General features: G+C 62.2%; 54 protein-coding genes and 1 pseudogene (2 of these 55 running past the window's edge). 31 read left to right on the top strand and 24 right to left on the bottom strand.

The window, feature by feature from the left end:
* Nucleotides 1-954, bottom strand: partial view of a phosphoenolpyruvate carboxylase gene (gene ppc / locus CVS28_RS01500; RefSeq protein ID WP_103463990.1) — the 5' portion only. It extends 1,866 nt beyond the left edge of the window; only the first 954 of its 2,820 coding nucleotides appear in the window; it begins with the start codon at nt 952-954; its stop codon lies off the left edge, out of view.
* Nucleotides 955-1,084: 130 nt separating this feature from the next.
* Nucleotides 1,085-1,651, bottom strand: a complete 567-nt coding sequence (locus CVS28_RS01495; RefSeq protein ID WP_103463989.1) for an SRPBCC domain-containing protein — start codon at nt 1,649-1,651, stop codon at nt 1,085-1,087.
* A gap of 86 nt (nt 1,652-1,737) precedes the next feature.
* On the opposite strand from CVS28_RS01495, the gene CVS28_RS01490 reads away from it, so the two are divergent.
* Entirely contained in the window at nt 1,738-2,538 is an 801-nt protein-coding gene (locus tag CVS28_RS01490) for a DUF1684 domain-containing protein (protein WP_103480392.1), read from the top strand.
* A gap of 364 nt (nt 2,539-2,902) precedes the next feature.
* Here CVS28_RS01490 and CVS28_RS01485 read toward each other — a convergent pair whose 3' ends face one another.
* A complete protein-coding gene (locus CVS28_RS01485; RefSeq protein WP_103480391.1) occupies nt 2,903-4,120 on the bottom strand; it encodes an acyl-CoA dehydrogenase family protein in 1,218 nt (405 codons plus the stop codon).
* A complete protein-coding gene (locus CVS28_RS01480) occupies nt 4,117-4,896 on the bottom strand; it encodes an SDR family NAD(P)-dependent oxidoreductase (RefSeq protein ID WP_103480390.1) in 780 nt (259 codons plus the stop codon). The genes CVS28_RS01485 and CVS28_RS01480 overlap by 4 nt, the downstream gene beginning before the upstream one ends.
* A gap of 137 nt (nt 4,897-5,033) precedes the next feature.
* On the opposite strand from CVS28_RS01480, the gene CVS28_RS01475 reads away from it, so the two are divergent.
* A complete protein-coding gene (locus CVS28_RS01475; protein WP_103480389.1) occupies nt 5,034-6,149 on the top strand; it encodes a glycoside hydrolase family 76 protein in 1,116 nt (371 codons plus the stop codon).
* Nucleotides 6,150-6,386: 237 nt separating this feature from the next.
* Here CVS28_RS01475 and CVS28_RS01470 read toward each other — a convergent pair whose 3' ends face one another.
* Nucleotides 6,387-7,649 carry a trans-sulfuration enzyme family protein gene (locus CVS28_RS01470; RefSeq protein ID WP_103480388.1) on the bottom strand — a complete coding sequence of 421 codons (1,263 nt, stop codon included), beginning with the start codon at nt 7,647-7,649 and terminating at the stop codon, nt 6,387-6,389.
* 113 nt (nt 7,650-7,762) lie between these two features.
* On the opposite strand from CVS28_RS01470, the gene CVS28_RS01465 reads away from it, so the two are divergent.
* Entirely contained in the window at nt 7,763-8,251 is a 489-nt protein-coding gene (locus tag CVS28_RS01465; RefSeq protein WP_103463983.1) for an Lrp/AsnC family transcriptional regulator, read from the top strand.
* Between the two features lie 52 nt (nt 8,252-8,303).
* Here the strand turns inward: CVS28_RS01465 and CVS28_RS01460 are convergent, their stop codons facing one another.
* Nucleotides 8,304-8,903: a YdeI/OmpD-associated family protein gene (locus tag CVS28_RS01460; RefSeq protein WP_103480387.1), complete on the bottom strand. Its 600-nt coding sequence runs from the start codon at nt 8,901-8,903 to the stop codon at nt 8,304-8,306.
* A 72-nt stretch (nt 8,904-8,975) separates the two neighbouring features.
* On the opposite strand from CVS28_RS01460, the gene CVS28_RS01455 reads away from it, so the two are divergent.
* The 4 genes from CVS28_RS01455 to tgt all read left to right on the top strand — a co-directional run bounded on the left by CVS28_RS01455 (nt 8,976) and on the right by tgt (nt 12,430).
* Nucleotides 8,976-9,647, top strand: coding sequence for a hypothetical protein (locus CVS28_RS01455; RefSeq protein WP_103480386.1), 672 nt, complete (start codon nt 8,976-8,978; stop codon nt 9,645-9,647).
* 55 nt (nt 9,648-9,702) lie between these two features.
* The gene (locus tag CVS28_RS01450; RefSeq protein ID WP_103463980.1) at nt 9,703-10,242 is read left to right on the top strand and encodes an NUDIX hydrolase family protein; all 540 of its coding nucleotides are present in this window, start codon (nt 9,703-9,705) and stop codon (nt 10,240-10,242) included.
* 53 nt (nt 10,243-10,295) lie between these two features.
* Nucleotides 10,296-11,012 carry an SRPBCC family protein gene (locus CVS28_RS01445; protein WP_103463979.1) on the top strand — a complete coding sequence of 239 codons (717 nt, stop codon included), beginning with the start codon at nt 10,296-10,298 and terminating at the stop codon, nt 11,010-11,012.
* A 68-nt stretch (nt 11,013-11,080) separates the two neighbouring features.
* The gene (gene tgt, locus CVS28_RS01440; protein ID WP_103480385.1) at nt 11,081-12,430 is read left to right on the top strand and encodes a tRNA guanosine(34) transglycosylase Tgt; all 1,350 of its coding nucleotides are present in this window, start codon (nt 11,081-11,083) and stop codon (nt 12,428-12,430) included.
* 84 nt (nt 12,431-12,514) lie between these two features.
* Here tgt and CVS28_RS01435 read toward each other — a convergent pair whose 3' ends face one another.
* Complete coding sequence (locus CVS28_RS01435) at nt 12,515-13,237, bottom strand: queuosine precursor transporter (RefSeq protein WP_103463977.1); 723 nt, start codon at nt 13,235-13,237, stop codon at nt 12,515-12,517.
* Nucleotides 13,238-13,451: 214 nt separating this feature from the next.
* Here CVS28_RS01435 and CVS28_RS01430 point away from each other — a divergent pair, with 214 nt between their 5' ends.
* Nucleotides 13,452-14,348: a hypothetical protein gene (locus CVS28_RS01430; protein ID WP_103480384.1), complete on the top strand. Its 897-nt coding sequence runs from the start codon at nt 13,452-13,454 to the stop codon at nt 14,346-14,348.
* A 67-nt stretch (nt 14,349-14,415) separates the two neighbouring features.
* Here the strand turns inward: CVS28_RS01430 and CVS28_RS01425 are convergent, their stop codons facing one another.
* Entirely contained in the window at nt 14,416-16,044 is a 1,629-nt protein-coding gene (locus CVS28_RS01425) for a carboxypeptidase regulatory-like domain-containing protein (RefSeq protein WP_103480383.1), read from the bottom strand.
* A gap of 107 nt (nt 16,045-16,151) precedes the next feature.
* Entirely contained in the window at nt 16,152-16,274 is a 123-nt protein-coding gene (locus CVS28_RS20285; RefSeq protein WP_279325051.1) for a hypothetical protein, read from the bottom strand.
* A gap of 6 nt (nt 16,275-16,280) precedes the next feature.
* Here CVS28_RS20285 and CVS28_RS01420 point away from each other — a divergent pair, with 6 nt between their 5' ends.
* Nucleotides 16,281-17,426 (top strand): alpha/beta hydrolase, encoded by a 1,146-nt coding sequence (locus tag CVS28_RS01420; protein WP_103480382.1) that lies wholly within the window; start codon nt 16,281-16,283, stop codon nt 17,424-17,426.
* A gap of 84 nt (nt 17,427-17,510) precedes the next feature.
* Here the strand turns inward: CVS28_RS01420 and kynA are convergent, their stop codons facing one another.
* Together kynA and CVS28_RS01410 are read right to left on the bottom strand one after the other, a co-directional pair.
* Nucleotides 17,511-18,359, bottom strand: coding sequence for a tryptophan 2,3-dioxygenase (kynA, locus tag CVS28_RS01415; RefSeq protein ID WP_103480381.1), 849 nt, complete (start codon nt 18,357-18,359; stop codon nt 17,511-17,513).
* Nucleotides 18,360-18,396: 37 nt separating this feature from the next.
* Nucleotides 18,397-19,155 carry an alpha/beta hydrolase gene (locus CVS28_RS01410; protein ID WP_243399621.1) on the bottom strand — a complete coding sequence of 253 codons (759 nt, stop codon included), beginning with the start codon at nt 19,153-19,155 and terminating at the stop codon, nt 18,397-18,399.
* Between the two features lie 201 nt (nt 19,156-19,356).
* On the opposite strand from CVS28_RS01410, the gene CVS28_RS01405 reads away from it, so the two are divergent.
* Entirely contained in the window at nt 19,357-20,283 is a 927-nt protein-coding gene (locus CVS28_RS01405; RefSeq protein WP_103480476.1) for an NADP-dependent oxidoreductase, read from the top strand.
* Between the two features lie 188 nt (nt 20,284-20,471).
* Nucleotides 20,472-21,674, top strand: a complete 1,203-nt coding sequence (locus CVS28_RS01400; RefSeq protein ID WP_103480380.1) for a hypothetical protein — start codon at nt 20,472-20,474, stop codon at nt 21,672-21,674.
* 76 nt (nt 21,675-21,750) lie between these two features.
* On the opposite strand, the gene CVS28_RS01395 is transcribed toward CVS28_RS01400, so the two are convergent.
* Nucleotides 21,751-22,668: an Lrp/AsnC family transcriptional regulator gene (locus tag CVS28_RS01395; RefSeq protein ID WP_103480379.1), complete on the bottom strand. Its 918-nt coding sequence runs from the start codon at nt 22,666-22,668 to the stop codon at nt 21,751-21,753.
* A 228-nt stretch (nt 22,669-22,896) separates the two neighbouring features.
* Between CVS28_RS01395 and CVS28_RS01390 the strand changes: the two genes are divergently transcribed.
* From CVS28_RS01390 to CVS28_RS01355, 8 genes are all read left to right on the top strand, one after another.
* Nucleotides 22,897-23,742: a transporter substrate-binding domain-containing protein gene (locus tag CVS28_RS01390; protein WP_103480378.1), complete on the top strand. Its 846-nt coding sequence runs from the start codon at nt 22,897-22,899 to the stop codon at nt 23,740-23,742.
* Between the two features lie 108 nt (nt 23,743-23,850).
* Nucleotides 23,851-24,588, top strand: coding sequence for an amino acid ABC transporter permease (locus CVS28_RS01385; RefSeq protein ID WP_103463968.1), 738 nt, complete (start codon nt 23,851-23,853; stop codon nt 24,586-24,588).
* A gap of 32 nt (nt 24,589-24,620) precedes the next feature.
* Nucleotides 24,621-25,388: an amino acid ABC transporter ATP-binding protein gene (locus CVS28_RS01380; protein ID WP_103464116.1), complete on the top strand. Its 768-nt coding sequence runs from the start codon at nt 24,621-24,623 to the stop codon at nt 25,386-25,388.
* Complete coding sequence (locus CVS28_RS01375) at nt 25,378-26,406, top strand: C-terminal binding protein (protein WP_103480377.1); 1,029 nt, start codon at nt 25,378-25,380, stop codon at nt 26,404-26,406. The genes CVS28_RS01380 and CVS28_RS01375 overlap by 11 nt, the downstream gene beginning before the upstream one ends.
* Before the next feature lie 38 nt (nt 26,407-26,444).
* Nucleotides 26,445-28,196 carry an amidohydrolase gene (locus tag CVS28_RS01370; protein WP_207767421.1) on the top strand — a complete coding sequence of 584 codons (1,752 nt, stop codon included), beginning with the start codon at nt 26,445-26,447 and terminating at the stop codon, nt 28,194-28,196.
* A gap of 12 nt (nt 28,197-28,208) precedes the next feature.
* Nucleotides 28,209-29,870, top strand: coding sequence for a thiamine pyrophosphate-binding protein (locus CVS28_RS01365; RefSeq protein WP_103480376.1), 1,662 nt, complete (start codon nt 28,209-28,211; stop codon nt 29,868-29,870).
* 9 nt (nt 29,871-29,879) lie between these two features.
* Complete coding sequence (locus tag CVS28_RS01360) at nt 29,880-31,499, top strand: zinc-binding metallopeptidase family protein (protein ID WP_103480375.1); 1,620 nt, start codon at nt 29,880-29,882, stop codon at nt 31,497-31,499.
* Between the two features lie 130 nt (nt 31,500-31,629).
* Complete coding sequence (locus CVS28_RS01355; protein ID WP_103480374.1) at nt 31,630-33,042, top strand: NAD-dependent succinate-semialdehyde dehydrogenase; 1,413 nt, start codon at nt 31,630-31,632, stop codon at nt 33,040-33,042.
* A gap of 34 nt (nt 33,043-33,076) precedes the next feature.
* On the opposite strand, the gene CVS28_RS01350 is transcribed toward CVS28_RS01355, so the two are convergent.
* From CVS28_RS01350 to CVS28_RS01335, 4 genes are read right to left on the bottom strand one after another with little or no spacing between them, the layout of a single operon-like run.
* Nucleotides 33,077-34,243, bottom strand: coding sequence for an amidohydrolase (locus CVS28_RS01350; RefSeq protein ID WP_207797142.1), 1,167 nt, complete (start codon nt 34,241-34,243; stop codon nt 33,077-33,079).
* Between the two features lie 48 nt (nt 34,244-34,291).
* Nucleotides 34,292-35,050: an amino acid ABC transporter ATP-binding protein gene (locus CVS28_RS01345; RefSeq protein WP_103480372.1), complete on the bottom strand. Its 759-nt coding sequence runs from the start codon at nt 35,048-35,050 to the stop codon at nt 34,292-34,294.
* Nucleotides 35,050-35,952: an amino acid ABC transporter permease gene (locus CVS28_RS01340; RefSeq protein WP_103480371.1), complete on the bottom strand. Its 903-nt coding sequence runs from the start codon at nt 35,950-35,952 to the stop codon at nt 35,050-35,052. Before CVS28_RS01340 ends, CVS28_RS01345 begins: the two co-directional genes overlap by 1 nt.
* Nucleotides 35,953-36,915, bottom strand: coding sequence for an ABC transporter substrate-binding protein (locus CVS28_RS01335; protein ID WP_103480370.1), 963 nt, complete (start codon nt 36,913-36,915; stop codon nt 35,953-35,955). It abuts the gene before it with no gap.
* Between the two features lie 202 nt (nt 36,916-37,117).
* Here CVS28_RS01335 and CVS28_RS01330 point away from each other — a divergent pair, with 202 nt between their 5' ends.
* The 3 genes from CVS28_RS01330 (at nt 37,118) to CVS28_RS01320 (ending at nt 39,767) form a co-directional block, all read left to right on the top strand.
* On the top strand, nt 37,118-37,795 hold the full coding sequence (locus CVS28_RS01330) for a TetR/AcrR family transcriptional regulator (RefSeq protein WP_103463959.1): 678 nt from the start codon (nt 37,118-37,120) through the stop codon (nt 37,793-37,795).
* 38 nt (nt 37,796-37,833) lie between these two features.
* Nucleotides 37,834-39,051, top strand: coding sequence for an aminotransferase-like domain-containing protein (locus CVS28_RS01325; RefSeq protein ID WP_103463958.1), 1,218 nt, complete (start codon nt 37,834-37,836; stop codon nt 39,049-39,051).
* Between the two features lie 275 nt (nt 39,052-39,326).
* Nucleotides 39,327-39,767, top strand: coding sequence for a VOC family protein (locus CVS28_RS01320; RefSeq protein ID WP_103464114.1), 441 nt, complete (start codon nt 39,327-39,329; stop codon nt 39,765-39,767).
* A gap of 119 nt (nt 39,768-39,886) precedes the next feature.
* On the opposite strand, the gene CVS28_RS01315 is transcribed toward CVS28_RS01320, so the two are convergent.
* Nucleotides 39,887-40,465 carry a dihydrofolate reductase family protein gene (locus CVS28_RS01315; RefSeq protein WP_103480369.1) on the bottom strand — a complete coding sequence of 193 codons (579 nt, stop codon included), beginning with the start codon at nt 40,463-40,465 and terminating at the stop codon, nt 39,887-39,889.
* A 376-nt stretch (nt 40,466-40,841) separates the two neighbouring features.
* Here CVS28_RS01315 and CVS28_RS01310 point away from each other — a divergent pair, with 376 nt between their 5' ends.
* Nucleotides 40,842-41,246, top strand: coding sequence for a hypothetical protein (locus CVS28_RS01310; RefSeq protein WP_103480368.1), 405 nt, complete (start codon nt 40,842-40,844; stop codon nt 41,244-41,246).
* 139 nt (nt 41,247-41,385) lie between these two features.
* Nucleotides 41,386-41,682, top strand: coding sequence for a hypothetical protein (locus CVS28_RS01305; RefSeq protein ID WP_103463955.1), 297 nt, complete (start codon nt 41,386-41,388; stop codon nt 41,680-41,682).
* A gap of 254 nt (nt 41,683-41,936) precedes the next feature.
* Here the strand turns inward: CVS28_RS01305 and CVS28_RS01300 are convergent, their stop codons facing one another.
* From CVS28_RS01300 to CVS28_RS01285, 4 genes are all read right to left on the bottom strand, one after another.
* Nucleotides 41,937-42,506, bottom strand: coding sequence for a dihydrofolate reductase family protein (locus CVS28_RS01300; protein WP_103463954.1), 570 nt, complete (start codon nt 42,504-42,506; stop codon nt 41,937-41,939).
* Nucleotides 42,507-42,928: 422 nt separating this feature from the next.
* Nucleotides 42,929-43,552: a YdeI/OmpD-associated family protein gene (locus CVS28_RS01295; RefSeq protein WP_103463953.1), complete on the bottom strand. Its 624-nt coding sequence runs from the start codon at nt 43,550-43,552 to the stop codon at nt 42,929-42,931.
* A gap of 110 nt (nt 43,553-43,662) precedes the next feature.
* Nucleotides 43,663-44,916 carry an RNA polymerase sigma factor gene (locus tag CVS28_RS01290; RefSeq protein WP_103480367.1) on the bottom strand — a complete coding sequence of 418 codons (1,254 nt, stop codon included), beginning with the start codon at nt 44,914-44,916 and terminating at the stop codon, nt 43,663-43,665.
* A gap of 10 nt (nt 44,917-44,926) precedes the next feature.
* Nucleotides 44,927-45,346, bottom strand: coding sequence for a YciI family protein (locus CVS28_RS01285; RefSeq protein WP_093180496.1), 420 nt, complete (start codon nt 45,344-45,346; stop codon nt 44,927-44,929).
* Nucleotides 45,347-45,659: 313 nt separating this feature from the next.
* Here CVS28_RS01285 and CVS28_RS01280 point away from each other — a divergent pair.
* Both CVS28_RS01280 and CVS28_RS01275 read left to right on the top strand, forming a co-directional pair.
* Nucleotides 45,660-46,075, top strand: a pseudogene (locus CVS28_RS01280) (dihydrofolate reductase family protein).
* An 867-nt stretch (nt 46,076-46,942) separates the two neighbouring features.
* Nucleotides 46,943-48,034, top strand: coding sequence for an SDR family oxidoreductase (locus CVS28_RS01275; RefSeq protein WP_103463950.1), 1,092 nt, complete (start codon nt 46,943-46,945; stop codon nt 48,032-48,034).
* A 1,008-nt stretch (nt 48,035-49,042) separates the two neighbouring features.
* On the opposite strand, the gene CVS28_RS01270 is transcribed toward CVS28_RS01275, so the two are convergent.
* The gene (locus tag CVS28_RS01270; protein WP_103480366.1) at nt 49,043-49,462 is read right to left on the bottom strand and encodes a DUF4259 domain-containing protein; all 420 of its coding nucleotides are present in this window, start codon (nt 49,460-49,462) and stop codon (nt 49,043-49,045) included.
* A gap of 533 nt (nt 49,463-49,995) precedes the next feature.
* Here CVS28_RS01270 and CVS28_RS01265 point away from each other — a divergent pair.
* Together CVS28_RS01265 and CVS28_RS01260 are read left to right on the top strand one after the other, a co-directional pair.
* A complete protein-coding gene (locus tag CVS28_RS01265; protein WP_103463948.1) occupies nt 49,996-50,463 on the top strand; it encodes a hypothetical protein in 468 nt (155 codons plus the stop codon).
* Complete coding sequence (locus CVS28_RS01260) at nt 50,453-50,755, top strand: transcriptional regulator (RefSeq protein ID WP_103463947.1); 303 nt, start codon at nt 50,453-50,455, stop codon at nt 50,753-50,755. Before CVS28_RS01265 ends, CVS28_RS01260 begins: the two co-directional genes overlap by 11 nt.
* A 552-nt stretch (nt 50,756-51,307) precedes the next feature.
* Here CVS28_RS01260 and CVS28_RS01255 read toward each other — a convergent pair.
* The gene (locus CVS28_RS01255; RefSeq protein WP_243399620.1) at nt 51,308-51,784 is read right to left on the bottom strand and encodes an FAD-dependent phenol hydoxylase family protein; all 477 of its coding nucleotides are present in this window, start codon (nt 51,782-51,784) and stop codon (nt 51,308-51,310) included.
* Nucleotides 51,785-52,011: 227 nt separating this feature from the next.
* Here CVS28_RS01255 and CVS28_RS01250 point away from each other — a divergent pair, with 227 nt between their 5' ends.
* Nucleotides 52,012-53,787 (top strand): plasmid pRiA4b ORF-3 family protein, encoded by a 1,776-nt coding sequence (locus tag CVS28_RS01250; RefSeq protein ID WP_165788023.1) that lies wholly within the window; start codon nt 52,012-52,014, stop codon nt 53,785-53,787.
* Between the two features lie 72 nt (nt 53,788-53,859).
* On the opposite strand, the gene CVS28_RS01245 is transcribed toward CVS28_RS01250, so the two are convergent.
* Nucleotides 53,860-54,771, bottom strand: a complete 912-nt coding sequence (locus tag CVS28_RS01245) for a LysR family transcriptional regulator (protein WP_103463945.1) — start codon at nt 54,769-54,771, stop codon at nt 53,860-53,862.
* A gap of 161 nt (nt 54,772-54,932) precedes the next feature.
* Here CVS28_RS01245 and CVS28_RS01240 point away from each other — a divergent pair, with 161 nt between their 5' ends.
* Nucleotides 54,933-56,315 (top strand): MFS transporter, encoded by a 1,383-nt coding sequence (locus CVS28_RS01240; RefSeq protein WP_103463944.1) that lies wholly within the window; start codon nt 54,933-54,935, stop codon nt 56,313-56,315.
* A 204-nt stretch (nt 56,316-56,519) separates the two neighbouring features.
* Nucleotides 56,520-56,533, top strand: partial view of an acyl-CoA thioesterase gene (locus CVS28_RS01235; protein WP_103480364.1) — the 5' end (the start) only. It continues 952 nt past the right edge of the window; only the first 14 of its 966 coding nucleotides appear in the window; its start codon is at nt 56,520-56,522; its stop codon lies off the right edge, out of view.

Genomic DNA, 56,533 nt, shown 5'->3' with positions numbered 1-56,533 from the left:
ACCACACAGGGCGCTGGAGTTGGAGAGGACGCTGAGCAGCTCGTCGATGAGCACCAGGGAGATCTTCACGGCGTTTTGGTTCTGCAGGATCAACACGTCGCGCGTCACCTCGGGGGTGACGTTGGGGTTGCCATCGCGGTCGCCACCGATCCAGGTGCCGAAACGCAGCGGGGCCGCGTCGGCAGGCAGTGAAACACCGTGCTCGGCCAGCAGGTCACTGAGTTCGGTCAGCACCTCCGGCATGGCGTCGGTGAGGATGTTGCGCAGGTAGTAAATAGCGTTGCGGGCCTCATCCAAGGGGGTGGGGCGGACCTTGCGCAGTTCATCCGTCTGCCACATCTGGTCGATGATCTCAGCCAATTTCCGGTCCTGGCGGGCGCGGGTGCTGCTGCCTTCCTCGGAGGGTGTGGACAGGATGTCGGAGAGCTTGCGGATCTTATCCAGCACCGAGCGCCTGGATGCCTCGGTGGGGTGGGCCGTGAAAATGGGGCGCACGTCCAGCTCGTTGACAACCTTTTGCAGCGCGTCCTTGCCGGCCTTGTCGGCAATCTCGGTGACGGCCTTGGCGAGCCAGCCGTCCTTGTCCGCGCGGCTGCGCAGGCTGCGCACGCGGTGCACCTGCTCGGCGGCGTTGGCCAGGTGGAAGTAGAACGCAAAGGCGCGGACCAGGTCGGTTGCCTGCTCCAACGGCAGGGAGGCGAGTACTTCGCGGACCTGCACGGCGACGTCGTTGGCACTCCAAGGGCCTGTGCCGCTTTCGCCGCGGGCAGCTTCCTTGGATTCCTTCGTCAGCAGACGGACCTGCTCCACCATGGCGAGCAACTCGGGGCCGTGCTGGCGGACCAGCGATTCGCCCAGCAAGGTGCTGACGCGGCGCACGTCGCGGCGTAGATCGGTGTCCTGCTCCGGGTCCTGCGAGGTGCCCGGCAGGTTTGCTTGCAAGTCTGAGCTCATGAGTCAGCGTCCTTACGGTCTGTGAATCTGGGGTGCTCGTATGCGACGTTGGATACGGTAGGGCCCAAGACAGGGCCGCTTGGATCCTACTTGGGGATGGTGCGCCGGAGCCAATCCGTCTCAAATAGTGTCAGCGCTGGGCCGCCGTGTAAAGGGCGTGGATCTGCTGCCAGCACGGGAAAAAGTCATCCCACCAGTGCTGCCAGTCAACGCTTTTGCCTTCCAGCGCTTCCTGCAAATGATCCAGGTGAACATGCCATCCGGCCAGGGACATCAGCACCACCTCATCCGGAACGGAAATGATGTTGCTGAACACCATCTGTGTGCCGGTCTCGGTGGGGGTGAGCTCCACGCGAATGGTCCCGTGCATGGAGTTGGAGAGTTCCAGGACGTGCGGCTCTGCAGCGTTGATGACGCGCCCGTTCCACCAGTCGGTCTCGATCCCGTGGCCTTCGTCTTTGACGTTGAGCCATTTCAAGTCAAAGGAGGACCCTGTCTTGGCCTTCCCACGGACCTTGGCCCACCACAGGGGGGTCTTTTCCGGATCGGTCAGCATGAGCCACAGCACCTCGGGCGTCACGGCGTAGTGCCGGGTCAATGTCAGTTGGGTGCGCTCGGCGTCCAGCGGGGCGGTAGTGCCCAGTTCAAACCGGGTCATGTCCTTGTTCAGCGCTGTGTTGGGTGAGTTTGTAGCCATGGCACCATTCTTTCACCCCGGAATAGCAATATGGCCCCAAGGGTTGTGCCTACCGTAGAGCAACACCACAGTTTGCAAGGAGCCCCATGAGCACGCACAGCACCGAACTCGACCGCCTCACCCAGCGCTGGGAACGGTTCCGCCAAGGCCGCAACGCGGCGCTCGCCGCCCCTCACGGCTGGCTCACGCTCACCTCCTTCCAGTGGTTGCCGCCGGTCCCGTCTCCCCTGCAACACCTCCCCGGGCTGTGGAGTTTTGAAGGCACGACGGCGTTCCTCACCGCCAGCGCCGAGGATCACCTGACGCTGATGGAAAGCGGGGAAGCGGTGGGGGGCACCATTTCCGTCCAGCTGTCCGACGAAGAATCCGTCCTGTGGGTAAAATCCGGATCCGTTGTTGTTGAACTGGGCATGCGGGCCAACCGGTACATGATCCGCACCCGCGATCCTCAGTCCCCCACCCTGACAGAATTCACGGCTGTGCCTGTCTTTGACTACGACCCCGCCCTGGTGGTCACCGGAAAGTTTGAACCATACAGCGCGCCGCGCACTGCGGCCATCAAGACGGCGCATCCGGAGGTTCCCGGAATGGTTGTCTTGGTGGGCGACGTTGTTTTTGACCTTGCCGGCAACGCCTACCGCTTGGCCGCGGAACAAGGCCCCTTGGGTTCGCTGATAGTCACGTTTGCCGACGCCACGGACACTACCGGCTCCCATTGGCGCAAGCTGGAGCTGACCAAGCCTCGTCCCGATAATTCAGTGGTGGTGGATTTCAACCGCACCATCAATTACCCCAGCGCGTTCACCGACTATGGCACGTGCCCGGCGCCGTCGGAGGGCAACACCTTGCCGGTGTCCGTGGAAGGCGGCGAGTGCAACCTGCGCTAAGCAAAACCGCGCAGCCACTTGTGCCTGTGGTGTGGCGGCAGTTTATGCGCCTACTTGAGTGCTGGCATGGCGCATGACTCGAAGCCACTTTGGCTATGCGCTAGGCCGTTACCCAGCATGGCGCCAGTGACAAAGCTGCGCCGTGCTGGCCGCTAGCGAAGCGCATGGTCAAAGTCGGGGCGCACTGTAGGGGTCATGCGTCACCGCAGATTTCAGCTTTGCGCATAGGCCCTGGGCAACTGCCCTTCATCACCAGCGCTCATCTCGTGCGCGTTGCCCCACAGAACTGACCCGCAGAAAACGCCGAAAATTCACGATTTGGACGTGTTTTTCGGCGTTTTCTGCGGGCTAGTTGCAAGGAGGGCTAGACGATGGCTGATACGCCTGTGATGGCCCGGCCGGCGATGAGGGTGTTGATCTGGTGCGATCCCTCGTAGGTGTAGATGGCCTCGGCGTCGGCGAAGATCTTTGCCATGCCAAAGTCGCTGACAATGCCGTTGCCACCCAGGATGGACCGGCCCATGGCCACGGTTTCGCGCATGGCGGCAGTGGTGTGCGCCTTCGCGAGCGCCACCTGGGCCATGGTGGGTCCCGCTGCCGAACCGGCAGACGCTGTAGATCCGGGCGCACCGTCCTGCAGGGCTGCAATGCGGACCATCATGGCGAGCGACGACGTAGCGTTGCCCAGCATTTTGACCAACTGGTCCTGGATCATCTGGAAGGCAGCGAGCGGTTTCCCGAACTGCTTGCGTTCCACGGCGTAGGCCCGGGCCACGTCAAAGGCCGCCAGCTGTTGCCCCACCGCCTGCCAGGCCACGGAGATCCGCGAGCTGAGCAGCAGCTTGTTGATGTCCTCGAATGAATTCACGGATGCGAGTCTGTCGTGTTCCGGAACGCGCACGTCCACCAGGGTGATGTGTGCGTTTTGCACGGTCCGCAAGGCAATCTTGTTTTCAATCTTGGTACGCGTCACCCCGGGCAGCGTGGCGTCCAGGAAGAAGCCCCGCACCTGCCCGGTATCGGCATCCTTGGCCCAGAGCAGCATGCGGTCGCAAAACGTGCCATTGCCAATCCAGCGTTTGGCGCCGTTGACCACCCAGTGGGTCCCGGAGTCGTCAATGACCCGCCGGGCCGTGGTGACCATCCCGCCCGCCACGTCGCTGCCATGGTCGGGCTCCGTCAGGGCAAAGGCGCCGGTGCTGCGCAGGGAAATGGCGTCCGGGAGCATCCGCTCCTTTTGTTCCGGCGTGCCAAAGTCGATGAGGGCTTGGACAAAAAGGTCGTGGTGGACCAGGAAGAACGTGGCCAAGGAGGTGTCCGCCCGCGTCATTTCGGCCACCACCAGGCCAGTGAACAAGTGGCTGAACCGGCGGCGGTCCGGTGCTGCCAGCTCCAAGGCAGCAATCTTGGGCAGAATCTGCGCAGGGAATTCGGCGTTGTTCCACCAGCCGACGGCGTGCGGGGTCACCTCAGTGGCCAGGAAAACACGCAACTGCGCCAATTTGGCTTGTTCGTCAGCACTCAGCGCCGCCGCAAAACCGTAAAAGTCGGCGCCGGGCAGCTCGGCAGGAGAAAGCGTCATTTTGGTGCCATCCGGATGGCGCCGTCCAGACGAATGGTCTCGCCGTTGAGCATGGCGTTGGCGCAAATGTGCTCCACCAGGGCCGCGTACTCGGCGGGCTTGCCCAAGCGTGAGGGGTGCGGCACCTGCTGGCCCAGCGAATCCTGCGCGGCCTGCGGCAGCCCCGCCAGCATGGGAGTCTCAAAAATGCCCGGCGCAATGGTGACCACACGGATCAGCGACCGCGCCAGCTCGCGGGCCAACGGCAAAGTCATGGCCGCCACCGCACCCTTGGATGCGGCGTAGGCAGGCTGGCCAATCTGCCCGTCGAAGGCCGCCACGGACGCCGTGTTCACAATGACGCCGCGCTCGGGGCCGAACTCTCCGGCCAGCGGTTCAGCCGCCGCCATGGCCGCGGCAGCCAGCCGCACCACGTTGAACGTGCCTATGAGGTTGATTTGGATGACGCGGCTGAACTGCTCCAGCGGCAGTACGCCGTCGCGCCCCAGCACCTTGCCGGGGGTGGCAATACCTGCACAGTTGACCACCACCCGCAGCGTCCCGAGCCCCGCGGCAGCCTCCACCGCGGCCTGAACCTGCGCCTCATTGGTGACGTCGGCCGGGGCAAACACGACCCGCTCCCCCAGCTCCGCCGCCAGTTCTGCGCCTTTCGAGCTTGGCAGGTCAAGGAGTACGACGCCGGCCCCCGCCGCATGCAGCCGCCTCGCCGTTGCCTCGCCCAAGCCGGACGCAGCGCCAGTAATCAGCGCAACGGTGCCATTGTGTGAAATTTCCATGGATCCTCCTCGTTGAGGCTGGCCCGAAGCGAACCGGGCCCAGAAATGATTGCGTTAATGAATACTAACTGAAATTCTGTGGTGGCGGACCCGCGTGACGGAGCTTTTCGGAACGGCCAAACAGTACGCTTGGTGCCATGACAGGCAACCACTTCCAGCCCACCACGGCCGGAGCCACAGCCGCCCACTGGGCGGCGCTCGCCGAACAAGCCGGCTCGGACGTGAATACCCGCTTTGGCCACCGCCTCATGGGCCTGCCCGGAACCTGGCTAGGCGCCGTTGACGCCGCCGGTGATGGACAGGTGACCCGCCGCCCGCGCCCCACCCCGCAATCCCCCTGGAACTACTGGTGGCAGGCCCACTATCTGGACGCCATGATCGATGCGGCCCACCTTGCGCTCAGCACAGGAAAAGGGGCGGCCGCAGCCAAGGAACTTCAACGCGCACAACGCCTGCTGCGCGGCATCATGATTCGCAACTTTCTGCGCTTTCCCAACTATTTTTATGACGACATGGCCTGGCTGGCGCTGGCAGCCGCGCGGCTCAACGACCTCCACCTGCAGATTAAAGGCCGCCGCACACCGCTGGCCCGGTTCGCCGTCAGCGCCCTGCACAAACAGCTGCACCTTGCCCATGACATGGTCCTTGGCGGCGGCATCTACTGGTCCCGCAAACGCGATTTCAAGAACACCCCGGCCAATGGTCCCGCCGCACTCCACTTCACCCGGATGGGCGAGGTGGATAGGGCCCGGAGCATTGTTGAGTGGCTGCGCAGCGAACTCTTTGACCCGGAGTTGGGGCTCTATGTGGACGGCATCCACCCATCAGCCACGGGCCGCGACGTTGAAAACACCATCTACACGTACAACCAGGGCCCCATTCTGGCCGCACTGCTGGAACTGGGGCAGCCCGAGTACCTGGACCAAACCGCCGGGCTGATTGACGCGGTTGCCCGCCAACTCCGCACGCCCGGGGAGGGGATTCGCTTGGAGCCGGGAGGCGGCGACGGCAGTCTCTTCACAGGCATTCTGTGCCGCTATCTTGCCCTGGCCGCGCGCGAGGAGAGGCTGCCGGCGAAAACCCGGGAAACGGCGTCGGACATGGTCAGGGAGACGGCTGCGGCAGTTGCCGGGCAGGCTCCGGAACAGCTTTCGGCCGCCGTGCAGCGATGGAGTATTTTTGCAGCGGCTGCCACGTGTCCACAGCCAGGACCCGCCCCAGCATCACCACAGCCAGCGCCACGGAGGCCATGACGACGCTGAACCAGTGAAAGCCCAGGTAGAGCCGGCTGATGGCTACCGCCGGGATCAGCACGACGGCGGCAATCACCGCAACCGCCCGGAGCACGGTGGTGCTGTGGCGCGAAAGCAACAGGTACGCGAGCACCACCGCGGTGACGATTTCCCAGAGGATCGTTGCCCCATGACTGCGCCGGGCCACGAACCAGCTGTGGACCGGCTGGTCCCAGACCGCGATGCCCATTTTTCCCCCTACAGCACCGCGGCTTCCACCCGGGGGTCCGGCGCGGAGCACCCCAGCGGGCTGAGCGCCTGGTCCAGATCGGCGATGAGGTCAGCAACGTCCTCCAGACCGATCGAGAGGCGGACAAGGTTGGCACCAGGCCGGGCCTCCGGGGCAACCGGGCGGTGGGTGAGCGCGGCGGGGTGCTGGATGAGTGAGTCCACGCCGCCCAGCGAAACCGCATGGGTGAACAGTTGCACGGCCGAGGTAAATCGGTTGGCCGCGTCAAAGCCGCCGCGCAGGGTGATCGCAACCATGGCTCCGGGACCACGCATCTGGTGCTGCAGCAGGGACCGTGGATCGCCGTCGCTCCCCGGGAAATAGACCTTCTCCACCGCCGGATGGTTGGCCAGCCAGGCGGCAATGACACGGGCGCTCTCTTGCTGACTGCGCACACGAATGGGCAGCGTGGTCAGGCCGCGGTGCAGCAAGTACGCTCCCAGCGGGTGCAAGATGGCCCCGGTGATGGCGCGGACCCGGCGCAGCGCTTCTGCGGTTTTCTCGCTGCAGGCGATGACACCACCCACGGCATCGCCGTGGCCGCCAATGTACTTGGTGGCGCTGTGCAGGGACATGGCGGCACCCAGGCTGATGGGGTTTTGCAGGATGGGCGTGGCGAAGGTGTTGTCGACCAGGACGTCCACGCCGCCCGCCTGAGCCACCACGTTGCGAATGTCGACCAGATCAAGGGTGGGGTTTGCCGGCGTTTCCAAAACCACCAGGACGGTGCTGTTGCGCATGGCGGCGGCAACCTCGTTTTCCGTGCAGAAGGTCACCTCCACTCCCAAGAGGCCGGAGGCCAGGAGGTGGTCGGTGCCGCCGTACAGCGGACGAACGGCAACCACATGCGGCTGGCCGGTGCTGCGTCCACCATCTTGGGCCGTGGCGTGGGCGGTGGCTTGGGCGGTGGCCTTGCTGGCCAGGATGGCAGCGGTCATGGCTGCCATCCCCGAGGAGAAGGCAACCCCCGCCTGCGCCTTTTCCAATTGGGCCAGGGCGCATTCAAAGCGGGCAACCGTGGGGTTCCACAACCGCGCGTACACGGAGCCGCCGTCGGCCAGGGGGTGCCCGCCGAGCGCCATGGACTCATAGGAATCCCCGCCCCGTTCAATGTCGGGAAGCGGGTTCGTGGTGGACAGGTCAAGGGGAAGCGCGTGGACACCCAGCGCCTGCAGGTCCTCACGGCCACCATGCACGGCCACGGAATCGGGGTTCAAAAATTCGCTATTCATGGCTCAACAATGAACGTGTGAACAACATTTATCTAGATATTTGAATGAATGAGTAATAAAGTGAGCCAAATCAAGCATTTCCACTAAGGGACACCGGCTCTACGGGAGGCACCTTGCAGAAAGCACAAACACCCAAGGGTGCTGCCGGACTGGATCCCCTGGATCTGGCCATCCTGCGGGCGTTGCTCACGGACAGCGGCCTCACCAACAAGGCCATTGCCTCACGGCTGGGCCTTGCCGAGTCCACCTGCGCATACCGGCTGCGAACGCTCAGGGACGCCGGTGTCATTGTCGGAACCCGGGTCAAGCTGAGCCTTGAGGCGCTGGGATTCCCCCTGCAAGCCATTGTCAAGGTGCGGCTGGGCAGCCACAACGCCGAGCACGTGAACACCTTGTACAGCCAGCTGACGCAGGTTCCCGGGGTCATCGCCGCGTTTCATGTCGCCGGTGAAGATGACTTCCACCTGCACGTGGCGGCGGAGAATCCCGAGGCCCTGCGCGATCTGGTGCTCAAACACATCACCGTCCACCGGGTGGTGCGCCAAACCGAGACCCAGCTGATTTTCGAGGCGCGCGACGGCGTTGGGGTGCTCGCCCAGTAGGCCGTGCCCCGCCGGGCCACACCGGTGCTGGGCCACACCGTGCCGGGCAGCGCTACGTCGCGCCGGCAGGCTTGCGTTTTTGCGGGTACGGAGTCTCGCCGCTGGCAAGCATCTGCACAAAGCGTGCAACGTTTGCTGCCCTGATAGCCGGCGTCTTGACGCTGGTGGTGCGGTAAATCAGGGCATACCTGTTGGTGGCCGTGAGCACGTCAAACATGGCCTGCGCCTGTGGATTTGCCGCAATGGCAGCCGCCAAGTCCGCGGGAAACTCGGCACTGGCCTGCCCCTCATAGGCAGCTTCCCAGCGTCCATCCGCCTTGGCGGCATCGGCGGCCGCACGCCCTGCAGCTTCCATCAGGCCGGCGTCAACCAGCCGGTCAAAATGGCCCGTATTGATCTTGGACCACTTGCTGGACTTGGTGCGCGGGGTAAACCGCCGCAGGTGACTGCCGTCGTCGCGCTTACCCGCAACCCCGTCAATCCAGCCAAAGCACAGTGCCGCATCGAGGGCCCCCGCATAGCTGAGCTCCGTCACGGAACCGCCCTTTTTGTGCAGCACCAAGCGGACGCCGGGACTTGAGGCGTGATTTTCGCTCAGCCACGCCCGCCAGGCGGCGGCGTCGGCAAGGAGCATCTCCGGAAGTTCAACCATGGTCCAACAATATCGCCACGATGGGCGCCGTTGGGTTGATAATTGGAAGTAAACACTTCTTCAGGAGAGACCATGCTGCGCGCCCGTCCAGTCCTCTACACCTCAAAGCTCGCTGAGTACTCGCAACTGCTGCTTGCGCTGGGCATGTGGCGTGTCCAGGACGCCGGCGATTGGCAGGTCTTCGATTCAGGTAACGGAAAAGTTGGTCTGCAGGGGGTCCTTCCAGGGGAGCAGGACGGCACTGCTGCGCTGGGCTTTGAAATCCGAGACGCCCCGATCTTTGTCCGCCGCACGCTTGCCGATGGGACGCACGCCGAGCTGGTTGATTCCGGCCACGGCCCCACCGCGCGCGTCATTGCCCCGGACGGTTTCACGTTCCTGGCCGACCCCGTGGTGGACACCCCCTCCGCCGCGCCAGCCACCAGCCCTCTGACGGTGGTGCAGCTGTGGAGCGCCCCGGATGTCGGGGAGGCTGAAAAGGTCCTGGCGGACATCGGCGCGAGGCCGGTGGCCGGGCGTCCCGACGCGCCCACCCTCTTTCACGCCAAGAACGGCGGTCTGACGGCCGCCCGCCTGGGTGAGGGCTTCGGCGTCGAACTTGGATTTAAGTACGACGGCGACCTCACCGCCTTGGCTGCCCAACTCGCCGCTGCGGGGGTGCCGGCCTCCCTTGACGGGGACGTTGTGGTGGTCCAAAACCCGCACGGCGGAACCCTTCGGATTGTGGATTCGCTGGAATTTTGATGCGCTTAGCGGAACGGAGGCGGCGAGTGGGGCGCGGATGGGGTAGAACTTAGGTATGAGCGTCCGTACTCCTGATCCATATCCCGGCTGGCTGTCCAACGAAGACCTGTATGAGGCCCGCAACCGACTTCCCATGGTTTATGTGGAGGTGGTTCCGGTGCGCATCGACCCGCTGGGCTATGTCAACGAAATTGGTTTGCTGCTCCAGGCTGACGAGGAAGGCGCCATGGTGCGCACCTTGGTCTCGGGGCGTGTGCTGTACCGCGAGACCATCCGGGCCGCGCTGATCCGCCACATTGAAAAGGACTTGGGCCCGCTGGCGTTCCCGCAGCTGCCTGTCAGTCCGCTGCCGTTCACGGTGGCCGAGTATTTGCCGTCCCCTTCAGAGACCGGTTTCACGGACGAACGCCAGCACGCTGTGGCCATGGTGTACGTCATCCCCGTCACGGGCGAATGTGAACCACGCCAGGACGCCCTGGAACTGACCTGGATGACGCCCGAAGAGGTGCTCAGCGAGGATGTGCAATCGGAATTTGTGGGCGGCCGCGGGGCTCTGGTGCGCCAGGCCATCTCCTATGCGGGCTTGGGCCGGTAGCAGTCCGCGCGCCACACTAGCCGGTTTCGCGTATCCGGCGTAGATTACCTTCCATGGCTGCCACCGAGATTTCTCTGCTCATCAATGCCGACGCCGAACAGCTGTGGCGCATGCTCCGGGAACCGTCACGGGTTGCGCAGTGGCACGGCTGGGACATCGACGGCCTGGGTGAGGAGATTACGCAGATCTACTTTTCTTCCGTTACCGAAAGCGCCGACCATTTGCGGTTGGAGCTGGAAATGGGCGACGTCTTTGTCCTTGAGCCCCGGCCCGATGGCACCTTGCTCACGCTGACCCGGGGGGTCACCACCGGTGAGTGGGCCAAATACGATGCCGACGTGACCGAGGGCTGGACCATGTTCGTGCACCAGCTCAAGTTCGCCGTGGAACGCCACCCTAAAACACCCCGGCGCACCCTGTATGTTGATGGCACCAGCGCGGCCCACACCAATCTCTGGGACGCCTTGGGCATCGACACCGGCTGGCTGCCGGAAGCCGGTGAAGCCTACGAGATCACGCTCAACACGGGCGCCACGCTGGCGGGAAAAGTTTGGTACCGCACGGAAACCCAGGTGGGGCTGACCGTGGCCGACTACGCCGAGCACGGCGACGGGCTGCTGATCATGGCTGCACAGGCGCCCCTGCCCGGCGTGCGAGAACACCCCGGCGCCCAAATCTGCGCCACCACCTATGGACTGGGCGCCCACCACTTTGACGCCATCGCCGCACAGTGGGACGCCTTCATGGAAGACCACTACTCCGACGAATAAACGGGTGCGGCGGGTTGCGTTGGACACCTTCGGAAGGGGATGCGGGCAAACACTGGCAAAATGGAACCATGTCCTCCCCTGAAACTGTTACAAATTTCCTTGCGCCCGATCCCACAGGCGCACCCGGCACCATCCCCGCCCGTCCGGCGTCGCAAAGTGAATTCAGCTTTGACGTCACCACACGGCTGAACGAGACGTGCTCACCGGGCGCCGACCAGGTTGCGCTCAACGGCGGGGAGTTTCAGGGCCGCACGGGCGTCATCACCACACCCCACGGAACCATCAAGACCCCCGCCTTCATTGCTGTGGGCACCAAGGCAACCGTGAAGTCGGTGCTTCCCGAGTCCATGGCCGAGCTGGGCGCGCAGGCGCTGCTCTCCAACGCCTACCACCTGTACCTGCAGCCGGGCGCCGACCTTCTGGACGCTGCCGGCGGGCTGGGCAAATTCATGAATTGGCAGGGCCCCACCTTCACCGACAGCGGCGGCTTCCAGGTCATGAGCCTGGGTTCCGGCTTCAAGAAGGTCATCAACATGGACGCTGTGGCGTCCTCCCCCCACGCCGGTGCCGATGATTCGGTGGCCGTCGGCAAGGAGCGTTTGGCGCACATTGACGACGACGGCGTCTGGTTCAAGTCGCACCTGAACGGGGACATGCACCGCTTCACCCCCGAGGTGTCGATGCAGGTCCAGCACCAGATCGGCGCGGACATCATGTTTGCCTTCGATGAGCTGACCACGCTGCTGAACTCGCGCGGCTACCAGGAGATGTCACTGGAAAGGACGCGGCTTTGGGCGCTGCGCTGCATTGCCGAGCACTTCAGCCTCACCGAGGAGCGCGTGGGCAAGCCGTACCAGGCATTGTTTGGCGTGATTCAGGGCGCCCAGTATGAGGACCTGCGCCGCAAGGCCTCCCACGACTTGGGCGAAATGAACTTTGACGGTTACGGCATCGGCGGGGCGTTGGAGAAGGAAAACCTGGGCACCATTGTGCGCTGGTGCTCCGAGGAACTGCCCGAGAACAAGCCGCGCCACCTGTTGGGCATTTCCGAACCCGATGACATCTTCACGGCCATCGAAAACGGGGCCGACACCTTTGACTGCGTCTCCCCCACCCGGGTGGCCCGTACCTCGGCCTTCTACACCCCTGACGGCCGCTTTAACCTCTCCGGCGCCAAGTACAAGCGCGATTTCACGCCCCTGTCCGAGGAATGCGACTGCTACACGTGCGAGAACTACACGCGCGCCTACATTCACCACCTGTACAAGGCCAAGGAGATGGTGTCGGCGACGTTGATTTCCATCCACAACGAGCGTTTCGTGGTGAAAATGGTCGACGACGCCCGTCTCGCCATCGAGGACGGGACCTTCTTCGCGTTCAAGGCCGAGACATTGCGCCGCTACTACCCGAAAAAGTAGGCCCGCCACCGAAATTTGCTGCCGATGTGGTCTTTCGCTAGTGATATATCAGCAGCGAAAGACCACATCGGCAGCGGCTGTCTTTTAGGCCGCGACGTACGTCGGCTCGTGGCGCTTGAACCAGCCGATCGCGGCAGCGGTGACGGGGATCAGCAGGTACTGCAATCCCACCTTGTACACAAAGCCCACCACCACGTAGTTGGCGAACATCCCGAAGCCCACAATGCCAATGACGGGCGCGGCAATGGCGCAGAAGATCAGCGTGTCAACAAATTCGCCAACACCACTGGAGCCCATGAGGCGGGCCCACAGTTTACGTTCGCCGTGACGCGCTTTGAGCCTGACCATGATCGTGGAATTGATGGTTTGCCCGGCCAGGAACGCGAGCAGGCTGGCCAGCACAATTTGCGGCACCGGCCCCAGCGCGTCTTCCATTGCCTGCTGCTTGGTGACTCCGTAGTCGTCGGTGAATCCGGGCAGCGCAATGATCACCCAGTAGGTCAGGGAAGCGAAAATGGACAGCGCAAAGGTGGTCAGAATGGCTTTGCGGGCCACCTTGAAACCATAAATCTCGCTGATGACATCACCCAATATGTAGGCGAACGGGAACAGGAAGAACCCGCCGTCGGTCACGATGGGCCCAAAAAGCACGCCCTTGGAGGCGCCAATGTTGGAGAGAATAACAATCACTGCCATGCACGCCAACAGGATCCCAAAGTAGGGACTTCCGACGGCGGCGAAGGAGGGTGTGGCGCGGGCGCCTGATGAAAGAGGGGTTGCCGAAGCGTTGCTTTGCAGCGAGGACATGATGAAGTCTCAAATTTCTGTAGCTAAGTGGTTTGCTCATACCGGCGCCTCCGCAAGGAGGTTGGGCCTGTCGGCTGTATTATCACTGGACCCGTCTGCACCCGGGCCATCCCCAATTCTGCCATGAGCTGCACATTCTGCCCACCCGGGCGCCCTAGGGGCTAGGCTGAAACGGAACGCCGAATGCCATGCGAGGACGCTAGGAGTTACAAAAATGAATTACTGGTGGGTCAGCCACGGCCGCAACTATGAGTCAGCCATCGACGATGGAACCCTCTGGAGTTGCCCGGCCCCCGACGGGGATGCAGAGCGGGAGATCATCAAGGAACTTCGCAAGGGCGACGTGGTGTTCAACTACTTCGGCCCCTACGTGCGGGCCATTAGCGTGGTCACGGACCAGTGGCAGGACAGTCCGCGCCCTGCGGGATATGAGAAGCATCTCGAAGAACCCGACCAAGGCTGGTTGGTGCGCACACACCCGCTGGCAGAAAACTTGCAGCTGCACCGCCAACGCGCAGCCGACATCACGGCCGACGGCGGGCCCGGACCCTTCAATGCAGCCGGCAAACCTGCGCAGCGCTACATTTCCGCCCTTTCCGTCGAGGAGGGGCAGGAGCTTCTGGCCGAGGCTGGTGTCACAGCCCCGCAATCGTCGGCAACAAGCCTGCGCGGCCTGCCCGGCAGCGTGTGGGGCGCCGATGAGCCGGATGAAAAGACCCTGACGACCATCCGCTTGGAACAGGCCCATCTGCGCAAGAACTTGCTGCGGGGACGCCTGACTGCCCCGTGCGCCCTGTGTGGCGAACAGTACCCGGCCCGGTTGCTGATTGCTGGCCACATCAAACCCCGCCCCGAATGCAACGATCAGGAACGCATGGACTACGCGTCCAATGCCATGCTGACCTGCGCCCTGGGCTGCGATGCACTGTACGAGTGGGGCTACATCGTGGTGGGGCCTGCCGGCCAGATCCAGGCCGGCCAGGCCGCGGAAACTCCCCGCATCGAGGCAGCCGTGGAGGCCCTGGTGGGTGGCCACTGCGCTGCCTTCGACGAGCACACGGCGGACGCGTTTGCCGAGAACCGGCGCCTTATGCTCGAACCCCAGCCGTAGCGGCCGACGGCGTTGACTGCCGTGCGACCGGATCACGATCTCACCCGGACGCACGGCGTTTTGCCTGCTAAAGGATAGCCCCGTAGGCGGCGGAGGTCTTGGCCGCTGTTGTGTAGCCGGTTTTGCTGCCTGTGACCTTGACGGTCAGCGATTTTCCCTTGTCCAGGGTGACCAGCGTGTAGCTCGACGCCGTGGCGCCGGCGATGGCGGTGCCACTGCTATACCACTGGTACTTCAATGTCACCGGGGCCGGTCCCCAGGTTCCCGGCACGGCCGTCAACGTGGACCCTACTTTTTTGGTTCCGGTGATGGCCGGTGCCGGGGCGCTAAGGGTGCCGACAGTGACGGTATACGGATCCGAGGGAACCACGGCCGTGGCGTATCCGGTCTTGGCCACCGTAATTTTGGCATTGACCAGCGTACCGAGGTCAGCCGCGGCAAGCAGGTAACTGGCCGCCGTCGCACCGGCAATGGCAACACCATTTCGCTGCCACTGGTAGGAGTACGCCACCGGTGCTGGACCCCATGCCCCCGGGTTTATGCTCAGGTTCGTGCCCACTTTGCCGGTTCCTGTGGTTGTTGAGTAGGCAGGAGTCAGTGACTTCCCGGCAGACGGCAGGGCCATGGTGAAACTGACCCGTTGCCCCTGGGTGAGCTTGAGGATCGTGGCGGATGCTTCCGTGCTCGCGTTGTTGTACCAGCGTGTTGCGTAGCGGTCGCTCGGCGTCGCAGCACCCTGTTCGTAGATGTTGTCGATAAAAGCGAACTTGACGGACTTTCCCGCCTCAGGCGTGAAATACGCCATCCCGCTGGCATCGGTTTCCAACGCACGTCCCATAACCTGCGGCTGCTCCCATTTCCCTGTTGTAGGGTTCAGTGTCAGCACCGTGTAGCCAATATGGGGCAAAGCCTTGCCGGCCGCGTCCGTGGCTTTTGCTGCGATTGAGGTTGCCTGGTTGAGCTTGAAGTTGACGTTTGTCAACGATGCGCCTGGTGCGATGGTGACGTTGGATGCAGTGTCTGTCCCAGTCGTGCCGGACCAGTATTGGGTGACGAACCGGGATTGGAGTGTCGAATCCCTGGCAACGACCTGGCTGAGCCCCGGCACAACCTTCGCCAGGGTGAAGTACCCGTTCGTGTCCGAGATCGCCGAGACTGACGTCCCGCCAGCCCCTTGCGCCACCACGCCAATGCTGCCTACAGGGGTTCCGGCCGCATTGGTGGTCCGGCCTTTGAGGGTTGCGTAGGCCCCCAGTTCGGCGTTGGCCCGCGCGGCAGGCTGCGCAGCCGTGACCTTGATGATTCCCCCGTACATGTTGCTGACGGAATTGCCATAGTAGATATCCGAATATTTGGCCCGGCAGGCCTCGTCACCACAGCTGAACCACACCTTGTAGTCGCCGATCCCCGGGGCCGTGATGGAGTACTGGCCGGCCGCGTTGGTCGACGCGTAATAGCGCGTACCGTTCGACGGCGTCTGGGGCAGCAACTCCACAAACACGTTGGCCAAGGGCACTGCGGCGGCCGTGGCACTTGCCTTGGCAGTCACTGTGCCGCTCACCGTATAGCTGGTGGCTGCCTGGGCCACGCCGGCGGAAGGGAGCAGCATGCCCAGGACGATGACGACGGCGGCAATCAGCGACAGCGTGCTGGCGCCCGGCCTGCGTCTGACACCGTGGGTGAGTGTGGTTTCCATGATGTGATTCCTTGCCTAGAACTGAGGACCCGGCTGCGCATAGCAGCCCGTCCCTAGGCTAATTCCTCACACAAACACTGGCCATGGGCACAAGTCCCCGGACCGTGCTAGTCCAGGTACAGTTCCCGGTTCAGCCCGATGGAGGCCGGCCCAAAACTTGCCGCCTCGCCCATGAGAACGGTGATCATCGCCGAGTTTGCGCTCGGATACTGGTCATAGCCCGCTAGCATCGAACTATGACCTCATGGCAGCAGGATGTCCTCGGCCCTAACTTTCAACAGCTCACCCTCGACCTGCCCGCCGGCGCTCCGGCCACGCTGGTCCGCTACGTGGGTGATGCCCCGGAAGGGAACCCGCGGCCTCTCGCGGGGGCCGACATCCTGTATGTCCATGGCTGGAGCGACTATTTTTTCCAGCGCGAACTTGCCGAATTCTGGCACCAGGCTGGCGCAAACTTTTATGCGCTGGATCTGCACAATTACGGCCGCAGCCTGCGCCCGGGGCTTGTCCCGGGCCAGGTTGCTTCCCTGACCGAGTACGACGACGACCTTGCCGCCGCGCTGGCGGCCATGGGGCGGCGCCCGGTCACCGAAGAAGTGCTGGCCCAGCCTGCGGCCCAGGAGCCTGCCGATGCGCAATCCTTTGAAATGGCGTTCCTCGAGCAAGCCAAGCAACGGCTCAGCGCCGCCTTTGATGCGCTGACGGGCCGCGAACGCCCCGTTCCGCACCAGGTCCCCCGCGAACGTCCACTGGTTTTATTGGGTCACTCCACGGGCGGCCTCACCCTGAGTCTGTGGGCGGCACGGCACCCCGACGCGGCTGCAGCTGTGGTCCTGAACAGCCCGTGGCTGGAATTTCAAGCCACCGAAATGGGCCGGGCCATGGTGGCACCCCTCATTTCCGCGCGCAGCCGATTCAAGCCGCTGGCGCCCCTGCCACCCATCGATCCCGGCTTTTACACCCGGGCCGTGTCAAAACGGTACGACGGCGAATGGGACTACTCATCAGAATGGCGCCCGGACCGCGGCTTCCCCGTCACTCCGGCATTTTTGAACGCCGTGTTCCAGGGACAGGCGCAGCTGTCGCGCGGCCTAGGCATCAAGGCCCCGGTGCTGGTGATGCTTTCCGACAAGAGCTACCTGCAACCCAGGTGGTCCGCCAACGCCCTGGCCGCCGATGTGGTGCTGAACGTGGACTCCGTGGCCAAACGCTCCCTTGATCTGGGCCTGGACGTGACACTGCACAGGATTCCCGGAGCCTTCCATGACGTGTTCCTCTCCCCTGCGGAGATCAGGGCACAGGCCTACGCCCGCATGGGCCGCTGGGTGGAAGCGGCCCTTGACGCTGCGGCTCAGCGGCGCTGGCAGGAACAAGCCAGCTAGTTCCGCGAACCATAGCCGCCCGGATGTTGCGCCACTGTGAAAGCGGCGCCACATCCGCACGCTACGGCGCGCTGGCGCAAAGTCTTATTGCCCGATTTCGGTCCGCACGGCAAACAGTTCCGGGAAAAACGTCAGCTCCAGCGCCCGCTGCAGGAAGCCCACGCCGGAGGAGCCGCCCGTTCCGTGCTTCATCCCGATGGTGCGCATCACGGTTTTCATGTGCCGGAAACGCCACAGCTGGAAGTTGTCCTCCAGGTCAACGAGTTCCTCGCAGGCCTCATACAGGTCCCAATGCTCGTCCGGTGCTTCGTACACAATCTTGAACAGCTGCACCAGCTCGGCGTTGAACACGTGGGCACGGGTGACGTCGCGGTCCAGGATTTCGGCGGGTACGGCAAATCCGCGGCGGGCCAGCAGGCGCAGGAATTCGTCGTACACGCTGGAGCTTTCCAACAGCTCAGCGAGCAGTTCCTGGGCTGCGGGGTCCCCCGCGAACACCTTGAGCATGCCGGCGTTCTTGTTGCCCAGCAGGAACTCCACGGCCCGGTATTGGTAGGACTGGAACCCGGAGGAGGCGCCCAGGTCGCCACGGAACTGGGCGTATTCGCTGGGCGTCAAGGTGGCCAGCACGCTCCACTGCTCGGTCAAGGAGCGTTGGATGTGCTTGATCCGGGCCACGCCCTTCATGGCCGCCCGCAGATTGTCCTCAGCGAGGTACACACGCACGGCCCGCAGCTCGTGGAGCACCAGTTTCAGCCACAGTTCGGAGGTTTGGTGCTGGATGATGAACAGCATTTCATCATGGTGCTCGGGCTTGCTGACGGGCTGTTGGGCGCTCAGCAGCGTATCCAGCGCAAGGTAGCTGCCATAGCTCATCTTGTCGCTGAAGTCCGTCTCAATGCCGGACTCAATCTTGCGGGTGTTCTTGGGCATGCCTTTTCCTTTTCCTTCAGGTGCTCATTCACCAACCCTACGCCCGGCCCAGCAGCCCCAACACAAGTTCCCGGCAGATGTCGTACGACGCCGAGCCGACGTCAATCAGGTCCATATGGTCCCCCGGCACCCTGATCAGCTGAGCAACTCCGCCCGCCGCCACAGCAGCGGCAACGTAACTTTCGCTCTGGGAGGCGGGGACGTCGGCGTCGTGCGCGGCATGGATGGCAAGAACCGGCACAGGCAGAGGCACCGCTGCGAGCGGATCCGCAAGCGCCACGTTTGGCCCCAGCAGCGCCGTCACGGCATTGTTACTGAGCCCCAGCTGCTGCGCCTGGCCCAGGTTCAGCAGCCCCGACTGACTCACGACGCCGGTCACCGCCACCGCGGGTTGCGCACCCACCGCCCCCGCCGGGAAGGTGGAACGGCCCGCGGCCCAGACGCCCAGTTGCCCGCCGGCCGAATGGCCCAAAATCACCACGGAGCCAAGGTCCAGGCCATGCTCGGAGGCAGCGATGGCCAGTGCGTCAATGCCCGCTGCCACGTCAAGGAACGTGGTGGGCCAGCCACCGCCATTGCCCATGCGCCGGTACTCCAGGTTCCACGCAGCCACCCCGTGCCGCGCCAAATCGGCGGCCAACGGCGCACCCAAATCGGCAGTGTAGGCGCTGCGCCAGTACCCGCCGTGGATCACCACAACAACGCCTTCCAGGCTCCGTTGAAAGGGTAGGAACAGCTCTGCCCACTGGGTAGGATCGGGGCCATAGGCGTAGCGCTGGACGGTGATATCGCTCATACGCGAAGCCTACAGTCACCTCAACGAACCGTTCCGCTGTGCGTCAAACTCCCCGGCACTTCGGCACAGAACAGTGTTGCGCCAAACCGGTGACGGGTTCGGCGCCCAACAGCATGGGAATCTTCGGCGCAGCTCGCGGGTTTGGCACTACATAAGCAAGGTATCCACACGACGATAAGGACTCACACCATGAGCTCAACCATGAAGGCCATGACCTACGCACAATATGGCGGCACCGAAGTTTTGGTACAAACCGAGCGACCCACGCCCAAGGTCTCCCCCGGCGCTGTGCTGATCCGGGTCAAGGCAGCCGGCGTGAACCCCGTTGATTGGAAGGTCATGTCCGGCGGGCTGGATCCGCTCATGGACGTCAACTTCCCCGTGACCCCGGGCTGGGATGTTGCCGGCGTGGTGGAAGCAGTAGGTTTTGACACTCCCGAGTTCAAGGTGGGCGATGAGGTCTACTCCTACGGACGCCGCGACACCGTCCAGGGTGGCAGCTTTGCCGAGCTCATCGCCCTGCCGGCAGCCGCCGTTGCCCACAAGCCCAAATCGCTGTCCTGGGAGCAGGCGGCAGCCCTGCCACTGACGGGTATGACGGCCCAGCGCACACTCGACGCCTTGGGCACGGCAGCAGGCCAAACCCTTTTGATCCACAACGGTTCAGGCAGCGTAGGCCGCACGGCCATCCAGCTGGCAGCACTGGCCGGCGCGCGCGTCATTGCCACGGGATCGACCAAAAACCATGATCGCCTGCGTGAACTGGGCGCCGAGCCGCTGGAATATGGCGCGGGTTTGGTGGCGCGCGTGCGCACGCTGGCTCCCGACGGCGTGGATGCCGTGGCCGACTTTGCCGGCGGCGTCCTTGAAGACACCTTGGCCCTGCTCAAGGAGGGCGGCCGGCACGTATCCATCGCGGACTGGACTGTTCTTGGCCACGGCGGGCAGTACATCTGGGTTCGCCCCGACGCCGCTGAACTGGAGCGCCTGAGCGTGCTGGTTGAGGATGGCAGCCTCGGCGTGGACGTTGCGCAGACCTTCCCCATGGAGGAGGCCGCCGCCGCATTCCAAGCCAGCATGACCGGCCACGGCTCCGGCAAGATTGTGCTCACGCCCTTCACCGCCTAGGAACCACCCTCTTTCGACGCTCGCTCACATATGAGGCACTTTCGGACGACGCTCGCTCACATAGTGTGAGCGAGCGTTTTGGGTGTGGCGTACCTGACGATGCATCCCCACCGGCACCATGCCGGCCAGCGCTGCATCGACTTTGACGTTACCTTTAAGGGAACCCTCCCGCTATCCCAAGGAATGCAGTGGCCAAGAAGCCCAAGAGCACCAAGAAGTCCCGTTTCGGCAATCCCGTAAAAGCGGCTGCCGACGCGGCCACCCGGACGCATGCCACGCCGTCGGCCGATGCCCGGCTGGAACGCGCCATGATCGCCCTGTCGCCGGGCTTTGTTGCCTGGCTGGAATCCCAGGGCCGCCCGGACAAGTCGATCGACATGAGCCTGTTGATCCTGGACGACTTCTTCGACATGTACCGCATTGTGGAACCACACATGGATCCCACGGCCCTGGTGCCCGCAGCGGTCCAAGAGGTCATGGACGTGACGGCCGACGCCAACCCGGTGGGAGTCATGGGCATGCGCAGCGGCGTGCGCGACTACGCCAACTATCTGGACCAAATGCGCCTCTGGACCGGCGCGCCGGAGGACCTGGATGTAGTTCGGGACGTGTGCAATCAAACCGGCGGGCCCGGCTCGGACTTCGACAGCGATGAGGTGTCCCCGGAGGACTGGGAGTTCGCCGACGTCTTCATTCCAGTGCTCAGCCGGGAGGAAATGGTTGAAACGGCCGCGAAATCCCCTCTGTGGAAGAACACGCTGGCCCTGCTTCAGTGGCTGGGTGACGGCCGCGAGCTGACAGCTGACGGCACCATGGAGGCGACCCCGGACGCCTTGGCGGCCCTGGCCCACAGCGGGATAGGGAAGCTGGGCGCAGCCAAGGTCACCACGCCCCAAGACCACCTCGCCGCCCGGCTGGATTTGTACTGGGAACTGCTGAATGTGGCGGGCCTGGTGTCCGTCGAGGAAAACCACCTCCGCCCCACCCCGGCCGCACTGGCCCTTGCCGGCGAAGACGACATGCTCCTTGCCATGCGGGACCTCATGGGCCAATTCATCTACATCATGACCCTCGAAGGATCCGAGGAAGGCGACTACGAGGAGTGGCACCTTGACATGGCCGATTGGCTGACCCAGGCCGCCTCCGAGGCCCCGCCCGAGGCCGAGTTGCTCGTCCAGGCCCTCAAGGAGCCGGACGCCGCGGACCCGGACGTGCTGGCGATCGCCCAAAACATCGCCCAGTGGGCACAGGAGGGGCTGGTCACCGTGGGCGAATTCGTTCAGGTGCCGCCAGCCTGGCGCCCGGATGTCTTCGACATGCTCAAGGACGATTTCCCCATCAAGGCCACGGGCCCTGGCGCTGCGGACCAGATCCAGCCCGGCACCGACTGATTTTCCCTTAAAGTACGACGGCGGCACGCACCTTCACCACAGAAGGCGCGTGCCGCCGTCGAACTTTCGGAAGAATTCAGTGCCCTATCAACGTCGCCAACTGGTCCAACGTGTTCTCGTAGCGTTCCTGAACGATCCGGGTGTGCAGCCAGGTGTCAATGTGGCGAACCCCGGCCAATGACCTCAACTGGGCCACGATGTGGTTGTAGGCGTGCTGTGAATCCGTGGCTATGGTTGCCACCAGGGAATACCGGCCAATGGTCCGGGCAACGAATTCAACACCATCCACGTTGGCTAACAAGCGGACAACCTCGGGTGAGGCGTCGCCAATCAATGACATGCCGCAGCCAAAAACAATGGATCCCGAGGTCCCGTTTCGCCGGGTGATGGCGCCAATTTGCATGATATTTGCGTCAATGAGCCGCAACGCCCGCGTCCTGCAGGTGCTCATGGAGACGCCCACTGCTTCACCAATCTCGGCGAAACCTGTCCGCCCGTCCTGCTGGAGGATCCGCAGGATGTCGATGTCTGTTTGGTCCAGTGACAGGCGCTCCAGCACTGGTTCTTCACCCAGAAACAGGCTGCGGATAACCCGCTCGTACAACAAAACGTTGACGCCAGTGACCGCGGGAAGGGCACTGACAAGGGCCACTGTCTGGTACAGCTCCCCCATGGTGCCCATGCGCACCTCAACCACTATTTGGTGGGTTCCGGTGGTTTCGGAGATGTACACGGCAGAATCCAGGGCATCGATCCCGCGCAGGGTTTCCTCATTGTCCCCGGAAACCTGCACTGCCAAGTGGGCCAGCACCTCGAAGCCAAGAACCCGCGGGTGAACGGCAGCTATGACCTTCACCTTGCCCGAGGCCAACAGTTCGTTGACCCGGGCGGCCACATGCGCGCGGTTGCTGCCCACGGATTTGGCCAGGTCGCTGTAGGAGGCCCTCCCGTCAGCTTGCAGCTGATGTACAAGCGATCTGTCCAAAGTATCCATTCCATCTTTATACCAGCAATCACGCCACTGATGACAAATAATTAACAAGACTGGAACAATTCCAACAACTTGCAGCGGTTTACCCGTAACTCCTGTGCAACATTGGAACAGATACTGAGATATTCCAATAATTTGTTGACTTAACGTGCTGCGTGTCACACACTGGATGAGACATCCCCGCTGACACCACCAAGCGTGCAGCAATGCCTCACTTTCAGGAGAACTACAATGGCGAATTTCTTCAAACTTGCTGCAGCGGCTTCCATCGGCCTGCTGGCACTTTCCGGCTGTTCAGCTTCCACTGGGGAAGAAGCTGCAGTCGGAAACAGCAATACGCCCAAGGATCTGGTCAACGCTGGCCAGGTAACTTTGTGCATCGACCCGGAGTACCCCCCGCTTGAGTACTACGCCGACGGTTCCGGCGGGGACATTGTTGGCTTCGACGCCGATGCCGGGCGCGCCTTGGCCGACTACTGGGGCGTCAAGATCAAATTCGAGGTCACCTCATTTGACGGACTCATGCCGGGCTTGCAAAGCGGACGCTGTGACATGATTCTTGGCGGTCTTTACACCAGCCCCGCACGCCTGGAGGTGGCTGATGCGGCACCCATCATGAACGCGGGCCCGGCAGCATTGGCAGCCCCGGGGCTGGCCGGCGAGCTCAAGAGCAAAATGGATCTCTGTGGCAGGAAGGTTGTGGCCCAGGCCGCGTCCAGCAACGCAGCATCAATAACCGCGATGGGCGAGGAATGCACCAAGGCCGGCAAGAGCGCCCCGATACTCTCCGAGTACCCCAAAACTTCAGACACCGTCCTGGCAGTGATCAACGGCAAGGCTGAGGTCCTGGTGGAAACCAATGTGGCCGCCGCCTACATGGTCACCCAAAACCAGGGCAAGTTGGAAATGGCCAATCAGGTCTTCGACCCCGACACCACCTTTGGTGTGTTCAGCAAGAAGGGCAGCACCTTGACCCCTGCCATTGCTGCGGCCTTCAAAGCCCTCAAGGACGACGGCTCACTGGCCAAGGTCGCCACCAAGTACAACCTTGACCCAACCATTCTTGACGTCAAGTAATTAGGGCCACGATCCCGCCCGGTACATTCCCCGCACCACACCCCGGTGCTGCTCAGTCCGCACTTAGCAGTGGGCCCCGCCCACCATTCGCACGAGAGTACACAGACAATGTTTTTTGATCCAAACATCTTCTTCGAGCAGCTAGTCAGCGTCGACTACATCAAGGGCGCGGCCTTGTCGGTGGCGGTGGCCATCGTCGCCCTCATCCTTGCAACCGTCATCGGCTTCTTCATGGCCATTGGCCGCACGGCCAAACAGCCGTACTTGCGGGCACCTGCCCACTTCTATGTCTGGTTCTTCCGGGCCATCCCTGCCCTGTTGGTGCTGTTGATCATGTGGAACGCCCTTCCGCAGATGATTCCCGCACTGCGCGCCGATTGGTTCTCTCCCTTCATCGCAGCCTCCGTGGGGTTGGGTCTGGTCGAAGCGGCCTTCATGTCAGAAATTATTCGTTCGGCACTGCTGAGCGTCGATGACGGCCAGGCGCTGGCCGGTCGGGCGTTGGGCATGTCCCCCGCAAAGGTGATGATCAAGGTGGTCCTGCCCCAGGCCATCAGGATTGCGCTCCCACCTACAGGCAACGAGTTCATCGGACTGATCAAATACTCATCCTTGGCTTCGGTCATCTCGCTGCGCGAGCTGCTCACAACCGCCCAGGTGGGTGTGAACATCACCTTCCGCTACGCCGAATACTACGCAGCGGCCATCGTCTACTACCTGGTGATTGTCACCATTCTCTCGTTCCTGCAAAACCGTTTGGAGAAGAAGTTCGCGTGGACCTCCAAAACGGCAAAAGTCAAGAAGACCGCTGAACCCGTCGTCGCCACCCAGGTAGGTATCTCATGAACACCGTCACCAGCCCTGCCCAGGAGCACACCATGACAACGCAAGCAGTCCTTCAAGTGCGGGACCTTCACAAAACCTACAACGGCAACCAGGTCCTCAAGGGCGTGGAGTTCGACATCAACAAGGGCCAGGTCAAGGCAGTTCTGGGCCCCTCCGGCTCGGGCAAGTCCACCATGCTGCGCCTGATGGCCCTGCTGGAACCGGCCGACTCCGGGGAGATCCTACTCAAGGGCAGCAGGATCGGCAGCCGCGAGCACAAGGGGAAAGTGCTGCATCTGCCGGAGCGGGCTCTCGCCATCCAAAGGCAGGAAGTGGGCATGGTCTTCCAACGCTTCAACCTGTTCCCGCACCTGAGCGCCGAGCGCAACGTGATGCTGGGGCTGACAAGCGTCAAAGGCATCTCGCACCACGAAGCCCGCGCCCAGGCCAGGGAAATGCTGCAAAAGGTGGGTCTGGACAACCGGGCAGACCACTACCCTTCGGAGCTTTCCGGTGGGCAGCAGCAGCGGGTGGCGATTGCCCGCGCGCTGGTCATGAACCCCTCCGTGATGCTCTTCGATGAGCCCACCTCGGCACTGGATCCGGAACTGGTGGGCGAAGTCCTGGAGGTCATGGAAAACCTGGCCGAGTCCGGCATGACCATGATCGTTGTCACCCACGAGGTGCGTTTTGCGCGCCGCGTGGCCAACCAGGTCACCCTCTTTGACGGCGGCGTCATCGTGGAGCAGGCCGAACCCGAGCAGTTCTTTGAAAATCCCCAGCACGAACGCACCAGGAAGTTCCTCAGCCATGTCCATTAGCACCCTCCCCCCCTCCAAACCGCCGGAAGCGCCGGCGAAGACCCTGCGGGCCGTCTACACAGACATGGACGACGTCGAATTCCTCGCCGGGATGCGGTTGCTGGAGGATTGCGGGTTCAGCGTTGACTACTTGAACACCCAGGATCCGGCGCGCATTGCCGCCGAGGCCCACGATGCCACAGCCTTGCTGGTGGGGTATGCCGCCATCACGGCCGAGATCATGGATGCCATGGCGTCCTTGAAGGTCATCGCGTTGCTGTCCATGGGCTTCAACAACGTTGACGTTGAAGCGGCCCGGGAGCGTGGCATCTGGGTCACTAACATTCCCGGCGCAGCCACGGAAGAAGTTGCCACCCACGCCCTGGCCCTCACCTTGGCTGTGACGCGTGGCCTGCCTTTCTACAGCGCCACGGTGCAATCCGGACACTGGAATCAGCGGGACACCATCATTCCGCCGCGACTGAGCCAGACGCGGCTGGGCATTCTGGGCCTGGGCCGCATAGGCACCCGCTTCGCCGAAATGGCAGCAGGGGTATTTGGCGATGTGGTGGGCTACGACCCCGCGCTGCCGGACACGCTCGAGGTGCGCCAACGTCTAGCCGAGGCCGGCATCAGGCGCACCACCTTGGAAGGGGTGCGGGACACCGCCAATGTCCTTTCGCTGCACATGCCATTGACGGATGACACCGCGGACATGATCAACACCGAGTTTCTGGCCGCCATGCCAGCCGGGTCTTTCCTGATCAATGTCAGCCGCGGTGCACTGGTTGATTCGCAGGCGCTGCGTGACTCGATTGCCTCCGGGCATCTGGCGGGGGCTGGCCTGGATGTGCTCGATGTTGAGCCGCCGATCCAGGGCGAACACCCCCTGCTGGGCAACCCCCGCATCCTCATCACACCCCACATGGCCTACTTCTCGTACTTCACGGAAACCGAGTATGTCCGCCAACAAGCTCAAAACGTGGCCTCGTGGAAGTCCACTGGACGCCCGGACTCCCCCGTCGTCGAACTCCCCTAAACCATTCACCCACCCTCCGATTCCTAGGAGAGAAGTTCTTGCGTAAACTCACAGCCTTTGAAAGCCGCCCGTTTGGGCACCGTCCCACCATCGTCACGGCCAGCAAAATCCACACTATGGATCCCACGGCGCCAAACGCCGAAGCGTTCTTGATGATCGGTCCTGAGATTGTCGCCGTCGGCTCCCTGGCGCACTGCCGCGAGGCGGCAGCGGAGCACGGCGGCCAGTACCCCGATTTCCGTGACTTTGCCGGGGCCACCATCGTGCCCGGATTCATTGACGCCCACGCCCATCCACTGATGTATGGGCAGATGATGAGCTGGGTGGACTGCGGGCCGGACAAGGCCTCCACCATCGGTGAAATTGTGGAATTGCTGAAGGAAGCGGCCGCGAAGATCCCCAATGGCTTGCCCGTGCGCGGTTACGGTTATGAGCACAGGAACCTGCTCGAGGAACGCCACCCCACCCGCTTTGAGCTCGACGCCGTCGCGCTTGACCGTGAGGTGTACCTGATGAACGCCTCCGGGCATGGCGGTGTGGTCAACTCCTACACATTTGAGCTCAACGGGATCACCTCCGCCACCCCCAACCCGGACGGCGGCGAGTTTTTCCGCGATGGCAGCGGCGAGCTGACGGGTGAACTGTCAGACGCCGCCTGCAACATCCTCACCGGCGTTGACGGGGTCAAGATTGGCCACCACGGACCCAATTTTCACCTGGCCGACGAGCCGGCCGAGCACCTGCGCCAGCTCGGCGTGGCCCAGGAGAGCTTCCTGGCGGGAGGTGTGACGAGTATTGGTGACGCTCAGGTGTCCCGCCGTGAGTTTGATATGTACCTGCGCCTGGCCGCGGAGAACCAGCTCAAGGTTCGTGTGAGCATGTACCTGCTCTCGCACTTGCTCGACGACGCACTGGATATGGGCCTGCACGGCCAGTTTGGCAACGCTCACCTGAGCTTCGCCGGCATCAAGCTCTACGCCGACGGCACGCTGGGCGGCTGGACTGCCTACTTCCCCGACGGCTATGTGGGCGATCCCTGCCGCACCGGCCAGCTCTACCACGAGCCGTCAGCGTACAAGGAGCTCATCCGCAAAGCCCACGCGGCGGGCTTGCAGACAGCAACGCACGCCCAGTCACCCACAGCCATTGAAATGGTCATCGGTTCCATTGAATCGGCGCTGGCGGAGCATCCCGACGCCGACGCCCGCCACAGGATTGAACACTGCGGCCTGCCCACCCTTGATCAGATTAATCGCATGGCCGCGGCAGGCATCTACCCTGTCAACCAGCCGCAGCACTACTACAACTGGGGTGAGGGCGTGCAGCAGGCCATCGGCACCCCCGGCGAACGGTTCAACCCGCTGGGGGAATTCATTGCCGCCGGGGTCCCCGTCACCATCAGCTCCGACGCCCCCGTGGCCGAGCCCCGCCCCCTGGAAGCCATCCAGGCTGCCGTGACCCGGGTGACCCGCAACGGCCACAAGCTCGGTGCCAACAACTTGTGCATCACAGCCGCTGAGGCGCTGGCCGCCCACACCATCAACGCCGCCAAGGCCTTGGGTCGCGAGGATGACCTGGGCTCGCTCGCTGTGGGCAAGAAGGCCGATTTCGCCGTCCTGGCCCAGGATCCCCTCACCTTCGCCGCCGATCGAATCTCCTCCATTGGCGTCCTGGCAACCTGGATCGACGGGACCTGCCAGTACACTGCCGATCAGGGCGCCGACAGCAACCAGACGGACCGGCACGTGCCCGCCAACACCCCTTCCGCCCTTCACGCAGTGAATTCCTGACAGGAGAATCCCATGCAGACCCAAGCAACAGAGCTCAACACCGCCGTTGAGAGCATGCCCATCACCAACAACGCCGGTTACTCCATTTTGAAGACGCTGCGCAACTATGGCGTTGACACCATCTTCGGGATTCCCGGCACCCACAACCTTGAGTTTTACCGGCACCTTGCTCCCCTGGACATGCGCCCCGTCACCACCCGCCACGAGCAAGGCGCCGGTTACGGTGCCGATGGCTGGGCACAGCAGAGCGGACTGCCCGGCGTTGTCATCACCACCTCCGGCCCTGGCCTGCTGAACGCCCTTTCGGCTGCAGGCACTGCCTACTGCGAGTCACGGCCCCTGATCATCCTCTCCCCCGGCGTCCCGGAGGGTGAGGAGTTTGCTGATATTGGTTCGCTGCATGAAACCAAGGATTCGACGGCGGCTGCCGGAGCCATCGTGGAATGGAGCCGCCGCGTCCATTCAGCCACCGACGCCGTTGCAGCCATCCACGACGCCTTTGAAATGTTCCGCTACGGCCGCCCGCGGCCCGTGCACATTGAAGTGCCGCTGAACATTCTCGAAAGCGAATCCGACTGCGCTGCCGTGTTGCTGGAGGCCCGGCCGCTGCGCGCCGGCCAGGGTGCTGAGGCGGAAGCCCTGACCACGGCGGCGAAGTTGCTGCGCGAGTCAGTAAACCCCGTCATTTTGGCAGGCGGTGGCTCCATCCGTGCCGGCGCCCACGTGGCTGCTTTGGCCCAGTTGCTGCAGGCACCCGTGGTGACAACCCTCAACGGCAAGGGTTCCCTGCCCGAGTCACACCCACTTTCCCTGGGCTCGGACATCAGGCTGCCCGCCGCGCAGGATTTGTGCGACAACGCCGACGTCCTGTTGATCATTGGCTCCAAGGTGGGCGAGTCCGAAATGTGGGGCGGCAAGCTTGCCCCCCGCGGCACGGTGATCCGCGTGGACATCCTCGGTTCGCAGGCCAACAAGAACGTCAGCTCGGATGTGGCCCTGATTGGCGAGTCGGCCATGATAGTTGAGCAGCTGATTGAAGAAATTGGCGCCCAGGACCGTCCCGCAGCCGATCTGGCGGCGGTGCGCGCGGCATTGCGCACCCAGGCACGGGCCCTGTCCCCGGAATTGAGCCGCATCGCCGAGGAGGCTGCCTCGGTGTTGCCCGCCAACACCATTGTGGGTGGCGACTCCTCACAGATCACGTACCTGGGGACGGCGTCGTTCATCCCGCAGGAACACCCGCACTCCTTCCTCTACACCCCGGCCTATGCAACGCTGGGATACGGCCTCCCGGCGTCGATCGGGGCAAAGATTGCCTCGCCGGACCGCGCCGTGGTCTGCATCCTCGGCGACGGTGCCCTTATGTTCGCCGTGCAGGAGTTGATCACGGCCGTGGAGCAGCGCCTGGACCTGGTGGTGGTGTGCGTTGACAACGGCGGCTACGCGGAGATCCGTTCGAATGAGGCCGACCGCGGCATCCCGGCCGTGGGCGTGGACCTGGTCCAGCCCGACTGGGCGGCACTCGCCACAGCCTTCGGAGGCACCGGACACCGCATCACCGATGCTGTCGATTTCGCCCCGACCTTGCAAAAGGCCGTGCAGGCCCGCGGACTGCAGCTGCTGCACGTCCCCGTGGAACTGTTCAGCGCCACCACCACTCCAGAAGGGAACTAGGAAGCCACCATGACCCTTTCTTCAACAGAACTCGATGCCGGTCCCGCCCTGACGGCGGCCACCAAGGCCACTGCGCAGCAGTGGATTGACGACAACATGGGCAAGCTTTCGCTCTGGCACAAGCACATTTGGGACTTGGCGGAGCCTGCCTGGCGCGAATACAAGTCAGCCCAGTGGTACGTGGATTTGCTGCGGCTCGAAGGTTTCACGGTGGAGTCCGGAAGTGCCAGCATGCCCACCGCCTTCAGCGCGGAGTGGTCGTTTGGCGACGGCGGCCCGGTGCTTCTCACCTACGCCGAGTACGACGCCGTGCCCGGTAACTGCCAGTCGGCCGGCACCGAGCGCTCACCTCGCGAGGGCCTCAGCCCCTACGCCCCCGGTCACACCGACCCGCACTCCGCCTTGGGTATCTCCACCCTGGCCGGCTTGCTGGGCACCAAGCACGCCATGGCGGTGCACGGCATTGCCGGCACCCTGAAGTACACGGGCGAGCCGGCCGAAAAGGTCCAGGGTTCCAAGGTGGTCCACGGCCTGCGCGGCTACTACGACGGCGTCGACGCCATCGTCAGCTTCCACCCTTTCTATATGCTGCCGCTGTGCAACACTGCCCGCTGGGACACCCAGTGCGGCAGCTATTACAGCAAGGTCTACACCTTTGTCTGTGACGAGCCGGAGACCTGGCAGCTGTCGGCAAACCCGAACTCCCCCATCCCGGCTTCCCATTCCGCGGCACGCGCCCCGGGCGCCAATGTTGCCTTGATGAGCATGTACACCTCCACTCGGATCATGCAGGACGCCATGCTGCCCAGTTTTGGCGGCTGGTCACTTTCCGATGCCATCTTCACCCAGGGGCAGGCGACGGCGGACAACCTGCCGGCGGGCATTGCCCAGATCCAGTACTCCTGGCGCTGCCCCACCCTGGAAATGGCCGAGCACGTGCTAACGGTGCTTGACCGCAACGCCGAGCATGCCGCTGCCATGGCCCATTGCCGTTTGGAAACCACCTGGGTGGCCCGCAACCGGCCGGGCCGCACCAACCACGCATTGGCCGAGGCCTTGTACGCAAACCTGGAGCAGGTGGGTGCCCCGCAGTATGGACCTGAGGCAATTGCCGCCGCCCAGCGGATCCAAAAAACCCTGGGCGTTGAACCCATGGCCAAGCCGTTCCTGGACGAGTGCGAAGCACTGATCAGCCCCCAGGACGCCGAAGCTGCGCTGCGCGAGCATTTGGCGCCGTGGCAAAAGAACTGGACCAGTGATGACTATGTAGAGATGACCCACTACGCCCCCACCGTCCGGTTCTACGTGTCCCGACCGGCGCTCAAGCCCGCTCCCGGCCAGGGCGCCTACCCCGGCTGGGTCATGAACGCGCTGGGCGGGATCGCGGCAACCATTGACCCCACCATCGAGGTGGCCGGCAAGACCATCGCCGGCACCTTCGTTGACCTTCTGACACGCCCCGAGCTTGTGGCGGCGGCGAAGAGCGAATTCGATATCCGCGTTGCCCAAGATCCCATGCCGGCACTCTTGCCCATTGACTTCATGCCGCCCACGGAATTCGCCTGGCCCGACTATGCACTTGCTCCCGACGGCGAGCGCGTCTGGTACCCCAAGGTTGCCGGGCAGTAATTTTCTACAACGTTGTGCCTGGCCTGTGGCGTGGGATGTTTCAAATGCTTGTCCATGGGGCATGCTTTGAAGTATCCCGCGCCACAGGCGTGTAGCCGCCCCACCACCAACTTCAAGAAGAGGACGCACCGTGCCCCAAGCATCAGTTCCCAGCAACAGCTCTTCCCAGCACTACCGGGTGACCAACCCGGCCACCGGCGCCGTCGTCGAAGAGTTCCCCACCGCCACGGACGCCCAGATCCAGGATGCCTTGGCCCGGTCCGAGCAGGCGTTCAGCAGCTGGCGCCAGGTCCCCATCACCGAGCGCGCCGCCGTCGTCTCCCGCATTGCCGAGCTGTTCGAAGCACGCAAGGAAGAGCTGGCCGCCATCATCACCGAGGAGATGGGCAAGCGGCTCGCCGAATCAGTGGGCGAGGCCGAGTACTGCGCCGAAATTTTCAGCTACTACGCGCAGGAAGGCCCCTCGCTGGCCGCGGACCAGCCCATCAAGGCCATCGGTGGCGCGCAGGCACTGATCCAAAAGCGCCCCATTGGCCCACTGCTGGGCATCATGCCCTGGAACTACCCGTACTACCAGGTGGCCAGGTTTGCGGCCCCCAACCTGGTGCTGGGCAACACCATTATTCTCAAGCACGCCGAGAACTGCCCGCGGTCGGCGCTGGCCATTGAGCAGCTCATGCTCGACGCCGGCCTGCCCGCGGGTGCCTACATCAACCTTTTCGCGTCCCACGCGCAGATCGAGACCATCATCTCCGATCCCCGCGTTCAGGGTGTTTCCCTGACGGGTTCCGAACGGGCCGGTGCTGCCGTGGCCCAAATTGCCGGGCGCAACCTGAAAAAGGTGGTCCTGGAGCTTGGCGGTTCCGATCCCTACATTGTCCTGGCCAGTGACGATGTGAAGGCCTCGGCGCAGGCCGCCTTCCAAACCCGGATGGAGAACGCCGGGCAGGCCTGCAACTCCAACAAGCGGATCATTGTCATGGACAGCATCCACGACGAGTTTGTGCAGGAATTGACGGACCAAGCCGCGGCCCTAACGCCGGGCAACCCTGTGGAGGACGACGCCGAAACCTACGTTCCACTGTCATCCGAAGCTGCCGTTGAGGGCCTGCTCGCCCAGATCAACGATGCCGTTAGCAAAGGCGCAACCCTGCATTCCGGCGGCGTGCGGGCAGACCAGCCGGGCTACTACCTGGCCCCCACCGTGTTGAGCGGTGTCACACCGGAGATGCGCGCGTTCAGCGAAGAGCTCTTTGGTCCCGTGGTGGTTGTCTACAAGGTCTCCAACGACGCCGAGGCCGTGGCCCTGGCCAACAATTCCGACTACGGCCTGGGCGGTGCAGTCTTTAGTCCCGATGGCGAGCGGGCATTGGCCGTGGCCCAACAAATCATCTCCGGCATGGTGGCCGTCAACGCACCCGCCGGCGAGGGTGCGGGTATGCCCTTTGGTGGCGTGAAGCGCTCAGGCTTCGGGCGCGAACTGGGTCCGCTGGGCATGGAGGAATTCGTCAACAAGCAGCTGCTGTACGTGGCCCAAGCCTGACGCTCGCTCAGCAATGGGGCGTTTGGGGTGCGGACTAGGCCGGATTCATGAGTCGCAGCCGTTGTCGCGGGTCGCTGGCCAAGTCCACGCAGGTCCAGGCCATGGCCAGGGCCCCGTCCCAGATGACGTGGTCTCCCTGGGCCGAGGCTGCAACATCAGCAAACGAGCTGTCGTGGATCCCCGGGCAGCCCTCCCCCAGGCTGATCATGGGGTGGATGGTGGGATACTCATGCGAAACATTGGCCATGTCGGTGGAGCCGCCCCGCCTTCCGGCAGGTTTGAGCGGACGCCCCAGAAGCGCCGAATTTGCGCCAAACAAGCCGACCATGGCGGGGTCGGTGCGCAGCTCCGCGTAGATGGGTCCGTGCTGCACCATCTCCAGTCGGGCTCCCGTCGCCAGCGCGCCAGCATCCATGCAGCGCGTCAGAACAGCCGTGGCCCGGGCCAGTGATTCAACATCATGGGCTCGGACCATCCACTCGCCTGCGGCGTGGTCGGGGATGACATTGGGCGCGGTGCCGGCGGAGTCAATGTAGCCGTGAATTTGCTGGCCGGGTTCCAACTGCTGCCTGGCCAGGCCCACGGCCGTCATGGCAATCGTCATGGCGTCTAGGGCATTGATCCCCTCCCACGGGCTCGCCGACGCGTGGGCGCCCCTGCCAAAGTACTGGATCTTGTAGCCGGCACAGGCATAGGGGAGCATTTCCAGTTCATCAACATCCCCGGGATGGATCATCATGGCCGCGTGCGTGCCGGCAAAGTCGCCCTGCTCCAGCATGAGGACTTTGCCGCCGCCGTTTTCCTCCGCTGGAGTGCCCAGGAGCCGCACTGTCAGGCCCAGGTCATCTGCCACAGGAGCCAGGGCAATGAACGCTCCCAAGGCCGCTGCGGCAATGACATTGTGGCCGCAGGCGTGGCCCAAGCCGGGAAGGGCATCGTATTCGGCGCAAATGGTGAGCACCAGCGGCCCACTTCCCACCTCCGCCCGCAACGCAGTGGGAAGAGAACCAAGGCCTGCCTGCACCCGTGCTCCCGGCACCGCAGCCAGTTCGTGCGCCAGCCACTGAACGGCCTGGAATTCCGCAAAGCCCAGCTCCGGGTTCTCATGGAGTTTGTGGCTGAACGCCAACACTCTGGGCAGATTCGCCCGCAGTGCTTGTTCTGCCCGGGCATTGTGGTCGGAAGTGCTCTGCGAGGTCAAGGGCATACTTTCAGTAGTCGTTGGCGGGCCTGCTCCACTGCAGCCGTGCTAGAGCACTTTGGCCAGAAAGGACTTGGTGCGCTCATGCTGGGGGTTGCCCAGCACCTCGTGGGGATCACCTTGTTCAACAATGACGCCGTTGTCCATGAACACCACAACGTCGCCCATCTCCCGCGCAAATCCCATCTCGTGGGTAACAACTATCATCGTCATCCCGTCCCGTGCCAGTTGCTTCATCACGTCCAGAACCTCACCGACCAGTTCGGGGTCCAAGGCGGACGTGGGCTCGTCAAAGAGCATAACTTCGGGCTTCATGGACAGCGCCCTGGCAATGGCCACCCGTTGTTGTTGCCCGCCTGAGAGTTGCGAGGGGTAGTTGTCCATGCGGTCGGACAGGCCAACTTTTTTCAACAGTTCCTCGGCGTGCGCTTGCGCATCCTTTTTGCTCATTTTGAGCAGTTTGATGGGTCCAAACATCACGTTTTCCTTGGCCGTCATGTGGCCAAAGAGGTTGAATGACTGGAACACCATCCCGATCTTGGAGCGGCGCCGGTTGATCTCAAGCTGCGACGCCTCCCGAAGCCTGTCCCCATACACGTCATAGCCGATCATGCGCCCGCCCACGGTAATGGCCCCGGAGGTGGTCATCTCCAAATGGTTGACGCACCGCAGCAGGGTGGACTTCCCTGATCCCGAGGGCCCAATCAGGCACACCACCTGCTGCTCTTCAACCGTCAAGTTGATGCCTTTGAGGACTTCCACCTGACCAAAGCTCTTGTGGACGTTGAGAAATTGCACTGTGGACATTATCGTTGGGCCTTTCCAAGCAGGAGGGCGTTGCCCTTGGAGTACTTCTTTTCCAGCCGGGACTGGCCCAGGGTCAAAATGGTGGTCAACAGGATGTACCAGAGGCTGGCCACGATGAGCAGCGGGATCTGCTTGAGATTCTGGGCGTAAATTTGCTGGGTGTTGTAGAGCAGGTCGCCAACACCGATGACTATCACCAGCGACGTGGTTTTCAGCATGGAGATGACCTCATTGCCCACGGGCGGGATGATGACCTTCATGGCCTGCGGAATCACCACGAACCTCAAGGTGCTCATGTGGCTAAAGCCCATGGCCCGGGATGCTTCTGACTGCCCTGCTGAGACACTGAGCAGCCCGGCCCGCACAATTTCCGCCATGTAGGCGCCCTCGTTCAGGCCAAGCCCAAGGATTGCTGCGGCAAACAAGGGGATGAGGTCATTGGTATTCCACTCAACGAAGGTTGGTCCCCACGGGATACCCAAACCAATTTTGGGGAAAAGGACCGCCGCGAAGCCCCAGAACAGCAACTGGACCAGCAGCGGAGTGCCGCGGAAGAACCAAATGTAGGCACCGGAGACGGCGCGCAGCAACCAGTTGTCTGACATGCGCATGACGGCCACCAGCAGCCCCACAACAAAGCCGATCACCATGGCGATGATGGTCAGTTCCAAGGTGACCATCAGGCCGCCCAGGATTCGCTTGTCAAAGAGGTATTTGCCCACCGTGGGCCAGCCAAATCCCGGATTAGTGAACAGGACATAGACACCATAAACAATGGCGAACAGCACCACAACAACGGCAACAAGCTGGCCCGGGCGGCGGCGCTTCAGGATCGGTTTGGTGGTCAGGGACAGGAAATCGTGGGATCGTTTCACCGGGATATCCACTACTGGTTCAGCCACTTAGCTCGCCACCGTCGGGTTAATCTCTGAGGTCGTGATGGAGGAAGGGGCCAGGTTCCAGGCGCCCATGATCTTGCCGTACGTGCCGTCATCCATGAGTGATTGGATGGCTGCTTGGAAGGTCTTGGCCAACTGCCCGTCACCCTTGGCCATGGCGACGCCCACCAGGGACGGATCCACCAGGATGGAGTCGATCTGCGCAAACGCCTCGGGCTGGATCTGTGAGTAGTAGGCCGTCAAGGCGTTATCTGCCAGCATAGCTTGGGCCCGGTTGGAGGCGATGGCCTGATTCGCACTGTCCTGCTGCGGCAGCAGCAGGGGCGTGATGGGTTCCTTCCCGGCTTCGAGGCAGGCCTTTTCAAAGGCCGGCATCACTGTCAATGCTTGGGTGGTGCCAGTTTGTGCTGTCACTGTCTTGCCACACAAATCAAGCTGTTCGTGGAAGTCACCCTCGGTGCCTCGCTTGACGAGCACTGAGGTGCCACCCTTCATGTAACTGACCATATCCACCACGGCAGTTCTGTCCGGGGTGATGGAGAAGGCCGCCCAGGAGGCGTCGTAACGCTTGGACTCCAAGCCGGCAAGAATGCCGTTGAAATCGCCCTTGGTGATCTCAACTTTGATGCCCATCTTGTTGGCAACAGCCAAGGCCATATCCGGCTCCAGGCCAATAATATTGCCGTTGTTGTCGGTGAAATCGATGGGAGCATAGGTTGGGTCGGTAACCAGCTTCATGGTTCCGGCCGCCTTGATATTCGCTGGCAGCAATGCCTGCACGGCAGCATCGGCCTGTACGGCCTTAGCCGCATCCTGGCCTCCCGCACCCAGCACTTGGGCTGTGCCTCCTGATGAGTTGACCACCGGTTCCGGGGCTTCCGAGTTGGTGCAGCCGGAAGCAGTGAAGACCAGAGCGGCGCACGAAATGACTAGTGCGGTCTTAGTCAGGAGGGTGTTCTTATTCATCAGGTCTCCAGTGGGGAAATGTAGAGTTGTGTAAATAATATGTGTAACTTATTATTTGTGTGACGGAGAGCACTGTCAAGCTCTCAGTTGAACCAACCCACTGTTTGCTGAAAACTAATCGGGCAGGCAGCGACCCGATCGAAGGCGCGCCGTGCAGCATCCGCGTTTGAGGATTCATTCGCAGAACTCTAAAGGGGACACCATGAACCAAGAGCCACGCAAACGGACTCACGCCGTGACCGATGAGGCCATTGCAGAGCGCCGCGAAACCATCGTGGCCCATGCCGCTGGTATCATCGCCACAAAAGGCGTGGATCGTTGCACCTTTGGTGCGGTTTCCGAGGCCACCAGCTTCAGCGTGGGAATGATCCAGCACTACTTCAGGACTCGCGAGCGCCTAGTGCTTGCCACGGTGGAGTACAGGACCGGCGCATCCGTGCGGGAATGGCAGAACATCCATTCAGCCAGCACGGGCACCCTGGAGCGGCTATTTGACTTGCTCACGTTCGCCGTCGAAGGTGAAACCAGCTTTGAGCAGGCATGGGGGTTTTGGATCGAGGTTTACTCGGCGGCACACAAGGATGAAAACATCCGGGTGCACGTGGCGACGGCTCTGCTCGCTTGGCGGGGCATCTTTGAGGCAACCCTCGATGAAGCCGTCAGGGAGGGATTGATCCGCCCCTTCCACGATCCCGAGGTGCTGGCCACTCTCCTACTTGCGGTGGTTGACGGGCTTGCCATCCAGACTCTCAACGGCATTTACAACCACAGCCCCGCAAAAATGATCGAAACCCTGAGGCGGTTCGCGGCCCACGAATTTGGCATTGACGAACAAGATTTTGTCAGCCACAAATCACAGGCCGCAACAGCCGCTCGCTAACCCCTGCCAGGCCCACCAACCACTTCCCAAAGGACGTCATGACTGAGATTGCCACCGCATCGTTGCACACCCACCGCTTCGCCGACAGGGCTGATGGCTACCACCCATCCCCCGTGCGCGAAGTTTTTGAAGTCTCCATGCAGCCCAACATGATTTCCCTCGCCGGCGGCAACCCTGACCTGACGGGCCTGCCCATTGGGCAGATTGCGGACATGGCCCACACCGTCATCTCCGAGCACGGCCTGGATGCCCTGCAGTACGGTTCGGGCGCCGGCACCCCCGAGCTGCAGGCCCTGATCACCCAAATCATGGCCGTGGAAGGCATCACGGCCCAGCCGGAAAACGTCCAGGTGACGTCCGGTTCGCAGATGGGGCTTGAACTTATCACCAAGCTGTTTTGCAATCCCGGGGATGTCATCTTGGCCGAGGGCCCTACGTATGTGGGCGCGTTGGGAACCTTCGAAGGCTTGCAGGCCGACATCGTTCAGGTCGCCATGGATGACAAGGGGCTCGTGCCGGAGCTGCTTTCGACCACCATAGATTCCCTCAAGGCGGCCGGGAAAACCATCAAGTTCCTGTACACCATCCCCAACTTCAACAACCCCGCCGGAACCACCCTTGCCGTGGAGCGGCGCCAACAAATTGTGGACATCTGCCGTTCCGAGAACGTGGCCATCGTGGAGGACAATCCCTACGGACTGCTGAGTTTTGACGGCTCGTACACTGCCGCCCTGCACACCTTGGATCCCGAGAACGTAATCTATCTGGGATCGTTCTCCAAGATTTTTTCTCCGGGGTTGCGCGTGGGCTGGGTCCTAGCTCCAGAAGAAGTGCGCCGGCGCCTCCAGCTGGCGGCCGAGGCCACCACCATTTGCCCCTCCGTGCTGAGCCAGATGCTAGTGGAAAGCTACATCACGGGATTCGACTGGCGCCAACACGTCAGGGAAGCCTGCTTGGTTTATGCCAAGCGGTGCGACGCCGTCATGACGGCCCTGGCGGAATTCATGCCGGCAGGCACCACCTGGACCAAGCCAAGCGGCGGATTCTTTACCTGGATCACCCTGCCGGAGGGAATTTCAACAGACGCCCTGCTCCAACCAGCCATTGCCTCCGGGGTGGTCTTTGTCCCGGGCAGCGCATTCTTCGCCCATCCGGCAGGCGAAAACCAGCTGCGTGTGGCCTTCTCCTTTGAAACGGAGGAATCCCTGCGTGAGGGTGTCCGCCGACTGGGCGCGGCCATGAAGACCCTGCGCTAATCGTTGCTGCGAGAGGGTTTGGGTGCTGGGGTACGACGGCGGCAACCGTTGGTCGTATCGAAAACGCAGGTGTATTGACGTCGAAATAGTCCAAGCAGAAGGGCACTTTTCCCGTCTCGGGATCGCACACCGGGCCCGCGCGTGATGCCCGGCAGAGCGTCCCTTGCTTGGGGACAGCTTCTGCCCGCGCGCCACGAGCCTTCCTGGCTGTGTGAATTCGCCGTAAGCTCGGTGTTGGGCCGTGTATGCAGAACGAACACTTGGAGGCTGTGCTTATGTCGCGGATCATTCGGTTCGACCACGTCGGTGTCACCGTTGAAGACCTCGAGAAGGTAGCGGCGTTCTTCGTCGGGCTAGGGCTCGAGATCGAGGGCCGGACATTCGTGGAGGGCGAGTTCATCGACACGGTCATAGCGATCCCGGATTCCCGCACAGAGATCTTAATGTTGCGAACGCCCGACGGCGGCACGGCCGTGGAGCTTTCCAGCTTCGTCCGGCCCGTCCCCAGGCAGGGCTCGCCGTACGCCATGGCCAACGAGCTCGGGTTGCGCAGTTTGTCTTTTGAAGTCGATGATCTCCAGGCGCAGGTCGATCGGCTGGCCACGGAGGGCTACGGGCTGGTCGGTGGCATCGGCGAATACGAAGGCATCTGGCGAATGGCCTACGTGCGCGGGCCGGAGGGAATCATCGTGGCTTTGGCTGAGCGGCTCAGCTGACCGTGAGGGTGCGGGCGGCGAATGGCCTGGTCTGCAGTTCCGGCCGGGGACCCTCGAGGAGACATCTGGGCGTCCCGGTAGGTGGGTCTCGTCCTAGTTGAACACTGTCAGGGCTTGGGTCAGGCGCGGTCGTAGGTGAGGACTCGCATGCCGGATTCGAGTAGGGTCTCGTCAACAGGCCGGAACATGTGGGACTGGAAAGGGCCATTGAAGAGCGGGATGCCGGATCCGATGATGGACCGATTCTGCTTGAGCACGAGCCGGTCAATCTCTGGCAGCAGCGAATGAGCCAGTGTGCCACCGCCCACCAGCCACAGGTCCTTGCCCGCTTCGGCCTTGAGCGCGCGTACGCGGTCCACGGCGCCGGAGCCGACAATCTCGACGGCGGGATCGCGGCTTTCCAGCGTGGTCGAGAACACGAGATGGCGCAGGTGCGGGTACGCGTCGGTGAGGCCCGCTGCAAGGCCTACCTCGTAGCTCGCACGCCCTTCCAGGACCGTGTCGAATGTCTGGCCGGGCCCGTCGATGCCCAGCGCTGCACGTGCTGGCTCGGGAAGGGTTTCGGGGTACTGCTCGACGATGAATTGGATGACATCGGGCGTGATCGGGAAGTAATCAGCCCCACTTGGGTCACCACCGTCCGGACCAGCGATATAGCCGTCAAGGGTCGTGGCCACGTAGTACACGAGTTTCCGCATGGGATGATCCTTCCTTAAGCGCTCAGCGTGTACCTAGCATGTCAACGACGTCGGGCGCAGGTCAACAAGCAACAGTTGCAGAAGACACTCCAAGCAATCAGGCGGTCATTCCCAGCATGCGGGAGAGCATTCACTAATTCGGCAGCTGCCCGCTAGAGGCTCCTTGCGCGGTTCAACATCGACCCAAATTCCCCCAACTGAGAATCTGCCATCTCTCGAAGGCGACTCCACTGGTTGTCCAAAGCCGTGTGCGCTGCACTGGGGCGTCTATAAGTGGAACCCTGGCTGGGACAGCGTGCATCGCATGTTGATGCCGGCTCTCTTGCAGTTCGTCTAGCCCGATACTTTGAGTCCACCGTTGAGGAAGTGTTTCACATTGCAGACCACTAAGCGCTTGCCCATTTCGACTACTAATATCGCTTTGGTCAGCACGTTCGTCGCTGGGGCAATTGCTACGGCCCTCACACAAAACTGGTCCTTTGCGGTTTTACTGCTCACTGTCGGCCTTTGCGGACTCGGCGCTGCACTGTACGCGCGCCGCCCAAACTCCCGCGACATCACTCGCCTCAACGCCATCGAGTACCGCGACGAACGTGACCGCGAGCTTGCGAAGCAAGGGTTTGCAACGGTTGGCGCTGCCGCCTTGATTCTTACCGTTTTTGAAGTTGTGTTGGCCCTAGTCTTTTTCAACGCGCTCGTCGCGCTCATCTCTTGTGCACAAATGTTTGCACTGTGCATCATCTGGGGCACTGCGAACTCAAACGCGGTGAAGCGAAGGTAGTTCAACCGTCCCGCGGGGAACGACCTACGCGGTTCGTTTTCCTGGGAGGCGTCGCTAAAGGTATCGCATGTTGGGAGACGGATTCATTGCAAGGTGCAGACGAAGTGTCGCTGTTCGGTACCGCCCGTAGGCTTGACTCATGAATAGCAAGCACTCGTCCGTTAACGAAGTCCGTGATGACATTCTCGTCGCGATTGCGGAGGTCCGCACCGTTGCTCGATCAGAGCACGACGAGCAGAGAAACTCCACCGCCGATTGGCTCGATGGGCAGTTCATCGACGTGACCGATGCGCGTACTCTCCGTGCGGCGGCCTCCAACGCTCTGACTCTGTACGCCGGGATGGGGTCTTTCGCCGACGTCGGAACGGCTGCATCGGCTCACGCGGTGGACCAACTGGCCGACGCCCTGCGGCATGCCCGAACTTTGGGTATCTAGGGAATTCATCGAATAACTAACGCTTAGTTTCCACCGTGTCCCACCACAAACCAGAATGAATGGTCTTTCCCTTGGATGACTAGTGCCGCCCCGAAAGGGGTGTCGCGTGTGAGGCTGTGGCTTGGACGTAGCTGAAGTCGTCGGGGCTTTGTTCTAAGCGTTTGCAGTGGCGGCCGAGAACGAAGAGTTCATCTCAGGCACGAAAACCGTTGCTTCGTCGCGAGGCAGCGACCAACGTGCCCGGACTAATCACGTCAAGCCGTTACTCGCGTAGGACGGTATCGCAGGGCGATCGCTCCCGACCGGAACTCATGGTGCCCCACGAGCTCGAGCTGGATGCGCTCGTGCAGACCGGCGAGCAACGTCGGCCCATGTCCGGCAAGGACCGGCTGCACGATGAACTCGTACTCGTCGATCAATCTCAGATCCGCCAACGCCAAGGGGAGCGTCACGCCACCAACCCACAGGCCCTCGCCTGACTCCTGCTTGAGCCGCTGAACCGTTTGCCCCAAGTCGCCTCGCACGAGCTCGGCATTCCAATCGACCCCGCTGAGCGTGCTCGAAACGACGTACTTCTTGGCCTGGTCGATGGTCTCGGCGAACGGGATTTGCCAACCATCCACCCAGCCAGGCCACGTGCCCGTGGCCGGCTTCCGCCACGCCGACTCCATCATCTCGTAGGTCACCCGGCCGAACAGCAGGGCATCGGCTCGCTCCATCTCAGCGGTCCAGTAGCGCATCGACTCCTCGTCCGGGGGGAGCCCTGCCTCGTGATGGCAGCAGCCGTCGAGCGTGACGTTGATCGAGTATCGAAGTGGTCTCATCTCGTTGCTCTCCCTTGATGTGCGCAGTGCGTTTTCGCCGAACCGACAGCTAGCCAGACCACGGCTTCGATTGAACCGCTCATGGTCCGAGGATAAACAACCTCGCCGCTTAGCGGAAGTGTCAGCGCACGAATCCGGCCTGGATACGCCCGCCGAGTGTGACGCTCGGATTCGTTCTCAACTCCGGGTGAACTTTCACAGATGGGGGGGTCGTTCACTGGAGTGTGTGCAGACGACTTCGGAAATTTGAGAAACTGTCGTTTCAGAAGTCGTCTGCACAAATTTCAGTACTCGCCTGCACAGGCTTCTGCGTCCGTAACAGGAACGTCTTGCGGAGCAGGACGCCGGTGGCGCTGTTTGCTTTGGGGTCGCCTGATTGGTATCGGCGCTGGCGATTGCGCCAGCAGCTCGAAAGCGCCGATCTATTTTTCGTATTTCCAGAATCGGCCCTTGCCTTCGGCGATCCACTCCAGGGCTTCAGCGACGCGCCGTTGTCGTGTGGCATCGGTCTTTGCACTTTCTAGCCACACGATATAGTTCTTGCGGAATGACGTTGATTGGTTTTCAAAAACTTGTTTTGCAACGGAATTTCTCGAAAGTGCTTCCAGAAAATATGCCGGAGTGTCCAATGGTTCGCTGCTCGGCGCAGCTTTGGCAGTCTTGTCGAGTTTTACGCCTTTATCGTTCAAATCCATCGCTTGTTTGACGAAGCCTGCGAGCTCTTCATCTGACGGCAACTCGGACATGCTCGTAATTCTGCTCATGAAGCGCTGACCCGGCTTCACCTTTTTGCCGCCAGCAAACCGGGGATCGCTCATAAATTCAGACTTTATGAATGTAAGCGAACAGTGATTCTTAGCTGAGGCCAGGACGCACATAAAATCGTTTTTGTAGTCAAAATGCGGGATAGCCCACTTAACTGACTCCACGACTTCGGGGCAGTTTTTATGGATCAACTCTCGAAGGTGATTGAGGATGGGTCTGGCAAAATCCCCAGAGTTTTCGATGTATTGGGTGACTTTTGCGTCAGCATTCTTGAGCGACATTTTACATATTCTCCTTCCGGTGCTTTGAAAATTCTTGACTGTAGCAACACTTAGCGGGACTGCTCTCGAGGAACATCGTCAGGTTGTGCTGGCTTGCTTTGGCATCGGCACTAGCAGTTCGAATGGGTCACACCGTTGATCTTGCGCTGAAACGCCGCGCTTTCGACTTCGTTGCCACACAGCACGATGGCCTGTTCGAGTGCTGCCCGAGCCTCGTCCGGACGGCCAAGTCGGATGAGTAGTTCGCCGCGGATCGAGGGGAGCAAGTGGGAGCCGGTCAGCTCGCCCCGTGCCGCTATCGCGTCGACCAACACGAGACCCTCAGCTGGACCGGAGGCCATCGCGACCGCGACCGCTCGATTGAGTTCGATGATGGGCGACGGCGTCAGCCGTCCGAGGGCTTCGTAGAGGATGACGATCCGCTGCCAGTCGGTCTCAGCAACCGAGCGCGCCAGTGCGTGACACTCAGCAATGGAGGCCTGGAGGCTGTATGTGCCCAGTCCACGTCCGGCCATGACCGCTCGTCCGAGTGCTGCGCGTCCGCGCTGGATCGCGGATTGGTCCCACAGCAGCCGGTCTTGTTCCTCCAGAAGCACCGGGTGGCCGGACGCGTCGAGTCGTGCAGGAAATCGGGCGGCAGTGAGTTCCAACAGTGCGAGCAGTCCGAAAACCTCGGGCACAGGCTTGAGCCGAACCAGCACGCGAGCTAGCCGGCGCGCCTCGTCGGCCAGATCTGTGCGAATCCACTCGTCGCCGCCCGATGCGAACGACCCCTCTGTGAATATGAGGTAGATAACCTGAAGTACCGAGCCGAGTCGCTCGGACAACTCCTGCGGTTCGGGCACAGCGAACGGTACTTGCGCGGCGGCCAGCGTCTTCTTGGCGCGGGTGACGCGCGCCTGAATCGTTGGCACGGGGACGAGGAAGGCTTTGGCTATCTCCTCTGTACTGAGTCCGCCGACGACCCGCAGCGTCAATGCGATCCGGGCCTCCTTCGACAGCACCGGATGGCACGAGATGAACATCAACGCCAACACGTCGTCGTCAATCGCATCAGGGTCGAAAAGTGCATCCACGCCGGGCAACTCCTCGTCGAGGTCTCGGGCAAGCAGGGCATACCGTTCGTCACGGGCGGACCGGCGCCGAAAGGCGTCGATGGCCCGGCGGCGGCCTGTGGTGAGCAGCCATCCGGTCGGCTGGGCAGGAACCCCATCGACAGACCAGGAGACTAGCGCCTCGGCAAGGGCCTCCTGCGCGAGGTCTTCAGCCAGCGAGAAGTCGCCTGTATATCGGGCGAGGGCGCCGACGAGGCGGGCCGAGTCCATACGCCACACCGCCTCGACGGCCCGCCGCGCCTCTGACATGCTCACTAGATCAGAGCTGCCCGGTCTGCTCGCGCCAGGCGCGCTCCTTTTGGATCCAGACGTTGTCCTGTGGGAACTCATCGATCGACGGCACGCGACGGATCTCGGTTTTGCTTCCCGCGGTCATCGGCGCGCGCTTGGCCCATTCGACTGCCTCCTGGATCGACGCCACGTCGAGGATGTAGTAGCCGTTAAACAGTTCCTTGGTCTCCCCATAGGGGCCGTCAGTCACGACCGGCGTGTCCTCCGTGAAGTCGACGACGACCCCTTTACTCGCGTCGTCGAGGCCTTCGGCCGCCAGCAGGACGCCGGCACGGATCAGCTCGTCGTTGAACTTGCCCATTGCCTCGAGGATCTCGGTGAAGTCGACGCTCGTGAAGTTCGCGAACGACTCGTCCGTCGCGCGCATGATCAGCATGTACTTGGCCATCTCGTACTCCTTGGTTCTGGAAAGTCGCCCTTCGACCTTCTCACCTATAGGTCGAACGGCGCTAGGCCAGATCGACACATGCTGAAGAAAATTTGCAGGTTTTCTGTGCGGAATGGCGCGCCACCGCATGATCAGCTTTCACCGGACAGCTCAGTTGAAACGAGGACCGAAGGCTATAGCATCCGAAACATTGGCAGACACGATATCGCCATGAGGGACAGGATGCTGCTGATCGTGTGCGGCACGACAGAGTTCCATGACGCCCGCAACTACTACAAGTAGCACTGCCATTGCACGTCATCATCCTTATCTTGTGCGTTTTCCTATCCTCGGCCGCACCGATGCGTTTCCCGCGCCCGGCGGCGACATCGGGTGGAGCGTCCCGAGCGATCAGCTATTTCGGTGGTGGCTCGATCAGGAGCGGGCGATCGGCTTGGTGCTCTATGGGCGCAAGCTGTGGGACGCCATGAGTTCCCACTGGCCGACAGGCGACCAGCAGCCCAATGCCACCCAGGCGCAGATCGAGTTCGCGCGGAACTGGCGGGACACGCCGACAGTGGTGTTCTCCTCGCCGACGGTGAAGGTGGACTGGAACACCCGTCTGGTCACCGGCGACGCGGTGGCACGCCGTTCTTCACCGCGCTGGATAGTTGGGTAAACCTGAATCTGGTAGAGACGCGGACCTTTCCCGGCGGGGTGGTGCTGACCAGGTACGAAAAGCGCCGCTGAGCGCGATTCCTCCGCGCGGTCGGGGAAGCGCTGCCACCACCAGCGGCCCCCTGTCGGTGGCTAGAAGATAGTCCGGAATGCGTTTGCGCACCACCCCGCGACTGCCAAAGGCAAGTGCCGCAAATTTTCCGCGACAAATCGTCGGGACGGGATAGGACCTCACGCAATCTTGGTGTGTGTCGTCTACCTAGTGAATGGGTCCTGCGGAATCTCCCTATGGCCCGTCAACAAAAAGGAGCTTAGCCATGAGGACAAGAATTTCACACATCAACTCTGAAGATGGAGGCCAGGTGGGGGCCCGGCGGTTCCGTAGAGCGCTGAGGATGAGTGCGCCAGTGCCCCGTAGCGGTCCTGCCACGGACACGGGCTCGGCCAACAACACTGGGGGAGCTCTGATGGGACCCGGGACGTTGGCGATGGCCATCTGGCCAGCTCGCTGAGACCGATCCCGGAGAAGCGATCCGCGCCCAGTCGCTCCCGGGGTTGGGGCAGAATCGGAGCCGACCGGCTTCCGCAGGGTATGAACGATTCTCCGTGGCCTGTCGAGCGGACTGGTCCTTGAGCAACGAGACAGCTTTTTCGCTCGCATCACGAATCCGATGCACTGCACTGCACTGCACTGCACTGACGATGCTGATGCTCGAGAAGAGGATGATGAGTAGTAATGCAACGAGCAGCCAAGTGATATCCATTCCCTAACTCTGTCAGGGCCCCGCAACAGAATCGAACGTCGGTTCTGCGTCCAACGGTTTGACGTCGCATCTGCGCCTGTCCCGTTGCAACTGGCAGCCTTGTTCTGCGGCCCGATAGCCTACCCCTGCGCGGATAGCCGGGAATATCTCACCTGTACCGTCGCTTGCCACCAGTATGACAATCGTGAACCAAACAGTCCAGGATGGACAGCGAACGGCGCTCGTGGTCGGAGCCTCGGGCATCGCCGGGTCCGCACTTGTGGAAACCCTCTCCGCCGCAGGCTGGTCGGTGCTGGCACTGGCCCGCAAGCCCGGCGCCAATCGCGACGGCGTGCGCTGGCTTTCCGCGGACCTGACCTCCCCCGAGTCTGTAGCAGCCATTCTCGCTCCGGAGCGTCCAACGCACGTGTTCTTCACGGCCTGGTCGCGGCAGGACACGGAAGAAGAGAACATTGCCGTCAACGCCGGGATGCTGCGCGGCCTCTTGGCCGCTCTTCGGGGCAAGCCCGTGGCACACGTGGCCCTCATGACAGGACTCAAGCACTACCTCGGCCCCTTCGAGGCCTACGCTGCCGGGGAGATGGCGGATACGCCGTTCCACGAGGAGGAACCGCGACTGCCCGTCCGGAACTTCTACTACGCACAGGAAGACGAGCTGTTCGCGGCATCCTCGGAACAGGGGTTCACTTGGTCCGTGCACCGCGCGCACACCGTCATTGGACACGCCGTAGGTAACGCCATGAACATGGGGCTCACGCTCGCCGCGCAGGCGACCCTGTGCAGGGCAACGGGAGAACCATTTGTCTTCCCGGGCTCCGAGACGCAGTGGAACGGGCTGACAGACATGACAGACGCCGGTCTACTGGCCGAACACATGCTGTGGGCTTCGACGACCCCCGGTGCTGCCAATGAGGCCTTCAACATCGTCAACGGGGACGTCTTCCGGTGGCGCTGGATGTGGCCGAAGCTCGCCGCCCATTTCGGCGTCGAATGGGAGGGGTACCATCGGGCCCCACGGCCCCTCGAGCAGGCGATGAAGGGGCGGGAGGACCAGTGGCGAGAGCTGGCACTGCGGCACGGGCTGGCCGAACAGCATCTGGACCGGATGGCTTCATGGTGGCATACGGACGGGGACCTGGGCCGCAACATTGAAGTGGTGGCAGACATGGGCAAAAGTAGGGCCGCCGGCTTTACCGGGTACCGCCGGACATTCGACGCTTTCATCTCGCTGTTCGACCGCTACCGAGCCGACCAACTCATCCCCTAAATGATGCCAGCCGCTGCCGGTGGCTGAAACACACAAGAGCTGTATGCGGGACCAACGTCCCCATCACGTCAAGAAAACCAAGAAATTCAGCACTCAGGAACCCTCCGGCTGGCCGGCAGCGCGGTGGTGTCGTGCTTGGTTGGGCAGGCCACTATCGACGATTCGGCTGCACAGATAAACGTGTGTCGAGGCCGCAGGACAAGAAATCTCAGCGGAACACAGCTTTGCCCCAGGTTGGGCGTCAGTTTTGGGTTGACCCATGGTCGGCATCTGTGGTGGCTCCGCATGGCGCCCGCCCGCAGCGCAGGATGCTCCTCGAACTCGGCACATCGGGCACCTCTCTGAGGCAATCACCAGGAAATGTCCGTCGTGGAAGCCACGGAGGGCCTCCTCGATATCTGCCCGCAATGCAAGTATCGTGCCGGCCTGATGCCCCATCCGGGGAAAATTGTCCTGCATGCGGAGCGCCGCATAAGACGGTCCCGGGCTGGTGGTGCGCGTTGGTTAGGAAAGTTCCCCTTGTTGGTGACGTCGTCCCGTTTTCACTTCCCAATGGCAAGTATGCGTAGTGCCGGGCGCTACGAGACAGTTCAGTGTCCTTCTATGCTGTCTATGCTGTGATGTCATCGGTTCCAAAGACTCCACCCGAAGGTAGTCGCGATTTTTTATTCACCATTGACGTTTATTCTGATGTTCTCAGTTCTCGCGACAGTCCCGTGGTTGGGCATGATCCCGGTCTTGACGAAGACGATGACTGGCCACCGCCTAGCTCGATCAAAGACTGGGTTACTGGACATTACAGGATCTATTACAAAGGGGAAATGCGATGGTCACAGGACAATGAACATGAGGGACTTGAAATAACAGCGGCTTGGGATCGAGAAGCCATTATTGACAGGCTCTTGGTGTGCTGTCAAAGCAATGACGTCTAGAAATCGACGGGTCTTGTGCCACAGAGTGGCTGTGGCCAACTCGTTTGCCCTAGAGGCTACAGCAGCTGCCGAATCCTTAGTCGCCTAGACGCGAACGCCAGTGCGATACCTCGGCGCTAAACTCTGGGAATTCTCCTGATTCTTCCCACAGTTCTGCCAACTCATTGCCTCTCACGTCCTGCATCCGGTCTAGTACCTGTGATGCCTTCGTTCTAAGACGCTCAGGCACCGGATCGTTTGTTCGTGGCCAAGGTAATAGCACGTCCGTGGTTTTGCTTCCGAGCAGAGATGGTTCCTCCCAGGCGGCCACGAGTGCGGCGGCTGCGATTCCCACTGCCCCCGCCGGCGCCTCGATCTCATCTAAAGCGTCTAGTACAAAATCCAAGGCAGCTTCGAGAACTGGGACAATCTTCGCGAAGGTGTCAGCGTTGTCAAGCTCGTAGAGATAGTCAGCGGCGTCGTCGTTACCAAAGACTGACGCGTCCCATGTACCCATACGTTTCGAACCCCTCACTTGATGCTCAACCAGCAAAATGTGGCTTGAAGTGAGTCTGCCATACGGGAGCAGGGCCCTGATCAGTTTCACTCAGAGCTTTTGTGGCATCGATTGAACAGGCCGATGCCCTTCTTTCAGGGAACGCGCAGTGGGACGGCTCTTCGTCGGAGGTTAGTGATGTGCAGTGGGCGGTGATCGCCCCGCTGTTGCCGTCGAATGAGGGGCGGTGTGGTCATCCGTTAGGTGGTGACGGTCGTGTAGCGGACGGGGTCATCCATCGGTTCCTTGCAGAAGCACGGTTCGCGGCAGCTGTTGCTCGACCGCACCCAGGCCTGGACGAATCACTGCATGCCGCCGGCGCTATTGGCTTCCCTGCTCGCAACCTTGGCAGGGATCAGGGATGAAGCTGGTTTCGTCGTCACGATCGATCGTTGAGCAGAACAACTGGTCTGGGAAATCGTGAAGCGGTTGCTGATGGTCTGCAAGTCAGCACGAAGTTGCTTAACCGCAAGTAAAGTGATTGACTCAACCGCATGGAAAGTCAATTGGAGAATCCACGGGACCCAGCATCCGTGCGTGAGTCGCTCAAGGCGATCAGTACCGACCGTGATCGGATCGGTGAACGAGTCACTGCAGAAACGTGGTGGGTTGCACCTGCGCAGGGCTTGGGCGCTGCGCTTATCATCGTGGCCCCCGCGGCCGGGCTGGCATGGGCATGGCTGCCCTTTGTGCTCAGCATGGGGATCTTCATCGGTGTTGAGGTGCTTTTCCGCAAGCGCAGTGGCCTCGGCATTACCCGACCGGCGGGTCCTCGCGGGCTCTGGTTGTTGGTTGCGCTCTTCGTAATCATTTTCTTCTCGCTGATGATCAGCCTGGTGCTCGCGCTGCTCGGTCTGATCGGGTGGATTGTCGGCGTAGCTGTGGCCGCGGGTGTCGCCACCGCACTCATCATCGTGGAATATGACCGCGCGTATGCTGCCGAGGTGCGCCATGCGGGCTGAGCCCTACTTTAATGAGGCGATCCACGCACCAACCCGGCTGCGCCTGTGTGCAATGCTGCGCCCGCTTGCCGAGGCGGACTTCGCTGCAATTGCCGCAACCCTGGAGATCAGCGAGGCCAACCTGTCAAAGACCGTAAGAAACCTCGTCGAAATCGGCTATCTCGTCACAAGCAAACAAGCCTCCCCGCAACGTACGGACGCGCGCCAGACGACAACGGTCAAGCTCACCGCGCAGGGTCGCCGGGCCTTCGATGGGCACCTCGCGGCGCTGCGGTCGATGGCCGGTGACTAGGGCATGTCTCCCATATCCGCCTTGATTGACGCACGACCATAGGCATGACTCTTCTGTTCCAGGGTTTTCATCGTTTGAGTGATGTGCATCGGGCGGTGACCACCCCGTTGTTCCCGTCGGATCAGGGGTGGTGTTCTCATCCGTTCGGTGATGACCGTCGTGTCGTGGACGGGATGATTTGCACGCGACAAACGCCAGCACCCCGGCCAGGGTCCCGCAAGAGGGTCCTTGACCGGACAAATCCCGTGCTGACCTGCAGTGTTGTCGCGCCTCGTATTGGGCCGTCCCGTAAGAGCCGTCCGGTGTTGCTTCGATCGATAGAATCCCGCGGGCCCTGTGCGGGACACTATTTCAAGGTCATTCAGACTTCGTTAGTCGTGGTGGCCACGCAAGAAGTGAGCCCTCTGATGGGACATCCATGCCCGCCCACTTTAACGCCGCGGAAGCATGATCACATCGAAGAAATCGGCCAGCTCCCGGGCGGACCACCACCACAGCACCGCCGCGGTCAATCCCGCGAGCCTCAAAGATGTCATTGGCCGGATCCGATGCTTAGACCAGCTCGTAGTCGACGAGCCCAAACGGGGCGGTGCGCGCCATGAACGTCGCTGGCACATGACGCAGGTCAACGCCCTCAAAGTCCTGCTGGGCAATGAGCTTCACGTCAAACTCCTTGTCGATGTCCGCCCCCGCAGGAGTGTATTTCAGCAGCGGCGACTCGGTAGATGCGGACAGCCACCGGGCCCAGTCCGCCAGAAAGGACCGTTCCCGCACTGCCGCGGCATCCGCAAAGGCGTAGATGCGCCAGCGGCCGTCGGCCCGGTGGTGGCGGCCCAACTGCGCCGGGTTGGAGTCAGCCACCCTGACCACCGGCACCGACTTGAACCGTTTGCCGACCGGGAATCCGGTGGCCAGCTTCTGGTGCACGGCGTCAGCCACGATCATGGACGGCTGGGACTGGGCCATGAAGCCTGCCGGAAACTCGAACGTCCGCACATAGATGTCCTCCAGCTCTGCGGAGTCCTCCATGTCCTCCTGCCGCATTGCCGTCAGCGCGGACCACTGAAAATCAAAGGAGAATCTCTGTGATCATCATGTGTCATCTGGGCACCCCCATCAAGGGGCGGCCGCGCTCCCGGCGTGCACGACGGCGTGACTCGCCCAGGCGCCCGCCCCGGCCCCACGCCGCAATCCGGTTACGGTTACGGTTACGGTTACGGTTGAACTTAACAGTCTCCGTCCCTCGAAGGAATCACGTGGCTAAGAAGTCCCAGACGTCCCGCTCCGGCATTCCGGCAGCATCCGCCAAGCCCAAATCAGTGCTCTCCTTCACGGATGCTGTGGCGCAGCGGGCACTGGATCCCATCATGCCCGGATTCCGCGCCTGGGCCGACGCAGCAGGCGTGGACCCTGAACAGCTCGACTGGCTTTGCGAACTGTTGATGAACTTCTTCAAGAACTACGCCCAAAGCGTCCCTGCCGTGGATGCAAGCAACCTTGAAGTCCCCATGACGGCTAAAATTCTTGAATCTGCGGGGGAATTCCACCCTGAAATGCGGCTAGGCATCGGTCTGGCCCTGAACACGTACCTGCAGTTCCTGTCATCAACACTTGCCTGGACGGGGACCCAAAACGATCTGGCACAGCTGTTGCACATGACAGGCCCGGAACGCGCGGCAGCTAGCAGCGCGCTTTCGAAATATGTGGCTCTCCCGCAGCTCACGCCGCAGGAGGCTGGCGCCGCACGCGCGGAACTGGTTTTCGTGCAACGCGCCGTAGCACTGCTGGCCTGGATTGGCGAGGGCCGCAAGCTCACAGACTCGCGGCTTTTGCTCCGCAAGGACATCGCCGAGGCCGCCGCCTGCGTCGGCATGAATGCCGTCGGATCAGCCACGTCCAGGCACGATCCCATGGCAGCCCCTGACGCGCCACGGCGGGTGACCTCCATGGTCCAGCTGCCGCGCCTGATGCAATACTGGCAAGCGCTGATTGATGCGAGGTTGATTGTTGTCTCGGCGAACCACGTCAAGGCGAGCCGAATCGGCAAGCAGCTGCGCACCAATCCTGCCGGCGCCGAGCATGACACCGAGGTGCTGGCCTACTTCCTGTACTACGACTTCGTCATCCCCTACGGCGCCTTTGACCCCGAAGAATCGATCCATGCCTTGGTTGCCATGGCCCTGGCGGACGCCGCGTCCAACAAGCCCGTGGAAGCGGACACCCTCTTTGGGCCAAGTATCCTCACCGATCCCAGGGCATTTCAGGCAGTGATGGTGGGTTCGCAGATCCGCCAGGCGGCCGAGGAGGGCCTGGTGGAGATCGGCACGCACATCGTGGTCCCGCCAACCCTGCGCAGTCCACTCGCCTCCGCGCTAAGGCTCCTCGATGACAAGACGGAGGAACTCGCAGCGGAGGCCGCAGCGCAGAACCGGGCAGCCACCCGTGCGCCGTCGGAAGCCACCTACCAGCTCAAAATCCAGATCGATGGCATCACTCCGGCCGTGTGGCGCCGTGTGCATGTTCCCGCCGAGATCGCCCTGGACGAGCTTCACCAGGTCATCCAGCGCCTGTTCGCGTGGGAGGACCGCCACCTGCATGAATTCCGGATCGGTGATCACACCACAGGGGTTCACTATGCCCCCGACGAACCCGAGGCCGATCATTGGGGTACGCCTCCCTTGGATGAAAGGGATGTTCCCTTGAATTCCTTGCTATCGGCACCCTCTGACGCCATGCATTACCAGTACGACTTTGGCGACGATTGGGAGCACACCATCACGCTGGAGGAAGTCTTGCCAGCGGCTGAGCCAGGAAAGCTACCGCAGCTCACCGAGGGCGCCGGACACGCACCACAAGAAGACTCATTCGGTCCGCACGGTTGGATGGACAAGGTGGCCACCTCCCGCGATGCCAACCATCCGGAGCACCGGAACATCCGCGCGTGGCTTGGGCTGCGCAAGGGCCAAGACATCGACCCGGACTCGTTTGACGCAGCGGCCGTCAAAAAGCGGCTGAATGGGCTGGCTCTCTAGACCTGCAGGCTGCAACTACGGCAGCCTTGCTGCGTGGGCGGCGGCTGCCTCCAACACTCAACAGCGGCCAGGCTAGTCCGGCGGAACCCTGAACGTCTCGACAGTAAAATCAAGCAGTGCCTGCGCGCGGGGACTGAGCCGGGAACCCTCGAGCCAAATAGCCGACATGGTGGTCTGGCTGACCGGTGGAGACAGCGGGCGCACCGCCACCGGGAGTCCCTCCATGGAGATCGGTGACCAGTTCGGACGGGACATCAAGAGCCCGTAGCCCAACCCGCGACCCACCAGGGCTTGGACCAGAATGATCTGTGGCATGTGCGCCACAATGGTCGGGCGAAGGCCTCGGTCCGCAAAGACCCGGTGGGTGTTGGCCGTACTGGGGCTGGAGTCGTACATGATCAACGGTTCCTGGGCCAGCTCAGGCAAATCGACGGTTTCCTGCCGCGTCAGCGGATGGTCAACGGGCAGCACCGCCTGCAGCTCGGTTTCATAGATGGTTTGGCGCTGCAATCCAAGCGGCAGCTGCATGTCGTAAACAATGGCCAGGTCCAGTCGGCCGTTCTCCAACGCGGGCAGCAACTCGTCATGTGTGCCCACCACGACCTCCACATCCACGCCGGGATGGAGTTTGGGGAATCCTCCCAATATGGCGGGCAAAACACTGGCGGCGAAGCTGGCGAAGCAGCCCAGCTTGACCGGTCCCTTCAGCTGCCCGGCCGCCCCGCTCATCTCAGCTACCAGGTCCTCCGCCTCGGTCAGAAGCGCCCGGGCCCGTACAGCAAAGTATTCCCCGGCAGGGGTCAGCTTCAGTCCCCTCGCCTTGCGGCGGATGCACAGCTGCTCGCCTACCGCGCGTTCCAGTCGTGTAATTGCCTGTGAGAGCGCGGACTCGGAGAAATGCAGGGAGGCTGCCGCGTCGCTGAGCGTGGAAAAGTCTGCCAGCGCCACAAACAGTTCCAACTGGCGCAGAGTGAACTTGGACAAGGCATCCTACTTTCATAAAACCGAATAAGTTTGACTACTTTCATAAGTTTACTCACGGTAATTTTACTGTGACACTGATTACATACCGTCACTCGGTCCGCAACCGCAATGGTGCGCAGGGGCCGGCCGGTATCTTCGGACCAAATTCAAGGACTACAACCATGAGCAGCTCAAGAGCAGTCGACACACGGCGCACGCAGAGACGCGTCGCGTTTGCAACCCTCATCGGCACCACCGTCGAGTGGTACGACTATTTCATCTACGCCACAGCCGCCGGCCTGGTGTTTGCCCAGCTGTTCTTTGGGCCGGCTGGCGCCCAGATCGGTCTGCTGCTTGCCTTCGCTTCCGTGGGCATCAGCTTCCTGTTCCGCCCACTCGGCGCGTTCCTGGCCGGCCACTACGGCGACAAGATTGGCCGCAAGGCCATGCTCGTGCTGACCCTTTTGCTGATGGGCCTCAGCACCATGCTCATCGGCTTGCTGCCCACCTATGCCACGGCGGGCGTGCTGGCTCCCATAATGTTGCTGATCCTGCGCATCCTGCAGGGCATCTCGGCAGGTGGCGAATGGGGCGGCGCCGTCCTGATGGCTGTTGAGCATGCACCCGCCAACAAGCGCGGACGGGCTGGCTCGTTCCCGCAGCTGGGCGTCCCCTTGGGTCTGCTGCTGGCTTCCGGCGTCACGGCGCTGATGACAGGGGTCATCGCCCCCGGCGACGCTTTCCTGGAGTGGGGCTGGCGCATCCCGTTCCTGCTCAGCTTCGTCCTGATCGGCGTTGGCTACTTTGTGCGCCGCGCCGTGGAGGAGAGCCCGGTTTTCCTGGAAATCGCAGAAATGAAGCTGCAGCCCAAGGTTCCCATCCTCGAGCTGTTCCGCAAGCATTGGCGCCTGGTCATCCTGGCTGCTCTGGTTTTTGTCGGCAACAACGCCGTCGGCTACATGGCCACGGGAGGGTTCATCCCCAGCTACGCCACCAACCCCGACGGCATCGTGGGCCTGGGGAAGACCCCCGTATTGCTCGCCATGACATTTGCGGCAGCCATGTGGCTCATCTTCACGGCTCTGGCAGGCGGCATGGCCGACAAAATTGGGCGTAAGCGCACCTACATTATCGGGTACACCGTCATGGCCCTCACGGTGTTTCCACTGTTCCTGCTGATCAACACCGGCGAACTCTGGGCCCTGTACCTGGCGCTGCTGCTGCTGACCTTTGGCCTCGGCCTGACCTATGGCCCGCAGGCCGCCTGGTACAGCGAGATCTTCCCGGCCTCGGTGCGTTTTTCCGGCGTTTCCATCTCCTACGCCCTCGGCGCCATTCTGGGCGGGGCTTTCTCCCCCTTGATCGCCCAGTGGCTGCTGCAGGCCACCGGCACCAGCCTCGCCATCTCCGGCTACCTGCTGCTCACCACGCTCATCGGCCTGGCCGCGGTCATCATGCTCAAGGACCGCTCCGGGATAGACCTCAGCATTACCAACCAGCACGAGCAGGAGGTTGGCGCCACCATCTTTGACAAGCGCAAGCCAGCCGCTGCTTCTACGCGGTAATATCCAAGAGAATTACGACGGCGGCACCCACCTTGCGTGGGTGCCGCCGTCGTCCTTTGTCCAGGGTGGCCAGGGTGGTTGGGCTGGCGGTCTGGCTGCCACGCTCGGAACCAAAGGATTTCAAGAGGAATGAATGTGACGGGAGAAACAGCGTATGAGACTTGTTCGCATTTAGACCTTCCATCACTTCAATAGACTTGTTTCATGAGCGAGACTGG

The sequence above is a fragment of the Arthrobacter glacialis genome (assembly GCF_002909415.1).
Lineage (GTDB): Bacteria > Actinomycetota > Actinomycetes > Actinomycetales > Micrococcaceae > Specibacter > Specibacter glacialis.
The sequence above is the reverse complement of the archived record's forward strand: the minus strand, read 5'-3'. Positions and strand labels throughout refer to the sequence as shown.

Bases quoted from the DNA above. Each gene is read 5' to 3' on its own strand.
- CVS28_RS01240 (WP_103463944.1), top strand. From the start codon at position 54,933: ATGAGCAGCTCAAGAGCAGTCGACACACGGCGCACGCAGAGACGCGTC.
- CVS28_RS01335 (WP_103480370.1), bottom strand. From the start codon at position 36,915: ATGAATAAGAACACCCTCCTGACTAAGACCGCACTAGTCATTTCGTGC.
- CVS28_RS20285 (WP_279325051.1), bottom strand. From the start codon at position 16,274: ATGCTAGCGGGCTATGACCAGTATCCGAGCGCAAACTCGGCGATGATC.
- CVS28_RS01485 (WP_103480391.1), bottom strand. From the start codon at position 4,120: ATGACGCTTTCTCCTGCCGAGCTGCCCGGCGCCGACTTTTACGGTTTT.
- CVS28_RS01480 (WP_103480390.1), bottom strand. From the start codon at position 4,896: ATGGAAATTTCACACAATGGCACCGTTGCGCTGATTACTGGCGCTGCG.
- CVS28_RS01430 (WP_103480384.1), top strand. From the start codon at position 13,452: ATGAATTACTGGTGGGTCAGCCACGGCCGCAACTATGAGTCAGCCATC.
- CVS28_RS01455 (WP_103480386.1), top strand. From the start codon at position 8,976: ATGCTGCGCGCCCGTCCAGTCCTCTACACCTCAAAGCTCGCTGAGTAC.
- CVS28_RS01450 (WP_103463980.1), top strand. From the start codon at position 9,703: ATGAGCGTCCGTACTCCTGATCCATATCCCGGCTGGCTGTCCAACGAA.
- CVS28_RS01260 (WP_103463947.1), top strand. From the start codon at position 50,453: ATGCGGGCTGAGCCCTACTTTAATGAGGCGATCCACGCACCAACCCGG.
- CVS28_RS01290 (WP_103480367.1), bottom strand. From the start codon at position 44,916: ATGTCAGAGGCGCGGCGGGCCGTCGAGGCGGTGTGGCGTATGGACTCG.
- CVS28_RS01295 (WP_103463953.1), bottom strand. From the start codon at position 43,552: ATGTCGCTCAAGAATGCTGACGCAAAAGTCACCCAATACATCGAAAAC.
- CVS28_RS01365 (WP_103480376.1), top strand. From the start codon at position 28,209: ATGCAGACCCAAGCAACAGAGCTCAACACCGCCGTTGAGAGCATGCCC.
- CVS28_RS01475 (WP_103480389.1), top strand. From the start codon at position 5,034: ATGACAGGCAACCACTTCCAGCCCACCACGGCCGGAGCCACAGCCGCC.
- CVS28_RS01410 (WP_243399621.1), bottom strand. From the start codon at position 19,155: ATGAGCGATATCACCGTCCAGCGCTACGCCTATGGCCCCGATCCTACC.
- CVS28_RS01380 (WP_103464116.1), top strand. From the start codon at position 24,621: ATGACAACGCAAGCAGTCCTTCAAGTGCGGGACCTTCACAAAACCTAC.
- CVS28_RS01360 (WP_103480375.1), top strand. From the start codon at position 29,880: ATGACCCTTTCTTCAACAGAACTCGATGCCGGTCCCGCCCTGACGGCG.
- CVS28_RS01270 (WP_103480366.1), bottom strand. From the start codon at position 49,462: ATGGGTACATGGGACGCGTCAGTCTTTGGTAACGACGACGCCGCTGAC.
- CVS28_RS01255 (WP_243399620.1), bottom strand. From the start codon at position 51,784: ATGGAGGACTCCGCAGAGCTGGAGGACATCTATGTGCGGACGTTCGAG.
- CVS28_RS01330 (WP_103463959.1), top strand. From the start codon at position 37,118: ATGAACCAAGAGCCACGCAAACGGACTCACGCCGTGACCGATGAGGCC.
- CVS28_RS01300 (WP_103463954.1), bottom strand. From the start codon at position 42,506: ATGAGACCACTTCGATACTCGATCAACGTCACGCTCGACGGCTGCTGC.
- CVS28_RS01445 (WP_103463979.1), top strand. From the start codon at position 10,296: ATGGCTGCCACCGAGATTTCTCTGCTCATCAATGCCGACGCCGAACAG.
- CVS28_RS01390 (WP_103480378.1), top strand. From the start codon at position 22,897: ATGGCGAATTTCTTCAAACTTGCTGCAGCGGCTTCCATCGGCCTGCTG.
- CVS28_RS01285 (WP_093180496.1), bottom strand. From the start codon at position 45,346: ATGGCCAAGTACATGCTGATCATGCGCGCGACGGACGAGTCGTTCGCG.
- CVS28_RS01265 (WP_103463948.1), top strand. From the start codon at position 49,996: ATGGAAAGTCAATTGGAGAATCCACGGGACCCAGCATCCGTGCGTGAG.
- CVS28_RS01470 (WP_103480388.1), bottom strand. From the start codon at position 7,649: ATGAATAGCGAATTTTTGAACCCCGATTCCGTGGCCGTGCATGGTGGC.
- CVS28_RS01460 (WP_103480387.1), bottom strand. From the start codon at position 8,903: ATGGTTGAACTTCCGGAGATGCTCCTTGCCGACGCCGCCGCCTGGCGG.
- CVS28_RS01345 (WP_103480372.1), bottom strand. From the start codon at position 35,050: ATGTCCACAGTGCAATTTCTCAACGTCCACAAGAGCTTTGGTCAGGTG.
- tgt (WP_103480385.1), top strand. From the start codon at position 11,081: ATGTCCTCCCCTGAAACTGTTACAAATTTCCTTGCGCCCGATCCCACA.
- CVS28_RS01305 (WP_103463955.1), top strand. From the start codon at position 41,386: ATGAATAGCAAGCACTCGTCCGTTAACGAAGTCCGTGATGACATTCTC.
- CVS28_RS01495 (WP_103463989.1), bottom strand. From the start codon at position 1,651: ATGGCTACAAACTCACCCAACACAGCGCTGAACAAGGACATGACCCGG.
- CVS28_RS01405 (WP_103480476.1), top strand. From the start codon at position 19,357: ATGAAGGCCATGACCTACGCACAATATGGCGGCACCGAAGTTTTGGTA.
- CVS28_RS01420 (WP_103480382.1), top strand. From the start codon at position 16,281: ATGACCTCATGGCAGCAGGATGTCCTCGGCCCTAACTTTCAACAGCTC.
- CVS28_RS01385 (WP_103463968.1), top strand. From the start codon at position 23,851: ATGTTTTTTGATCCAAACATCTTCTTCGAGCAGCTAGTCAGCGTCGAC.
- CVS28_RS01320 (WP_103464114.1), top strand. From the start codon at position 39,327: ATGTCGCGGATCATTCGGTTCGACCACGTCGGTGTCACCGTTGAAGAC.
- CVS28_RS01435 (WP_103463977.1), bottom strand. From the start codon at position 13,237: ATGTCCTCGCTGCAAAGCAACGCTTCGGCAACCCCTCTTTCATCAGGC.
- CVS28_RS01490 (WP_103480392.1), top strand. From the start codon at position 1,738: ATGAGCACGCACAGCACCGAACTCGACCGCCTCACCCAGCGCTGGGAA.
- kynA (WP_103480381.1), bottom strand. From the start codon at position 18,359: ATGCCCAAGAACACCCGCAAGATTGAGTCCGGCATTGAGACGGACTTC.
- CVS28_RS01395 (WP_103480379.1), bottom strand. From the start codon at position 22,668: ATGGATACTTTGGACAGATCGCTTGTACATCAGCTGCAAGCTGACGGG.
- CVS28_RS01325 (WP_103463958.1), top strand. From the start codon at position 37,834: ATGACTGAGATTGCCACCGCATCGTTGCACACCCACCGCTTCGCCGAC.
- CVS28_RS01375 (WP_103480377.1), top strand. From the start codon at position 25,378: ATGTCCATTAGCACCCTCCCCCCCTCCAAACCGCCGGAAGCGCCGGCG.
- CVS28_RS01315 (WP_103480369.1), bottom strand. From the start codon at position 40,465: ATGCGGAAACTCGTGTACTACGTGGCCACGACCCTTGACGGCTATATC.
- CVS28_RS01275 (WP_103463950.1), top strand. From the start codon at position 46,943: ATGACAATCGTGAACCAAACAGTCCAGGATGGACAGCGAACGGCGCTC.
- CVS28_RS01425 (WP_103480383.1), bottom strand. From the start codon at position 16,044: ATGGAAACCACACTCACCCACGGTGTCAGACGCAGGCCGGGCGCCAGC.